Annotated in this window: 39 protein-coding genes, 2 tRNA genes and 3 pseudogenes (1 of these 44 running past the window's edge); 17 read left to right on the plus strand and 27 right to left on the minus strand. The window is 65.3% G+C overall.

Annotated features, from left to right (window positions below; all coding sequences use genetic code 11):
- Both CSC73_RS09930 and CSC73_RS09935 read right to left on the minus strand, forming a co-directional pair.
- A pseudogene (locus CSC73_RS09930) lies at positions 1–572 on the minus strand (hypothetical protein); the annotation flags it as partial.
- Positions 569–1,087, minus strand: coding sequence for an RNA polymerase sigma factor (locus tag CSC73_RS09935; protein ID WP_425502304.1), 519 nt, complete (start codon positions 1,085–1,087; stop codon positions 569–571). The pseudogene CSC73_RS09930 and the gene CSC73_RS09935, both read right to left, overlap by 4 nt.
- Positions 1,088–1,350: 263 nt before the next feature.
- Here CSC73_RS09935 and CSC73_RS09940 point away from each other — a divergent pair, with 263 nt between their 5' ends.
- Complete coding sequence (locus CSC73_RS09940) at positions 1,351–4,308, plus strand: EAL domain-containing protein (protein ID WP_246197484.1); 2,958 nt, start codon at positions 1,351–1,353, stop codon at positions 4,306–4,308.
- A gap of 106 nt (positions 4,309–4,414) precedes the next feature.
- Here the strand turns inward: CSC73_RS09940 and CSC73_RS09945 are convergent, their stop codons facing one another.
- From CSC73_RS09945 to xseA, 4 genes are all read right to left on the minus strand, one after another.
- Positions 4,415–4,654, minus strand: coding sequence for a hypothetical protein (locus CSC73_RS09945; protein ID WP_211840861.1), 240 nt, complete (start codon positions 4,652–4,654; stop codon positions 4,415–4,417).
- A gap of 140 nt (positions 4,655–4,794) precedes the next feature.
- Complete coding sequence (locus CSC73_RS09950; protein WP_163840285.1) at positions 4,795–6,624, minus strand: vWA domain-containing protein; 1,830 nt, start codon at positions 6,622–6,624, stop codon at positions 4,795–4,797.
- A gap of 410 nt (positions 6,625–7,034) precedes the next feature.
- Complete coding sequence (locus tag CSC73_RS09955) at positions 7,035–9,578, minus strand: TonB-dependent receptor plug domain-containing protein (RefSeq protein WP_163840286.1); 2,544 nt, start codon at positions 9,576–9,578, stop codon at positions 7,035–7,037.
- Between the two features lie 226 nt (positions 9,579–9,804).
- Entirely contained in the window at positions 9,805–11,145 is a 1,341-nt protein-coding gene (xseA, locus tag CSC73_RS09960) for an exodeoxyribonuclease VII large subunit (RefSeq protein WP_425502305.1), read from the minus strand.
- A gap of 85 nt (positions 11,146–11,230) precedes the next feature.
- Between xseA and ispG the strand changes: the two genes are divergently transcribed.
- Entirely contained in the window at positions 11,231–12,511 is a 1,281-nt protein-coding gene (gene ispG, locus CSC73_RS09965; RefSeq protein WP_163840288.1) for a flavodoxin-dependent (E)-4-hydroxy-3-methylbut-2-enyl-diphosphate synthase, read from the plus strand.
- Positions 12,504–13,202: a phosphatase PAP2 family protein gene (locus CSC73_RS09970; RefSeq protein ID WP_425502306.1), complete on the plus strand. Its 699-nt coding sequence runs from the start codon at positions 12,504–12,506 to the stop codon at positions 13,200–13,202. The genes ispG and CSC73_RS09970 overlap by 8 nt, the downstream gene beginning before the upstream one ends.
- 84 nt (positions 13,203–13,286) lie before the next feature.
- Here the strand turns inward: CSC73_RS09970 and CSC73_RS09975 are convergent, their stop codons facing one another.
- Positions 13,287–14,183, minus strand: coding sequence for a GGDEF domain-containing protein (locus tag CSC73_RS09975; protein WP_163840289.1), 897 nt, complete (start codon positions 14,181–14,183; stop codon positions 13,287–13,289).
- Between the two features lie 112 nt (positions 14,184–14,295).
- Here CSC73_RS09975 and CSC73_RS09980 point away from each other — a divergent pair, with 112 nt between their 5' ends.
- On the plus strand, positions 14,296–17,034 hold the full coding sequence (locus CSC73_RS09980; protein ID WP_163840290.1) for a serine/threonine-protein kinase: 2,739 nt from the start codon (positions 14,296–14,298) through the stop codon (positions 17,032–17,034).
- A 10-nt stretch (positions 17,035–17,044) separates the two neighbouring features.
- Here CSC73_RS09980 and CSC73_RS09985 read toward each other — a convergent pair whose 3' ends face one another.
- From CSC73_RS09985 to CSC73_RS10030, 10 genes and pseudogenes are all read right to left on the minus strand, one after another.
- Positions 17,045–17,308, minus strand: coding sequence for a hypothetical protein (locus tag CSC73_RS09985; protein WP_163840291.1), 264 nt, complete (start codon positions 17,306–17,308; stop codon positions 17,045–17,047).
- 76 nt (positions 17,309–17,384) lie between these two features.
- A complete protein-coding gene (locus tag CSC73_RS09990; protein WP_163840292.1) occupies positions 17,385–18,290 on the minus strand; it encodes a DMT family transporter in 906 nt (301 codons plus the stop codon).
- 233 nt (positions 18,291–18,523) lie between these two features.
- Positions 18,524–18,649, minus strand: a pseudogene (locus tag CSC73_RS18470) (UDP-N-acetylmuramate dehydrogenase); the annotation flags it as partial.
- 207 nt (positions 18,650–18,856) lie between these two features.
- Positions 18,857–19,897 (minus strand): UDP-N-acetylmuramate dehydrogenase, encoded by a 1,041-nt coding sequence (murB, locus tag CSC73_RS10000; protein WP_163840293.1) that lies wholly within the window; start codon positions 19,895–19,897, stop codon positions 18,857–18,859.
- Positions 19,894–20,949 carry a quinone-dependent dihydroorotate dehydrogenase gene (locus tag CSC73_RS10005; protein WP_163840294.1) on the minus strand — a complete coding sequence of 352 codons (1,056 nt, stop codon included), beginning with the start codon at positions 20,947–20,949 and terminating at the stop codon, positions 19,894–19,896. Before CSC73_RS10005 ends, murB begins: the two co-directional genes overlap by 4 nt.
- 3 nt (positions 20,950–20,952) lie before the next feature.
- The gene (locus CSC73_RS10010; RefSeq protein ID WP_163840295.1) at positions 20,953–21,228 is read right to left on the minus strand and encodes a DUF4190 domain-containing protein; all 276 of its coding nucleotides are present in this window, start codon (positions 21,226–21,228) and stop codon (positions 20,953–20,955) included.
- A 19-nt stretch (positions 21,229–21,247) separates the two neighbouring features.
- Complete coding sequence (gene amaB, locus CSC73_RS10015) at positions 21,248–22,780, minus strand: L-piperidine-6-carboxylate dehydrogenase (RefSeq protein ID WP_163840296.1); 1,533 nt, start codon at positions 22,778–22,780, stop codon at positions 21,248–21,250.
- A gap of 213 nt (positions 22,781–22,993) precedes the next feature.
- Positions 22,994–24,790: a Mur ligase family protein gene (locus CSC73_RS10020; RefSeq protein ID WP_163840297.1), complete on the minus strand. Its 1,797-nt coding sequence runs from the start codon at positions 24,788–24,790 to the stop codon at positions 22,994–22,996.
- Between the two features lie 7 nt (positions 24,791–24,797).
- On the minus strand, positions 24,798–27,587 hold the full coding sequence (cphA, locus tag CSC73_RS10025; RefSeq protein ID WP_163840298.1) for a cyanophycin synthetase: 2,790 nt from the start codon (positions 27,585–27,587) through the stop codon (positions 24,798–24,800).
- A 75-nt stretch (positions 27,588–27,662) separates the two neighbouring features.
- Positions 27,663–28,493 (minus strand): cyanophycinase, encoded by an 831-nt coding sequence (locus CSC73_RS10030; protein ID WP_163840299.1) that lies wholly within the window; start codon positions 28,491–28,493, stop codon positions 27,663–27,665.
- A gap of 357 nt (positions 28,494–28,850) precedes the next feature.
- Here CSC73_RS10030 and CSC73_RS10035 point away from each other — a divergent pair.
- The 5 genes from CSC73_RS10035 to CSC73_RS10055 all read left to right on the plus strand — a co-directional run bounded on the left by CSC73_RS10035 (position 28,851) and on the right by CSC73_RS10055 (position 35,245).
- Positions 28,851–28,927: transfer RNA gene (locus tag CSC73_RS10035), tRNA-Arg, on the plus strand.
- Positions 28,928–29,261: 334 nt separating this feature from the next.
- The gene (gene thrA / locus CSC73_RS10040) at positions 29,262–31,757 is read left to right on the plus strand and encodes a bifunctional aspartate kinase/homoserine dehydrogenase I (protein ID WP_163840300.1); all 2,496 of its coding nucleotides are present in this window, start codon (positions 29,262–29,264) and stop codon (positions 31,755–31,757) included.
- Complete coding sequence (locus tag CSC73_RS10045) at positions 31,754–32,677, plus strand: homoserine kinase (protein ID WP_163840301.1); 924 nt, start codon at positions 31,754–31,756, stop codon at positions 32,675–32,677. Before thrA ends, CSC73_RS10045 begins: the two co-directional genes overlap by 4 nt.
- A gap of 173 nt (positions 32,678–32,850) precedes the next feature.
- On the plus strand, positions 32,851–34,143 hold the full coding sequence (gene thrC, locus CSC73_RS10050; RefSeq protein ID WP_163840393.1) for a threonine synthase: 1,293 nt from the start codon (positions 32,851–32,853) through the stop codon (positions 34,141–34,143).
- Positions 34,144–34,213: 70 nt separating this feature from the next.
- Complete coding sequence (locus CSC73_RS10055) at positions 34,214–35,245, plus strand: LacI family DNA-binding transcriptional regulator (RefSeq protein WP_163840302.1); 1,032 nt, start codon at positions 34,214–34,216, stop codon at positions 35,243–35,245.
- 151 nt (positions 35,246–35,396) lie between these two features.
- Here CSC73_RS10055 and CSC73_RS10060 read toward each other — a convergent pair whose 3' ends face one another.
- Positions 35,397–37,061, minus strand: a complete 1,665-nt coding sequence (locus tag CSC73_RS10060) for an alpha-amylase family glycosyl hydrolase (protein ID WP_211840862.1) — start codon at positions 37,059–37,061, stop codon at positions 35,397–35,399.
- 26 nt (positions 37,062–37,087) lie between these two features.
- On the minus strand, positions 37,088–38,581 hold the full coding sequence (locus CSC73_RS10065; protein ID WP_163840303.1) for an MFS transporter: 1,494 nt from the start codon (positions 38,579–38,581) through the stop codon (positions 37,088–37,090).
- Positions 38,582–38,930: 349 nt separating this feature from the next.
- On the opposite strand from CSC73_RS10065, the gene CSC73_RS10070 reads away from it, so the two are divergent.
- Complete coding sequence (locus tag CSC73_RS10070) at positions 38,931–40,547, plus strand: alpha-glucosidase family protein (protein ID WP_163840304.1); 1,617 nt, start codon at positions 38,931–38,933, stop codon at positions 40,545–40,547.
- A 386-nt stretch (positions 40,548–40,933) separates the two neighbouring features.
- Positions 40,934–43,714, plus strand: a complete 2,781-nt coding sequence (locus tag CSC73_RS10075; RefSeq protein WP_163840305.1) for a TonB-dependent receptor — start codon at positions 40,934–40,936, stop codon at positions 43,712–43,714.
- 59 nt (positions 43,715–43,773) lie between these two features.
- Here the strand turns inward: CSC73_RS10075 and CSC73_RS10080 are convergent.
- Together CSC73_RS10080 and rnd are read right to left on the minus strand one after the other, a co-directional pair.
- Positions 43,774–43,849, minus strand: a tRNA-Ala gene (locus CSC73_RS10080).
- A gap of 39 nt (positions 43,850–43,888) precedes the next feature.
- On the minus strand, positions 43,889–44,983 hold the full coding sequence (gene rnd / locus CSC73_RS10085) for a ribonuclease D (RefSeq protein WP_163840306.1): 1,095 nt from the start codon (positions 44,981–44,983) through the stop codon (positions 43,889–43,891).
- A gap of 90 nt (positions 44,984–45,073) precedes the next feature.
- Between rnd and CSC73_RS10090 the strand changes: the two genes are divergently transcribed.
- Genes CSC73_RS10090 through CSC73_RS10100 form a run of 3 tightly spaced genes read left to right on the plus strand, consistent with a single transcriptional unit; the run spans position 45,074 to position 48,437 of the window.
- Complete coding sequence (locus CSC73_RS10090; protein ID WP_163840307.1) at positions 45,074–46,945, plus strand: formylglycine-generating enzyme family protein; 1,872 nt, start codon at positions 45,074–45,076, stop codon at positions 46,943–46,945.
- A gap of 14 nt (positions 46,946–46,959) precedes the next feature.
- Positions 46,960–47,898: a M48 family metallopeptidase gene (locus CSC73_RS10095; protein ID WP_163840308.1), complete on the plus strand. Its 939-nt coding sequence runs from the start codon at positions 46,960–46,962 to the stop codon at positions 47,896–47,898.
- A complete protein-coding gene (locus CSC73_RS10100; RefSeq protein WP_163840309.1) occupies positions 47,895–48,437 on the plus strand; it encodes an SRPBCC family protein in 543 nt (180 codons plus the stop codon). The genes CSC73_RS10095 and CSC73_RS10100 overlap by 4 nt, the downstream gene beginning before the upstream one ends.
- 70 nt (positions 48,438–48,507) lie before the next feature.
- Here CSC73_RS10100 and phbB (CSC73_RS10105) read toward each other — a convergent pair whose 3' ends face one another.
- From phbB (CSC73_RS10105) to gluQRS, 4 genes are all read right to left on the minus strand, one after another.
- Positions 48,508–49,248 (minus strand): acetoacetyl-CoA reductase, encoded by a 741-nt coding sequence (phbB, locus tag CSC73_RS10105; RefSeq protein ID WP_163840310.1) that lies wholly within the window; start codon positions 49,246–49,248, stop codon positions 48,508–48,510.
- 96 nt (positions 49,249–49,344) lie between these two features.
- Positions 49,345–49,845: a polyhydroxyalkanoate synthesis repressor PhaR gene (phaR, locus tag CSC73_RS10110; RefSeq protein WP_093279799.1), complete on the minus strand. Its 501-nt coding sequence runs from the start codon at positions 49,843–49,845 to the stop codon at positions 49,345–49,347.
- Positions 49,846–50,170: 325 nt separating this feature from the next.
- The gene (gene phbB / locus CSC73_RS10115; RefSeq protein ID WP_163840311.1) at positions 50,171–50,911 is read right to left on the minus strand and encodes a beta-ketoacyl-ACP reductase; all 741 of its coding nucleotides are present in this window, start codon (positions 50,909–50,911) and stop codon (positions 50,171–50,173) included.
- A gap of 45 nt (positions 50,912–50,956) precedes the next feature.
- Positions 50,957–51,868 (minus strand): tRNA glutamyl-Q(34) synthetase GluQRS, encoded by a 912-nt coding sequence (gluQRS, locus tag CSC73_RS10120; protein ID WP_163840312.1) that lies wholly within the window; start codon positions 51,866–51,868, stop codon positions 50,957–50,959.
- A 131-nt stretch (positions 51,869–51,999) separates the two neighbouring features.
- Between gluQRS and htpX the strand changes: the two genes are divergently transcribed.
- Positions 52,000–52,881: a protease HtpX gene (htpX, locus tag CSC73_RS10125; RefSeq protein ID WP_163840313.1), complete on the plus strand. Its 882-nt coding sequence runs from the start codon at positions 52,000–52,002 to the stop codon at positions 52,879–52,881.
- Between the two features lie 79 nt (positions 52,882–52,960).
- Here the strand turns inward: htpX and CSC73_RS10130 are convergent.
- Both CSC73_RS10130 and epmB read right to left on the minus strand, forming a co-directional pair.
- Positions 52,961–55,034 (minus strand): annotated as a pseudogene (locus tag CSC73_RS10130) (EAL domain-containing protein).
- Between the two features lie 108 nt (positions 55,035–55,142).
- Entirely contained in the window at positions 55,143–56,180 is a 1,038-nt protein-coding gene (gene epmB, locus CSC73_RS10135) for an EF-P beta-lysylation protein EpmB (RefSeq protein WP_163840314.1), read from the minus strand.
- A 102-nt stretch (positions 56,181–56,282) separates the two neighbouring features.
- On the opposite strand from epmB, the gene efp reads away from it, so the two are divergent.
- A complete protein-coding gene (efp, locus tag CSC73_RS10140; RefSeq protein WP_163840315.1) occupies positions 56,283–56,849 on the plus strand; it encodes an elongation factor P in 567 nt (188 codons plus the stop codon).
- A gap of 5 nt (positions 56,850–56,854) precedes the next feature.
- Positions 56,855–57,671, plus strand: the 5' portion of a protein-coding gene (locus CSC73_RS10145) for a TRZ/ATZ family hydrolase (protein WP_163840316.1). Its footprint extends 521 nt past the window's final position; the window shows 817 of its 1,338 coding nt (coding positions 1–817); it begins with the start codon at positions 56,855–56,857; its stop codon lies off the right edge, out of view.

Consider the following 57,671-nt stretch of genomic DNA (forward strand, 5'->3'; position numbering starts at 1 on the left):
GAGTTCGCGCTGACGCTACCGGCCAGCCGCGCCTGGCGCCTGGGTTCCGAGGTCTTGGCGGAGCGGGCCAACTGCCGCGGCTGTTGCTGCGCGCGTGATTCGGGCGGTGGGGGCGGGGCCATGATGGCCTTGGCCGGCGCGGGTGGCGCCTGCTCGATCTGCGCGGGTGCCACTGAAGCCGGCGCTTCCGGGCGTGTTTCCTCGGCCACCTCGGCCAGATCTGCCTGGGGTATCGAGGGGGCGCTGGCCGTGGCCGCGGCGCTGTCGGCCGCGGCCTCCTGCTCGGCTGCGGCCACAGGCGCTTCCGACGATGCAGCCATGGGCGTCTGTTGCAGCGGCCGCAATTGCCAGGCGATGCCCACGGCGAAGACCACCGAGGCGGCCAGGCCCATGGCCACCGGCCAGCGCGGCTTGCGGCGGGCGGGCTGTTTGCGCTCCAGCGCCGCATGCGCGGCGGCCAGGATCCGCGCATCCAGCGCCGTGGAAGGTTCGCCTTGCGGGCCCAGGTGCCTGGTCAGCCGCGCGAGCTCGCGTTCCTCGGAGGTCAACGGTTCGGGGGAATAGGATTTCATTCGCTCAATCTCGCGCGCAGCTTGTCCATCGCGTAGCGCAACCGCGATTTGACTGTTTCCCGGCCTACGCCGGTGATCTCGCCGATTTCCTCCAGGGTCAGTTCCTGCTCCAGGCGCAGTTGCAGCACTTCGCGCTGGTCGTCCGGAAGCTCGGCCAGGGCCAGCTGCAGGCGCCGGCGTTGCTCGAAGTCGGACAGGATGCGCTCGGGCGTTTCCGGATCGGGCACCCGCGCCGCGCGTTCATCTCCATCCACAGGCGCGGGCGGCCGATGCTTCAGCGCCCGCCAATGGTCGGTGAGGCGATTGTGCGCGATGCGGAACAGCCAGGTCGTGAAGGCCGCTTCGGGTTTCCAGCCCTCACGCGCGGTGATCACCCGCTGCCAGATGTCCTGGAAAAACTCGTCCGCCAGCGCCTGGTCCCGCAGCTGGCGCAGCAGGAACCGGTAAAGGCGGGTGCGGTGCCGCGCGTAAAGCTGCTCGAACGCAGCCATGTCGCCGCCCGCGTAGGCCAGCATCAGGGTTTCGTCTGCGGGTTCTGAGAAGTCGTTCACCCTGACAAGCGTAAAGCTTGGGCCACAATCCGCATAGCCACGCGCACGACCGCGGACTGGCCGCCGAAAGGCGGGCAATCCGTATAGGTAGGGAAGTGGCGCGGAAACCGCCGGAACCATGGCGCTGTTCATGGAACCTGATAACGTCCATCCGGCGGGGATGGGGTTTCTCCGCCGGAGACGCAAGGATCGCGTATCGCGTCCATACGTTCATTCCTGGGGAATCCGTGCAACTGCCTAACACCGATGCTGCGGAAGCTTCCCTCAGCGACCTGTCCGCGAGCGAGGTCGCTGGCCCGGTAATAGCGGTTTCGCCCACCGACCGCATCGTGGCGATCCTGCACGGCCTGCTGCCTGCGGACGCCTCGATCGCAGTGTGCTGGCGCGACTGGGCCCTGGGCAATGGAGGAGCGATCTCTCCCGGGGGAAGCATGGGTCTGCGGCGCAGCGCCGAACTGGCCCTGTCGGACCCGGATGCCGAAACCGACGGGCCTCAGGAGCTGATCCACGCCTGGGACAACGCCGATGGCAATGCGCGCATGGCCGTAGCGGCCGCGACGCCCTCGCCCATGGCAGGCAGCGAGCGGCAGGCATGGTTGACGCTGGCCAAGACCCTGGTGATGGCCACCCTGGATTCGTCGCGCGCGCAGGCGCGGATCGTGTCGCTGGAAAAATCCAAGCGCCTGCAGCAGGCCTTGTACGAAATCGCCGATCTGGCCAGCGCCGATCTGGAAATGCCGGAAATGCTCCGGCGCATCCATGTGGTGGTCGGCTCCCTGATGTCGGCCGACAACTGCTACATCGTGCTTTACGACGACCAGCGCCGCAGCGTTCGCTTCCTGCATTTCGTGGACCAGAAGGACACCTATGTCGCCGATCCCGAACGCGAATTCACCGAAGAGGAAATGCCCAACAGTTTGACCTTCGCGCTGTTGCGCCATGGCCAGCCCGTGCGCGGTCCCTCCACCGCGGTGCGGCAGAAAATGGGCGTGGTGCGCGACCCGTCGCACGGCCCCGACAGCCTGGACTGGCTGGGCGTGCCGATGCGCCGCGAAGACCGGGTATGCGGGGCCATCGTGGTGCAGAGCTACGACACGCCGGGCAGCTATGCCGACGAAGACCGCGCGCTGCTGGGTTACGTGGCCCAGCACATCCTCACCGCGCTGGACCGCAAGCACGCGCATGTCGATCTGGAGCGCCGCATCGAGGCGCGCACCCACGAGCTGCAGCGCGCCAACCGCGAGTTGCAGGCCGAGATCCTGGAACGCAAGCGCGCCGAGAAACTGCAGCGCGCGCTGTTCCGCATCGCCGAGCTGGCCATCACTTCCGAAAACCTGGAACGCTTCTACGCCGACGTGCATGCGGTAGTGGACGAACTGATCTACGCGCGCAATTTCTACATCGCCCTGTTGTCCGACGACGGCGAAACCCTGGATTTCCCGTATTCCATCGACGAGCGCGATCCGGTGAGGCTGTCCCGCAAACTGGCCAACGGCTTGACCGAGCACGTGATCGCCAGCCGCAGCCCGCTGCTGGCCGACCGCAGCAGGCTGGCCGAACTGAGCGCGCAGGGCAAAGTGCACGAATACGGCCCGCACGCCTACAGCTGGCTGGGCGTGCCGCTGTACCGCGACGAAGAGGTGGTGGGCGTCATTGCGGTGCAGAGTTACTCGCCTGACGTCAGCTTCAGCCCGCACGACCAGAACCTGCTCACTTTCGTCGCCCACAACATAGGCAATGGCCTGGCCAAACAGCGCGCGCAGCAGCATCTGCGCGCCGCCCATGCCGAACTGGAGCGGCGAGTCGACGACCGCACCCACGAGCTGGCCGAGGCCAACGCCAAATTGCTGGCGCAGATGGGCGAACGCCTGCGCGCCGAGCAGCGCTTGACCCATCAGGCCACCCATGACGGACTCACGGGCCTGCCCAACCGCCCGCATCTGCTGGAACGCCTGTCCGCGGCCATCAACCGCGCCCGGCACGGCGATGGGCAGGAATTCGCGGTTCTGTTCCTGGACCTGGACCGCTTCAAATTGGTCAACGACAGTATCGGCCACGCCGCCGGCGACGAATTGCTGGTGGAAGTGTCGCGGCGCATCACGTCCACGGTGCGCGGCAACGATGTCGTGTCGCGCCTGGGCGGCGACGAATTCGCCATCCTCATCGAATACGCCGACGGTCTGGAAAGCGCGCGCGAGTTGTCCCAGCGTATCCTGTCGGTGCTGGGCCGGCCCATGTGGGTCGCCGGGCGCGAACTGTTTCCCTCGGCCAGCCTGGGCATCGCCGCCTGGCATCCGCGCTACCGCAACGGCGAAGAGCTGCTGCGCGACGCGGATGCGGCGATGTACCGCGCCAAGGCGCAGGGCCGCGATCGTTATGCGGTATTCGACGAAGCGATGCGCGAAGAGGCGATGCAGAGCCTGGACCTGGAAGCCGATCTGCGCCGGGCCATCAACAATCGCGATTTCCTGCCTTTCTACCAGCCGATCAAGCGCCTCGAGGATGGCGTGGTCATCGGCCATGAAGCGCTGCTGCGTTGGCAGCACGAGCGTCGCGGCTTGTTGCTGCCGGCCGAATTCATCAGCCTGGGCGAGGACAGCGGCCTGATCGAACAGGTGGACTGGCTGCTGTACGAGCACGTGGTCGGACAACTGGCGCGCGGCGGCGAGGGTTACATCTCGGTCAACGTGTCGCCGCGGCATTTCCGTTCGCCGGATTTCGCCGACCGTCTGCTGGCCATGTTCTATGCGGTCGGCGCGGATCCGGCGCGCATGCGGGTGGAGATAACCGAAGTGGCGTTGCTCGACGACGCGCCCCGCACCCTGCGCACCCTGCGCATGTTGCGCCAGCACGGAATCCTGGCCCAGCTGGACGATTTCGGCACCGGCTTCTCCGCTCTTTCCTACCTGCATCGCTTTCCGATTTCGGTATTGAAGATAGACCGCAGCTTCATCGCCGGCATAGGCGGCGAAGGCAGGCCGGAAAGCCTGGCCCTGGTGCGCGCGATCCTCGCTTTGGCCAGCACCCTGAACATCGACACCATCGCCGAAGGCGTGGAAACCGAAGAGCAGCGCCAGGCGCTGATCGACCTGGGCTGCAGTTACGGGCAAGGCTATCTGCTGGGACGGCCCGCGGCGCAGATCGGCGGATTGCCGTCGGCGCCGCTGGAGCCCAATTGGGATTGATCGCGGTTTGCAGCTTGTAGGAGCGCCGTAGGAGCGACGTAAGTCGCGAATACCCGCGCGTAGAACTCGCGGCTTACGTCGCTCCTACCGAGATCGCGAACAGGATCTAAGAAACCGTGTACTCCTTCCACGGAATCCGGCAGGGGTCGGTCCTGGACAGGAATCTCACGATGTCCAGGCGCCCTTGATACTTGAAACGGCCGCTCGGGTTCCGCGAAGCGAGAATGATCGGCATGCCGGGGAAAAGATGCTGGAAGGAAACGCGCGCACGTTCCGCCGAGGCGCTGGTCTGCGTCGCGGATTCCTTCACGACAACGATGGAGAAAGTCACGCCCTGTTCGTTCACTACAGCGCCTTGAAGCCGCATCACCAATCCCTCTGATCGCGCCGGGTCGAACGCGAAGGTATTGAAGCACCCGTGCGTCGCACGGATTGAGACAGGATCGGCGGGTCCCGGCCGCACATCCTTGTGCGGCCCTGGCCATGTCACTCGCCTGCGATAGCCGGCGTGGCGCTGTCGTTGGACACGATCCGGCGCGCCTGGCCGACCATTTCCACGAACTCCCTGCGCAACCCGTAGGGGTCTTCGCCCTGCGCACCGCGTGCGGCTTCGGCGACGTCGTTCCAGGTCCACTTTTCGACGTGAGTGCCGCCCCGGAGCAGGTCGGCATAGGCCGACACGGCGCTGGCGAAGCGTAGCGACTGGCTGGGCTGCGTAGTCAGCGACGAACGCAGGATCGGGGTTTCGATCAGGCGGCTGCTATCGGCGCCGGGCAGCTTGTAGCGCAGACGCAGGTGCGCCAGTTCGTTCGCGTTGCCGGCGGCTTCCGGCTTGCCGCTGCCGTAACGCAGCACGGGCAGGCGTTCGGCTGCGGAGCCGACCGGGGTGATCTCGTACAACGCCGTGACCTCATGGCCGGCGCCTATATCGCCGGCATCGACTTTGTCGTTGGCGAAATCCTCACGGTTCAACAGGCGGTTTTCGTAGCCGATCAGACGGTATTCGGAGACCAGCGCCGGGTTGAATTCGATCTGGATCTTCACGTCGCGGGCGATGGTCAGCAGGGTCGCCTGCATTTCCTCCACCAGCACCTTGCGCGCTTCCTGCGGCGTGTCGATATAGGCATGGTTGCCGTCGCCCACGTCGGCCAGGCGTTCGGCCATGCTGTCGTTGTAGTTGCCCTGTCCGAAACCCAACGTGGTCAATGCGATGCCGAATTTGCGCTGGTCGCCTACCAGCGTCTCCAGCGCTTCCTGGCTGACGGTGCCCACGTTGAAATCGCCGTCGGTAGCCAGGATCACGCGATTGACGCCGTCCTTCAGGTAGGACTGCTTGGCCATGGCGTAAGCGAGCTGGATGCCGTCGCCGCCGTTGGTGCTTCCGCCTGCTTGCAGATTATCCAGCGCCGCCAGTATTTCCTGATGCCGGTCGCCGGGCGTGGGCGGCAACACCAGCCCCGCGGAACCGGCGTAGACCACGATGGAAACGCGATCCTGTTCGCGCAGCTGAGGCACCAGCATCGAGAAGGCCTGTTTCAGCAGCGGCAATTTGTCCGGCGAATCCATGGAGCCGGAAGTATCGATCAGGAACACGAGGTTGGAAGGTGGCAGCGTCGCCTTGGGGACGTCGTAACCCTTGATGCCGATCATCAGCAGCTGGCGTTGGTTGTTCCACGGCGCGGCCGCCAACTCGGTGGTGACGCGGAAGGGGACGTTGCGGTTGGCCGGGGCAGGATGCCGATAGCTGAAGTAGTTGATGAATTCCTCCGCCCGCACTGAATCTGCCGGTGGACGCACGCCCTGGGCCAGCATGCGGCGTACGTTGCTGTAGCTGCCGGTGTCGACATCGACGGAAAACGTGGAAACGGGCTGTTCGCTGGTGCGGTGCACGGGGTTGTCAGTCCGCTCGGCGTATTTTTCGGTATTGGCCGGTTCGGGCTGAATTTGTGCGGCGACGAAGCCCCTCGAATAGGCATCACTGGCGGGCGCGTAGGCCAGGGAAGGCGACGGTGGCGGAGGTGGCGCAAGCATCCTTAGCTGTGCAGGAGGAGAAGCGTTTCCATTGGATTTGGCAGCGCCGGCGAGCTCTTGGCGCTGCTTGAGGTCCGCGCGCTTGATGCGCGCGCCGCTGACTTCAACACGATCCAGCCTGGCCGACTCTTCCAGTGCCGCTTCGTCGGCGGGCGCCTCGGCGACATTTTCGGGGTTGGATTTGCAGCCGGCGAGGCTGGCGATGGCGATCAGACTGGCACAGAACAACAGGCTGTGCAGCCGCTTGGTTTGCGGCAGGTCGTTGCGGGGCAGGCGGCGTTGCATGGCGGATCTCCCGTGGTGGACAGGGAGTTCAACGCGGCAGGTCCGACAGTGGGGTTAAGTGCTGAAACGCGGCAAGAAAAACGCCTGACCTTGAGCAGAAAAAATAAATTGACCCCTCTCCCGCTAGCGGGAGAGGGTGCCGAAGGCGGGTGAGGGGAGAACCGGCGCCGGCCCACTTCGGTATCCAGATCGTGTCGAGTGAGGGACGCTAGGTCTGTCCGCACTCGATGCATCCACATAACCCGCTTCTGTGACTCCGTTTCCCCTCATACGGCCTGTCGGCCACCCCGTATCAAGTACGCGGCAGGCTCTTCTCCCGCGGGCGGGAGAAGGGTGCGATCTACACAGCGATTCGGGAGACTGGCTTTTCTTAGCTCTCTCGGACTGTGCGGGCTGCGCGGGGCCTCACCTCAGAACCTGAAATCAAGTCTGGCGTAGTAATAGCCACCGTTAATGCCGAACGGCAAGGTCTCCCAGCCGTAGACGAAACCCAGCGACGGGAACGGATTGACGTTGGGATCGTCGGCGCCGACTTTCCACTTGTCCGGATAAGTGTCGAGCAGATTGTTGGCGCCGACGGACAGGCGCAGCTTGTCGGTGATATCGACACCCACCGCCGCATCGAACAACGTTTGCCCGTCCCAGGTCTGCTTGGGCGCGAAGCCCGAGCCGGAGACCGAGCCGTAGTAGTTCGCCCGCAAAGTCCAGTCCCACTTCCCGATCGAGTAAACGCCTTGCAGCACATGGTGCGCGCCGGGCTGGCCTTCCTCGATCAGTGTCACCTGGCTGTCGTCGAACAGCATCGCCGGCGGCAGGATCGCCGACTGCGAGCGGCGATCGGTGACCTCGGTCTTGTTCCAGTGCAGCAGCGCGGTCAGGTCCAGCGTGCCGCCCGCCGCTTCGGTGGTGTACTCGCCAACGATGTCGATACCCGTGGTGCGGGTGTCGATGGCATTGGTGAAGAACTGCGCCTGGGCCACATCGAACGGCGCGAGAATAGCGCGAATCGGGCAGTTGCTGTTGGTGGCGTCGCAAGCCAGGCCGTCGCTGCCGACGGTCTCCGGGCGTATGTTGCTGGAGAAAATGATGCGGTCGTCGATGTCGATGCGGAATACGTCCACCGTCAGGCTGAAATTCTCGCTGGGGCGGAACACCAGGCCGAGCGTGGCGCTGGTCGATTCTTCTTCCTTCAACGCATCGATGCCGAATGCGCGGGTGACGTCGCTGTCCTGGCGTGCGGTCAACGTATCGGCCAGATTGCCGGTGGCCGGGTCGATGTTGGTCGAACGCTGGCTGTAGAACAGCTGCTGCACTCCGGGCGCACGGAAACCGGTGGAGACAGTGCCGCGCAAGGCGAACTTGTCGCTGAAGTCGAAGCGTGCGGACAGCTTGCCGGTGGTGGTGTTGCCGAAGTCCGAATAGTCTTCGAAACGTACCGCGGCGCCCAGCAGGAAGCGCTGGGTCAACCGCGACTCGGCGTCGAAGTACACGGCGTAGTTGTGGCGTCCCTCATCGACCGCTTCGTTAGGAGAAAAGCCGGGGAAGCCCTGGATGCCCGGTGCGGCGAAACCGCCGTTCTGGTCGAAGATGGCGATGGAGGGATCGTTGGTGCGCCCGTAGGTGTAGGACACCGGATCGCCGGCCTTGATCGCGTAATTGTCGCGGCGATATTCGAAGCCGGTAGCCAGGCTCAACGGTTCGTCGCCGATGCCCCAGTCGACCCGGCCGCGGAAATCCAGATTGAAGGTGGTCTGGTCGAATTCCAGCGTGCCGGTGTCGGCCGAGGTCGGCGACTCCCCATAGATGCACGGTTGGTTGGGGCAGGCGACATTCGGATTGGGCTCGTACCACCAGCTGACATTGACCGAATTGCGTTCGTGGAAACCGAACTTGCTGCGGCCGTGGTTCACCGACACATCCCAGTCCCAGTTATCGCCCAGCGGCGCGCGGTAACCGATCGCAAGCGAACCGTCCTCGACCGTGGTGATGATGTTGGGCAGGAAGCCATTGGGATACAGATCCGGTACGGTGCGGCCGTCGCCGGCGCTGCGGAAGAAGCCCGAGGAATCGCCTTCGCGCCGCGAAATGCCGCCGAACCAGTAAAGCTCGCCCGCGCCGATCGGCAGGCCGCCGTTGAGCCACAGATAGGCGTCCTTGGCGTCGGCATCGCCGATCTTCTGCGTCACCCGCGGCGGATCCACGCGCAGCAGGTCGGGACCGGCGCGGTTGGTCGCTTCGCGGTCGCGATACTCGGCGGTCAGATTGAGGAAGCCTTCGTCGCCGAGCTTGAAGCCGGTGTTGACGCCGCCGTGCAGCACGGTGCCATCGCCCTCGTAGGTCTGGCCCGCTTCGAACGACACCCGGGTTTCGTCGGTCTGGCGCCGAAGCACGATGTTGATCACGCCGGCGATCGCGTCCGAGCCGTATTGCGCCGCCGCGCCATCGCGCAGCACTTCGATACGTTCGATGGCGGAAACGGGAATCGCATTGATGTCGGTGCCGGCCGAGCCGCGGGCGATGGTCTGCTGCACGTTGACCAGCGCCTGCTGATGCCGGCGCTTGCCGTTGACCAGCACCAGCACCTGGTCGGGGCCGAGCGAGCGCAGCGTGGCGGGGCGCAGGATGTCGGTGCCGTCGCTGATGGTGGTGCGAGAGAAATTGAAGCTGGGTTCGAGCATCTGCAGGATCTGTCCGACCTCCTGCGCGCCCGTGCGTTCCAGCTGCTCGCGGCCTATCACGTCGACCGGCGCCGCGGTTTCGGCCGCAGTACGTCCTTTGGCGCGCGAGCCCAGCACTTGCACCGTATCCAGTTGCACGGCGTCCTGCTCGGGCGCGGCGGTTTCCTGTGCGACGGCCGGGAGGGCAAGCAGCAAGCTCAGCGCCAGGATAGTGAAGCGGGGTGTGGCGAGGACCGGCTTGAAAGTGCGGCTGCGCGCGTGCGGATGCAGGGACATGATTCCTCCATTGAATGATGCGGTCGATATCGAGGCGCGGGGTTTGCGCGCCGAGTTGCATGTCAGGCCATGGCAACCGGTATGACAAATAGCATTTGGCTATGGGAAAAGAATGAGAATTCGCGCTGAAAACAGCGATCCCATGGCGTATGCGCGATTACGTTCGAATTGAGAACGTTTCCATGGATGTGCGCAGAGACCTTGCGTCTCTGCGGTCTTCACGCTTTCATTCGTTGGAATCTTCGACGCGAACCTTCAATGCGCCATCGTGCAGACGGGCACTGAGCCGGTCTCCCGCTGCGGCGTCCCTCACGCTGCGCACGATGCGCCCGGCATCGTCCTGCAGAATCGAATAACCACGGGCGATGGTCGCCAGCGGGCTTACCGTTTCGAGCGAGCGCGCCAAACCCCGCAATTCAAGCGTCTTGCGCTGCAAGGTGCGGGCAGTGGCGGCTTGCGCGCGCAGATTCAGCGAGGCGGCCATCTCCTGCAGGCTCGACACGTGCCGTTGCGGCTGGTTGGAACGCAGCACCGCGGCGGCATGGCGCAACGCGGCGCGACGACGCTCCAGTTGCTCCCGCCACACCGATTCCAACCGTCGCTGCGCTTCGAGCCGACGCCGCTGCAGCAGCTGCAACCGCGCCTGCGGCCGCATCGCCTGCAGCCGCAGCACGGCGCGGTCGGCGCGCTGCATCGACTGCCGCAGCGCTTGCAGTTGCGATGCGGACATGCGGCGTTGCAGTCCCTGCAGGCGGGTGAGCAGATCGATGCGGTTGGGAACCAGCAGTTCGGCAGCGACCGACGGAGTGGGTGCGCGCAAGTCGGCGGCGAAATCGGCGAGGCTGAAGTCGGTCTCGTGGCCGACCGCCGACACCACCGGCACCGGCGAAGCAGCGATGGCGCGCGCCAGCTGTTCGTCGTTGAACGCCCACAGGTCTTCCAGCGAACCGCCGCCGCGGGTCAGCAGGATCACGTCGTAGCGCCCGGAGGCGGCCGCGCGCTTGAGCATCGCGGTGATCTGCGCCGCTGCCGTTTCGCCTTGCACCTGTACAGGCAGCACATCGACTTCCAGCAAGGGAAAGCGCCGTCCAAGCACGCTCAGCACATCGCGCACCGCCGCACCGCTGGGCGATGTGATGACGGCCAGGCGCCGCACATGGGCGGGCAGGGGGCGCTTGCGTTCCTCGTCGAACAGGCCTTCGGCGGCCAGTTTCGCTTTCAGTTCATCGAAGGCGCGGCGCAATGCACCTTCGCCGGCTTCCTCCAGATGGTCCATGACAAGCTGGTAGTCGCCGCGCGCCTCGTACAGGGTCAGGCGTCCGCGCCCCAGCACGCGCAGGCCCTCGCGCGGCACGAATTTCAGCCACTGGCTCTTGGGCTTGAACATCGCGCACTTCACCTGCGCGCGCGCGTCCTTGAGAGTGAAATAGAGATGTCCGGAGGCCGGCCGGGTGACATTGCCAAGCTCGGCCTCCACCCACACCAGCGGAAAGGCGCTTTCCAGCAGGTCGCGCGCCAGCGTATTGAGCTGGCTGGGGGTGAGAATGTCGCGGGCGGGGTCCTGGATCATCCCGTTACCCTAACCCAGCCGTTTCGCTGGCGGAAAGGCTTGACGGGATGAAGCGGCCCCGGAAGCGTCTAAAATAGCCGGCATGAACGACCTGTCGTCCCCCTGCCCATCGCCTGCAGAAGCCGGCCCCATCGACGCTGGCGCCGCGCCGCGCCGGATCAACCGCACCGTCAAGGTGGGCGCGGTCACCTTGGGCGGCGGCCACCCGGTGGTGGTGCAGTCCATGACCAATACCGACACCGCCGACATCGCTTCCACGGTGAAGCAGGTCGCCGAACTGTGGCGCGCCGGTTCGGAAATGGTGCGGGTCACGGTCAACAATCCGGAATCCGCCGCCGCCGTGCCGCACATCGTCGAAAAGCTGCGGATGATGGGCATCGAAGTGCCGGTGATCGGCGACTTCCATTACAACGGCCATACCCTGCTGGCCAACGAACCGGCCTGTGCCGAGGCGCTGGGCAAATACCGCATCAACCCGGGCAATGTCGGCTTCGGCCGCAAGAAGGACACCCAGTTCGCCCAGCTGATCGAATTCGCGCTGAAGTACGGCAAGCCGGTGCGCATCGGCGTGAACTGGGGCTCGCTGGACCAGTCGCTGGCCGCGCAGCTGATGGATGAGAACGCCCAGCGCGCTGAACCATGGGAAGCCAGCCTGGTGCTGCGCGAGGCGCTGATCCGCTCGGCGCTGGATTCGGCCGAACGCGCGGTCGAGATCGGCCTGCCGCGCGAACGTATCGTGCTGAGCTGCAAGGTCAGCGGCGTGCAGGAACTCATCGCGGTGTACCGCGATCTGGCCCAGCGTTCGGATTTCGCCCTGCACCTGGGCCTCACCGAGGCCGGCATAGGCAGCAAGGGCATCGTCGCCTCGGCGGCGGCTCTGGCGGTGCTGCTGCAGGAAGGCATCGGCGACACCATCCGCATTTCGCTGACGCCGGAGCCGGGCCAGTCGCGCACCCAGGAAGTCGTCGTCGCCCAGGAGCTGCTGCAGACCACCGGGCTGCGTGCGTTCACGCCCATGGTCACCGCATGCCCGGGTTGCGGACGCACGACTTCGGAATTCTTCCAGGAACTGGCCGGCGTGGTGCAGAACCACGTGCGCGCGAAGATGCCGGAATGGAAAATCAGCCATCCGGGCGCCGAAAACATGACCCTGGCGGTGATGGGTTGCGTGGTCAACGGCCCGGGCGAATCGCGCCACGCCAATATCGGCATCTCGTTGCCGGGCACGGGCGAGGCGCCCACCGCGCCGGTGTTCATCGACGGCGAGAAGGCGGTGACCTTGCGCGGCGAGAACATCGCCCAGGAATTCGTCGCCCTGATCGACGGATACGTCGAAAAGCGATATGCACGAAACCTTGCGTAATGCGGCCGCGCGCGGCGCGGAGGCCATGGCGGGGCTTTTGCGGCGCAACGGAAGACGCATCGTGCTGTTGTTCCTGGGCGTGCTGCTGCCGTTGTGGATCTTCGCCGAACTGGCCGACGAGGTGCACGAGCTGGAACGGTTCGTGTTCGACGATCCTTTGCTGCTGGGCGCGCATGCATGGGCGGGTCCGCGCATGGACCGGTTCTTCGCTGCGGTTTCCACGGCGGGCTATGAAGGCGTAGTCGCCATCGACTTGGCCGTGGTGCTGGCCATCATGCTGACCAAACGCTGGCGCGAAGCCACCTTCGCCGCGGTCGCGTTCGTGGGTTCGGCGCTGCTCAATCTGGGCAGCAAGCAGTTCTTCCAGCGCGACCGGCCGACCTTGTGGGAATCCATCCTGCCCGAGGACACTTTCAGTTTCCCCAGCGGGCACGCCATGGGCTCCATGACCTTGGCCATGACCGCGATCCTGCTGGCCTGGCACACGCGATGGCGCTGGCCGGTACTGGTGCCGATGGCGGCGTTCGTTCTGCTGGTCGGGTTTTCGCGGGTATATCTGGGCGTGCATTATCCGTCCGACATCCTGGGCGGATGGATGGCCGCTACGGTGTGGGTAGTGGGTACCTACCTCGCGCTGTTCCATCGGATTCTGCGCCCATGGCGGGCCGATGCGCTGGTGGTTCAGCGCTGACGATCTTGCGTGTCGCAGCCGTGAGGTCTGGCTTCTCCGTGGCTCAAGCCTTCAGGGTTCTCCAGCGATGCCAGCGACTGTCTCTCAATCCTGTATGCAGACCTGATTGCGGCCCTGGCTCTTGGCGCGATACAGCGCCGTGTCTGCCGCCGCCATCATGCGGCTGCAGGTATCGCGTTCGGGGGTCATCGCGGCGATGCCGATGCTCACGGTGATGCTCTGCGGCTCGTTGCCCGGCCTGAACTCCACCTCGGCTATCGCCAGACGCAGGCGTTCGGCGAAACCGTAAGCCGCCTCCATGCCGCATTCCGGCAGCAGCACCGCGAATTCTTCGCCGCCGATACGTGCCGCGAAATCGTCGCTGCGCACGTGTCGGCGCAGGATGCCGGCGATCTGGCGCAGCACGTTGTCGCCTGAGATGTGCCCGTAGCGGTCGTTGACCGGCTTGAACAGGTCCACGTCGATGATGCACATCGTCAGTTCGCGATGGTGGCGCATGGCGCGGGCGATTTCCTTGTCCACCATGTCGATGAAATGGCGCCGGTTGTGCAGATCGGTCAGCGCGTCCTGGGTGGCGAGCTGGTAGATCTCCTCGTGGTAGCGCGCCTCCACGCTGGAGTGGCTGATGAACTTGAGGATGCTTTCGCCCAGGGTGATGTGGTCGCCGTCGTTCAGTACGGCCTCGTCGACGACCTTGTCGTTGACGCGGGTGGGGTTGGTGGCCTGCAGGTCGCGGATGCGGTACTCGTCGCCGTCGCGCCAGATATGGCAATGCTGGCGCGAAACGCTCTTGTGCGGGATGTGCAGGTCCGCTTCCTGGGAACGCCCGACCACCACCGCCCGTTCGTCCACATCCACGCGCCTGCCCAGACCTTCGCCATGGATCACGACCACGCAGGCCGAACGCGGCGAGGCGCTGTGTGGGCCGGCGCTGAGGAGGGTGCGTTGGGTGGTGGCGGGATTGTCGTCTTTGGAAGCCATGCGCCGGTCGGTGGAATGGGCAGGCGGAGTGTAGCCGATGCCCGCCGCCAGCCCTCTGCCTGCTGGTAGCGCGAGGTATCCGCTACCATGGGGCCGCTATCGATTTGGGGAGATGGCATTGCATCCGCGCGACACGCCTGAAGACAAGCCTGAAGATCCGGATCCGACCGAAATCCTGCCCGCACGTTCGCCCATGGGGCTTGCCGGGGAGGAGGGAACGCTTGCGCCCGGCGTCCTGGTGGGCCGCTACCGCATAGACGCGCTGCTGGGCCGCGGCGGCATGGGCGAGGTCTATCGCGCCGAGCAGTTGGAGCCGATGCGCCGCACGGTGGCGTTGAAACTCCTGCGCCGGCAACGCCTGGACGCGCGCAATCTGGCCTACTTCGAAGTGGAGCGGCAGATGCTGGCGCAGATGCGCCATCCCGGCATCGCCCAGGTCTACGATGCCGGCGCCACGGCCGAAGGGTTTCCGTATTTCGCCATGGAATTTATCGATGGCACGCCGGTCACGCGCTACGCCGAAGAACACTCTGTACCTCTGCGCCAGCGCATCGAACTGTTCATCCGCATCTGCCAGGGCGTGCAGCACGCGCACCAGAAGGGCGTCATCCATCGCGACTTGAAGCCTGGCAATCTGCTGGTGGATGAAGTCGATGGAAAGCCGGTGCCGAAAATCATCGATTTCGGCATCGCCACGGCCGCATCGCGCGCGCTTGGCGGCGACATCGAGCGCGCGGGTACGCCCGACTACATGAGCCCGGAGCAGGCCGGCGCCGATCCCGCGTCCGTCGACACGCGCAGCGATGTGTATTCGCTGGGCGTGGTGCTGTACGAGCTGCTGGCCGGCGTACGTCCTTTCGCCAGGCACGAAACCCTGGCGGCGACCGCCGCCACCTTGCGCCGTCCCTCGGAACAGTTGATGACGCTGCCGCCGGGACAGGCCGAGCAGGTGGCGCGGGCCCAGGGGTTGAGCCTGCCCGGTATGCGCCGTGCGCTGCGCGGCGAGCTGGACTGGATCGTGCTGAAGGCCATGCGCCACGACCGCAGCGAGCGCTACGCATCGGCCGCGGAACTGGGCGAAGACTTGCAGCGCTTCCTCGACGGCCGCCTCGTGCAAGCGGTGCCCCTGAGCTGGCGTTACGTGTGGGGCAAGTTCGCGCGCCGCCACCGCGGCGTATTGGTGGCGGCCGGCTTGGTGGTGTGCGCGCTGCTGGGCGGTTTGGGTTTGTCGCTGTACGGTTTGATGCAGGCGCGCGAGCAGCGCGCGGTGGCAGAGCAGCGCAGTGTCGAGCTGGGCAAGGTCGCGGCTTTCCAGCAATCGATGCTGGAAGGCGTGGATATCGAAGCCATGGGCCTGGGCATGGCCGCGGGCCTGCGCGAGCAGGTCGCGCAGGCCGATCCGGCCGACACCGCCGCCCTGGAGCAGGCGCTTGGCCATGCCAGTACCGCCGATGTCGCGCGCGGCCTGATCGAAAACAACATCCTGGTCGGCGCAGAGCGGGCCATCGTCCGCGATTTTGCCGGTCAGCCCGCGCTGGCGGCCGATCTGCGCGAATCGGTCGCCAGGGTACGCAGTGCATTGGGCCTCTATCCGCAGGCCGCACTGGGTTTCGCACAGGTCGCGGATTACCACGCACGCGCCTCCGGCCCCGCCGCCGCGCCCGCACTGGAGGCCAGGCGCGAACAGGCCAGTGCTCTGCTCAATGCGGGCAAGCCCAAGGACGCCGTCGCCGTGGCCGACAAAGCGATGGTCGACATGTCCGCGCTTCCGCCCAACTACCGCCTGCGGCTGGCCACCGAATTGGTGCGGAGCGAGGCCATCGCCGCGCTGGGAGATCGCCCGGCGGCGCTGAAAATGCAACAGGACATCCGGGCGCGGGCCTTGTCGGCACTCAGCGAGCGCGACGAGTTCAGCATGAAGGCGACGGCGAGCCTGGCGATCACGCTGGCGCGCTCGGGCGAGATGAAGGGCGGGCGCGAGCTGATGGAAAAACTGGTGCCGCTGAGCACTTCGGTTCTGGGCGCGGACAACAAGGACACCCTGTTCTACATCGGCAGCCTGGCCAGCATGCGCGCCATGACCGGCGACATGGAAGGCGCGGTCGCCTTGCAGCGCTCTCTGGTGAAGGAGCAGATCCGCCGGCTGGGCAACGAGCATCCCGCTACGCTCAGCGCGCGCGGCAACCTGGTCAACATGCTGATGGATTCCGGGCATGCCGAAGAGGCGTTGCCGGAAGGGCTTGCGGTAGTGGAAGCGCGTAAGCGGCTGCTGGGCGCCGACAACCCGCTGACCTTGCGCTCCATGCTCAATCTGTCGTCGCTGTACGCGCGTCTGCACGACTTCAAAGCCGCGCTCGCGTTGCAGCAGAAGGTCATCGATGCGCGCGTCCGGGTGCTGGGTCCCCGGCATCCGGATACCGTCTCCATCATGGTCAACCATGCGGGCACGCTGGAGCAGACCGGGCAGTACGCCGCTTCGCTGAAGGAACTCCAGCATGTGCTGCCGCTGGCGCGCGAAGTGCTGGAGAAAGGCCACCCGCAATTGCAGATGGCGCTGATGGTGCTTGCCCAGGCATCGGAGGGCGCGGGCGATATTCAGGGCGAGGTCGGCGCCTATCGCGAGTTGCTCGGGATCAGGCGCGCGCAGCTGGGAGAGGGAGACGCCAAGACCATCGACGCGGCATGGCGCCTGAGCCAGGCCCTGGACGCCGCGGGGAAACGCGAAGAGGCCGCGAGCCTGCATTCCGAATACGTCGCGCCGCTGCTCGCCGCCGATGCCAAGACGCTCGCACCCGAGCTGGCCAAGCTGGCCGATGGCATCCGCAAAGCCGGGAAAGAAGAAGCTTCCTGAAAACCCCGCGTCAGCGCACCACCACCGTGGTCGCCTTGTTGGCGACCAGGTAGGGCTTCAGGTCTTCGATCTGGCCGACCTTGCCGATCGCGCGCTGCGCGAATTTCTGGCCGGTGATGCGCACATGGCAGTTCAGGAACGGGCGTTCCTTGTCCTTGCCCTTCGAGCAGTACACCACGCGCCCGTCGCGGTCCCAGCCCAGCACCAGGCGTTCCTGGTTGTGGCTGGTGCGGTAGATCCAGCCTTTCTGGATATCGGATTCGGACATCGCCATGCGGGTTCTTCTCGTTGATTCAAATCGTTGGGTCGAGGCCGCGACAGCGGCGATCGTTTGCAGTGGAAGATAAAGCTTACTCGCCCGGTTTGGCCGCCGAGGTCGGCGCTTCCGATTCGGCGCGCCGGGTCAGCACCGCTTCGCGGTGGGCAATGTAGGCGTTGGCGCCGAAGATGATGGCGGCGCCCAACAGGGTCCAATGATCCAGCGGCTCGTCGAACAGCCACCAGCCGAACAGCACCACCAATGGCAGCTGCATGAAGGTGATCGGGGTCAACGCCGAGACTTCGCCCAGCTTCAGCGCCCGCGTCCACAACATGTGTCCGCCGGTGCCCATCACGCCCGCCGCGACCACCCACAGCCAGGCGATGCCCTGCGGCCACTGCCACACTCCCAGCGCTGGCAGCAGCGACATCGGCACCCACAGCAGCGTGGTGTAGATGACGATGCGGTCGGCCGGTTCGGTCGCCGACAGTTGCTTGATCTGGATCGCCACGATGCTGCTGAGCACGGCCGCCAGCACCGCGATGATCGAATTGCTGCTGAAGCCGGTCATGCCCGGGCGCACGATGATCAGTACACCGATGAAGCCCAGGATCACCGCGGTCCAGCGCCGCGCGCGCACCTGCTCGCCGAGCATCGCGGCGGCGGCGATAGTCACGAACAACGGGGTGGAATAGGACAACGACACCGCCTGCGCCAATGGCAGGTGTCCGATGGCCCAGAACCCCGCCAGCATCGAACAGATGCCGATCAGGCAGCGGAACAGGTATTTGGGGAACTGCGTGGTGCGCAGAAAGCCCGGACCGTGCCTCAGCAGCAGGGGCAGGGCGACGATCAGGCCGAAGAAGTTGCGGAAAAACGCGATCTCGAAGGTATGCAGGCTGGCCGAGGCCAGCCGTATCGCCACCACCATCAGCCCGAAGAACAGCGTGCTGCCCAGCATGAGCAGGGCGGCACGGACGGGAATGGGGAGGGGCATAGAAATGAGTGGTTCGCGGTTCGTGACGCTAGTTTGCGGCTGCGGGTGCTGGTATGCAATTGCCGGATTCGCAACGCATCATCGACGCAAGGCGGCTTTGGCTTTGCCCCCTTTGAAAAAGGGGGCTACGGGGGATTTGCTTTTGCTTTTGCTTTTGCTCTTGATCTTGGACTGCGCCAAGAGCAAATCCCCCTCGATCCCCCTTTTTCAAAGGGGGAGGACAAGCGGTGCTGCCAGATAGCTCCGATGATCTTGGGCTCCGGTTCGATAGTGACGCCGAAACGCGCATGCACGGATTCGGCGATGCGCCGCGCCGGCGAAAGCAGCTGCTGCCCGCTTGCCGAACCATGATCCACCAGCGCCTCGGGACGCTAGTTTGCGGCCGCTGATATGCAATTGCTGATTCCGGCCACATCAACGACGCAAGGTGGCTTTGGCTTTGCCCCCTTTGGAAAAGGGGGCTACGGGGGATTTGCTTTTGGTTTTGCTTTTGCTCTTGATCTTGGGCTGCGCCAAGAGCAAATCCCCCTCGATCCCCTTTTTCCAAAGGGGGGGGACAAGCGGTGCTACCAGATAGCTCCGATGATCTTGGGCTCCGGTTCGATAGCGACGCCGAAGCGCGCATGCACCGATTCGGCGATGCGTCGCGCCAGCGAAAGCAGCTGCCGCCCGGTTGCCGAACCATGATTCACCAGCACCAGCGCATGCGAAGCGGCCACGCCGACATCGCCGTCGCGGTACCCCTTCCAACCGCAATTTTCGATCATCCATGCGGCGGAAATCTTGCGGTTGTCGGCCGCATCGCCACGGAATACGGGTAGCCCGGCGTGTTGCCGTTGCAGCTCTTCGGCCAACGCGACCGGAACGATGGGATTCTTGAAGAAGCTGCCGGCGTTGCCGATGACGGCCGGGTCGGGCAGCTTGCGGCTGCGGATGCGGATCACCGCCTCGGCCACGTCGCGGAAAGTGGGCGAGTCCACTTCCATCGCCTGCAATTCCTCCGGAATGCCGGCGTAGTCCAGTTTCAATGCGCGCTGGCGCGGCAATGCGAACTCCACGGCGGTGACGATATAGCGATCGGGCACGCGCTTGAACAGGCTGTCGCGATAGGCGAACGCGCAGCTGGCGCGGTCCAGGCGCGTCACTGCGCCCGCGCTGCGGTCCCAGGTTTCCACGGCATGCACGAACTCGCCGACTTCCGTGCCGTAAGCGCCGATGTTCTGGATGGGCGCAGCGCCTGTCGTACCTGGGATCAGGGCCAGGTTCTCCAGGCCCATCAAGCCCTGCTGCAGCGTCCACAGCACCAGCGCATGCCACTGCACGCCGGCGTCGACGCGGACGATGGCTATCGAGCCGTCGTCTTCGAGTATTTCGATGCGATGGGTGTCCAGCGCGAGCACTGCGACTTCCGGATCGCCGGCGAACAGCAGATTGCTGCCACCGCCCAGCACCAGCGGCGCGGTTCCCCGAAACTCGGGCAGCGCCAGCACTTCGCCCAGCGCGCTGCTGTCGCCTACTTCCACCAGCCAGGGCGCATGGGCCGCGACGCCGAAGGTATTGCGCGAGCGCAGGTCCGCATCGGCGGTCAACCGCCACCGTGGGTTCATGCCGGAGCGACCGGACCGCCGCTGCGGTGTTCGCGGCGGCGGCGGATGGCTTCCACGCATTCGTGCACCAGCTCAGGCCCGCGGTAGACCAGGCCGGTGTAGCACTGGACCAGGGTCGCGCCGGCCGACATCTTGGCCACCGCATCGGCGCCCGACAGAATGCCACCCACGCCGATCACCGGAATGCTGTCGGGCAGGCGGGTGCGCAGTTTACGCAGCACCATGGTGGACTGGTTCATCAGCGGTGCGCCGGAAAGCCCGCCGGTTTCGTGGGCCAGTGGATGGTCCTGCACGCTGATGCGCGAGACGGTGGTGTTGGTGGCGATGACGCCATCGACGGAAAGATCGCGCAGCACGCGCGCCACCGCGTCGATGTCTTCATCCGACAGGTCGGGCGCGATCTTCACCAGCATCGGCACGCGCTTGCCGTGCTGCGCCCCCAGTTCCTCCTGCGATTCGCGCAGGGCGCCGATCAGCTGGCGCAGGGCCTGTTCTTCCTGCAGTTCGCGCAGGCCGGCGGTGTTGGGCGAGGAGATATTGACGGTGATGTAATCGGCCAGCGGATACACGCGTTCCAGGCAGTACAGGTAGTCGGAAGCGGCGCGGTCGTTGGAGGTGTCCTTGTTCCTGCCGATGTTGATGCCCAGCAGTCCGGTCTTGCGGCGCGCGCGCTCCACGTTGGCCACCAGCGCGTCCACGCCTTCGTTGTTGAAGCCCAGGCGGTTGATCACCGCCTTGTGCTGCGGCAGGCGGAACATGCGTGGCTTGGGATTGCCCGGTTGCGCGCGCGGAGTGATCGTGCCGATCTCGATGAAACCGAAACCCAGCGCCAGCAGCGCGTCGATGTGCGCACCGTTCTTGTCCAGTCCCGCCGCCAGTCCGACCGGGTTGGGGAAGGTCAAGCCGAAGGCCTTGGTGGGTAGCGGCTCGACCTTTCTGGCCAGCAACGGACTGGTGCCCGTGCGGTAGGCCAGTTCCATTGCCTTGAGTCCCAACCCATGGGCGTGCTCGGCATCAAGACCGAATAGGAAGGGACGGGCGAAGTTGTACATCCGTCAGCGCGTGCTCAGCCAGGCCAGACCGCCGAAAAACAGCACGAAAGCGAGGATGGCCAGGACCGTGCCGATCACGACTACCCAGCCCAGCACCAGCCCGATGATGGCCATGGAGTCGCCGTCCAGCGCCGGGTCCTGGCGGATTTCCTTGCGCGCCATATGTCCGGTGACGATGGCCACCAGGCTTCCGAGAAACGGCAGCAGGGTCCAGCCCAGAATGCCGGACACCAGGCTGACGACGGCCAGCGTGCTGGTCTGTCGAACGGGAACGTTCATCGGTCGGCTCCTGTAGTGGTCAAAGGTCGAACTTGATGCCCTGCGCCAGCGGCAGCGAATCGGAGTAGTTGATGGTGTTGGTCTGGCGGCGCATATACACCTTCCACGCGTCGGAGCCCGATTCGCGGCCACCGCCGGTTTCCTTTTCGCCGCCGAACGCGCCGCCGATCTCGGCGCCGCTGGTGCCGATGTTGACGTTGGCGATGCCGCAATCCGAACCGGCCGCCGACAGGAACTGCTCGGCCGCCTTCAGGTTCTGGGTGAAGATCGAAGACGACAGGCCTTGCGGCACCGCGTTCTGCATGTCGATGGCTTCGTCCAGCGTTTCGTACTTCATCACGTACAGGATCGGGGCGAAGGTTTCGTGCTGCACCACTTCGTCGGTGTTCTTCAGGCCGGTGACGATCGCCGGCAGCACGAAGTTGCCCGGACGGTCGATGGCGGTGCCGCCGGTTTCCACGGTGCCGCCGCTGGCCTTGGCCTTCTCGATCGAAGCCAGGAACTGCTGCACGGCGTGCGGGCTGTTGAGCGGGCCCATCAGGTTGGCGGGGTCCAGCGGATCGCCGATCTTGCCTTCGACCTGCTTGTAGGCCTTGATCAGCGTGGCCAGCACGTTGTCGTAGATGGACGAATGCACGATCAGCCGGCGGGTAGTGGTGCAGCGCTGGCCGGCGGTGCCGACCGCGCCGAACACGATGCCGGGGATGGCCAGCTTCAGCTCGGCCGTTTCGTCCAGGATGATGGCGTTGTTGCCGCCCAGTTCCAGCAGGCTGCGGCCCATGCGGTGGGCGACGCGCTCGCCGACGCGGCGGCCGACGGCGGTGGAACCGGTGAAGCTGATCAGCGGAATGCGCTTGTCGTCGACTAACTTCTCGGCGAGCTCGATACCGGCGTCGTTGATCAGGAAGAAGATGTCGGGGAAGCCACCGGCCTTAAGCGCCTCGTTGCAGATCTTCATGCTGGCGATGGCGGTGAGCGGGGTCTTGTTGGACGGCTTCCAGATGCAGACATCGCCGCAGATCGCGGCCAGGAACGAGTTCCATGCCCATACCGCGACCGGGAAATTGAATGCGCTGATGATGCCCACCAGGCCCAGCGGCTGGTATTGCTCGTACATGCGGTGGCCGGGGCGCTCGGAATGCATGGTGTAGCCGTACAGCATGCGCGACTGGCCGACCGCGAAATCGGCGATGTCGATCATTTCCTGCACCTCGCCGTCGCCTTCGGGCTTGCTCTTGCCCATTTCCAGCGCGACCAGCGAACCCAGCGCGTCCTTGTGCTTGCGCAGCGCGTCGCCGCACAGGCGCACGGCTTCGCCGCGTCGCGGGGCCGGGGTGGTGCGCCACACCTTGAAGGCGGCCTGGGCGCGCGCCACGATCCGCTCGTAGTCCGCATCGCCGGTGGCTTCCACTTCCGCGATCACTTCGCCCGTGGTCGGATTGATCGATTGCAGCACCCCGGCGCCGGTGGCGGTGGACCACTCGTCGCGGCCAAGGTAGGTGCCGGAATTGGTCGGGCCAAGGCCAAGCGCCTTGAGCAGGTCAGCGGACATGTGTTGCTCCTGGGTTCGGGTTTGGCCGCAGGCGGGGGAGCGCGGCCGAGAGTCCGGAATTTTAGCAGACGGGCGCCGTCGTCCGGGTGCTTCGATGCAACGGCGAGGCCGCCACAGAAGCGTGTAGGAGCGACGCGAGTCGCGAAGCCCGTATCGCGTCCAGGTCCAGAGCTTCGCGACTTGCGTCGCTCCTACACCGTTCCCACAACGCTCCTACGCAGACGCTGCAGGCAGCGGCTGGCCTGGTCGCCAGCCGGTGGCGGCCAGATGGTCGAGCAGGGCGGTGATCTGTTCGCGTGCGTCCATTTCGTGGATGGGTAGCACCAGCAGGTCTCCGTCGCGGGCCCAGGCCAGCGGGATACGCGCAGCCTCGACTTCGTCTAGGCAGGTCGTCAGGGCGCTCGGCGGCACGCCGTCCTGCAGCAGTTGTGCGCGCATGATGTCCGCGATCTCGCCGGAAGCGCGGCCGCGTTCGTAGCCGGCGATGTCCTTCAGCACCACCAGTTCCGGCCGCGCGCGCGCAGCGGTGGCGGCGACGGCGCGCAGGTCGGCGTCCTCGCGATTGCCGGCATGGCCCAGGATCATGGCCAGGCGGCCCGTGCGCCCCTGCGCATCCACTGCATCGAGCAGGCCCTGCAGGCCGTCGGGGTTGTGCGCGTAATCGACGAATACCTCCAGCGCGCCCAGGCGCCAGTGCTGCAGGCGTCCGGGATTGTCGCCACGGGCACGTCCGAACTCGGCGGCCACCAAGGCCAGCGTAGCGGGTTCGATGCCCAAGGCCGCACCCGTCAGTACCGCACCGGCAAGATTGGCAGTGTTGTAGCCGGCGCGTCCACCCAGCGTCAGTGGCATCGAAGCCACTTCACCCAGATCGTGGGTGGTGCCGTCGAAATGCAGCAGCAGCCGGCCCTCCCGCACGCCGCTGGTGCTGCCGCCGCGTTCGCGATGCGCCGCCAGCCAGGGCAGGTCGAAATCGAGCGCGAACCAGCCCAGCGGGCAGTCCAGCGTTGCGGATTGGCGTCGCAGCACGGGATCGTCGGCATTGAGCGTCAGCAGTCCTTGCTCATCGACCGCGCGGGCCACGACCAGTTTGACCAGGGCCAGATCGTCCAGGTCGTGGATGCCGTATTCGCCGAAGTGGTCGGCGGCGATGTTGGTGACGATGGCGGCGTTGGCATGGGCGATCGCCAGTCCCCGCCGCAGCATGCCGCCGCGTGCGGTTTCCAGGATCGCAGCCTGCGCGCCACTTTGGCGCAACGCGGTGCGCGCGCCGGTCGGACCGGAGAAATCGCCGGCTTCCAGCGCCGTGCCTTCGAAGTAGACGCCATCGGTGCAACTGTGCGCGGTGCGCCAGCCGTGCGCGCGTGCCATCGCGGCCAGTAGGCGCACGGTGGTGGTCTTGCCGTTGGAGCCGGTGACCAGAGCGGTGGGAATGGCGTGCAGTTGGGACCAGGGAACAGCATCGGGATCCGGCAGTTCGTCGACGAACCAGGTGCGGCTGCCTTCGCCTTCGCCGATGGTGGCTTCGTCGTCGTCGGCGAGGAAGGGCAGGTGGTGGGCTTCGGTGGCGCGCATCAGTGCGATCAGCGCGGGACTTGATTCCGCTTTGGCGAATGCGCGCAGGGTGTGTAGCGCCGAGTCCCCATCCCAGATTGCTGCGTGGCCCGGAGAGTGGAAGGGGGCAGGCTCTTCGGCCACCTTCTCCCGGTGGGAGAAGGAAAGAGCCAAAGCTGCCCACCACGCCCACTCGTTGACTTCGGTCGCGGTGTAGAGCTGGTCGGCTGGTGCGGTGAAGGCGAGTGAAACGCCAGTGCGGTGGCGACGCAGCACGATTTCCGTTTCCAGCCAGCCCAGTGCAGCGCGCGCTGTTTCGACATTAAGCTTCCACGCCTCCAGCACCGAATCGTCGAACACCAGCCCACGCAGCGTCTCCAGCGCCGCACCGGTGCCGGGAAAATACAGATTGCTGCCGGTCAACCGGCGAGAGTCCTCGAACGGTTCGGGAAGCACGGAGATCTCAGTCGCTGTCTTCGCGTTCGAACACCAGTCCGCGTTCCTCGCGGATCACGCCTTCCATGCTGGCGAACGGCGCCTCTTCCGGCGAGGTCTCCAGCGAAGGCAGTTCCACCCGCGGCGAGGCCTTGGCCACTTCGCCCTGCGGCTGGAACTTGATGATCTGCTTCCACGAACGCGTCAGCGCATCGGCGAAGATCAGAATCAGGTCGCCCGGCTGGCCCATGCGCAACGCGGCGTCGATGGCTTCCTGCTCGTCGGGGATGATCGACATCGCGTTTTCCGCGATGCCCGCCGATAGCAATGCCTTGGCGATGATGCGCGGCACTTCGTCGCCGTCGCGACCACGCAGAGCATCGTCGCGGCGCACCACGTAATGGTCGAACTTGCCGGCCACCACCTCCGCAATCGCGCGCAGATCCTCATCGCGGCGATCGCCCGGCCCGGTCAGCACCACGATGCGGCGTCCGGTCACGTCCAGGCGCTGGGCCAGGTCGGCCATCATGCCCACCGCATGCGCGTTGTGGCCGTAATCCATCAGCACCTTGAACGGATGCTCGCTGTAGACGTTCATGCGGCCCGGAGCCTGGAAGAACGTGGTGTCGAAGGTACGCAGACCCTGGCGGATCGCATCAAGCTTGATGCCCAGCGAGAACGCCATCGCCGCGGCCACCATCGCGTTCTGCACGTTGTGCAGGGCGCGGCCTTCCAATGTCGCGGGAATAAGATGCGTCCACATCAGCGGGATGTGGCTGCCCTTGTCGTACAGCGTGATCATGTGGCCGTTGACGCCGGCCTCCAGCGCGCAGGCGCGGCCACCGGCGCGGATGTGTTCGCGCACCAGCGTGTGCGAAGGGTTCAGGGTGACGTAGCAGATCACCTTGGCGTCGGTGTAGGCCGACATCTTCAACACGTTGGGATCGTCGGCGTTGAGCACCGCGCAATCGCGCGCGACTTCGACCACGATGCGCTTGATCTCGGCCAGCTGCTCCAGCGTGTCGATGCCCTTCAGGCCCAGATGGTCGGAAGCCACGTTCAATACCGCGCCCACGTCCACTTCCGGCACGCCCATGCCGCTGCGCAGCAGTCCGCCGCGCGCGGTTTCCAGAATCGCCATGTCGATCTGTGGGTCCGACAGCACCATGCGCGCCGATACCGGCCCGGTCATGTCGCCTTCCACCGTGCGCTGACCGTCGATGTAGACGCCGTCGGTGGTGGTCAGGCCCGGCGTGTAGCCGGCCATCTTGGTGATGTGGGCCAGCATGCGCGCGGTGGTGGTCTTGCCGTTGGTGCCGGTGATGGCGGCGATCGGCACGCGGGTCGGCGTGCCGGGTGGAAACAGCATGTCGATCACCGGACCGGCGGCGTCGCGCGGAGTGCCTTCGCTGGGCGCCACATGCATGCGGAAGCCGGGTGCGGCGTTGATCTCGCAGATGCCGCCGCCGATGGACTTGTAGCTCTCGGCGATGTTGGGCGAGATGAAATCCACGCCGCCCACGTCCAGGCCGATGGCGCGTACCGCGCGCACCGCCATGTCGCGGTTGTCGGGGTGGATGATGTCGGTGACGTCGGTGGCGGTGCCGCCGGTAGAGAGGTTGGCAGTGGAACGCAGGTAAACGACTTCTCCTTCCTTGGGCACGGAGAAGTGGTTGTAGCCCACGCGCTCCAGCATCAGGTCGGCTTGCGCGTCCAGTTCCAGCCGGGTCAGTACTTTCTCATGACCGACGCCGCGGCGCGGGTCCGAATTCACCTGGTCCACCAGCTCGGCGATGTCGCTCTTGCCGTCGCCGATCACATGGCCGGGGGTGCGCTTGGTCGCGGCGATCAGTTCGCCGTTGACCACCAGCAGACGGTGGTCGTCGCCGCCGATGTAGGTTTCCACGATGACCGAGCGCGAATGCTCGCGCGCGGCGGCGAAGCCTTCGCGGATTTCGTCCTCGCCGGAAATATTGATGGTGATGCCGCGGCCATGGTTGCCGTTGTAGGGTTTGGTGACCACGGTCCCGCCCAACTTGCGCGCTGCGCGCAGGGCGCCGCTGGCGTCGTTGACCAGTTCCTGGCGCGGCACCGGCAGGCCCAGCGAGCCGAGGATCTTGTTGGTCTCTTCCTTGTCGCTGGCCAGTTCCACCGAGATATGCGGGGTCTTGCCGGTGACCGTGGCCTGGATGCGCTGCTGGTATTTGCCGTGGCCGAACTGGATCAGCGATTGCTGGTTCAGGCGCAACCACGGGATGCCGCGTTCTTCGGCCGCACGCACCAGCGAAGCGGTGGAAGGGCCCAGCGCGCGGCGTTGCGCGTAGCGGATGAAATCGTCGCGGGCGGTGTCCCAATCCCAATCCGCGGGCACGCTGTCCTTGGGCCTCAACTCGGCCGGCAGCAGCGAGGACAGCAGTTTCAGCGCCAGTTCGCCGGCGGCGATGCCTTCTTCTTTCTGCGCGTATTCGTAGATCACGGTGTAGACACCGGGACGGTCGTCGCCGACGCTGCGGGTCTTGCCGAAGGTGACGTTCTCGCCGGCCACGTTCTGCAGTTCGATCGCCACGTGCTCCAGCACATGCCCCAGCCAGGTGCCTTCGCCCTCGCGCATGCGGCGGATGAAGCCGCCGGGTTCGCGATAGGAACAGCCGTGTTCGGCCAGGCCGGGCAGGGCGGCGACCAGCCCATCGACGAACGCCGCGCCCAGTTTGCCGGTGGGCCATGCCTCCAGCGCCTGCAAGTCCAGCTCCAGGCGGATGACCGGGAAATGGGCGTATTGCGAGGGACCGACGTAGACGGAGCGTTCGAGGATGCGCATGCCTTACCTCTGGATCGTTGGGTTTCGAATATCGCGGAGTTTTAAATCATGGGATCTGAAACGTGAGGATTCCGGCTAGGCCAGCGAACCGGCCGACGCCTTGCGGGTGTGCAGGTTGAAGGTAGCGCCGGCCACAAGGATATGCACGGTCAGGCCGAGCAGGCAGACCGGCTTGTTTTCGCTGACCTGGGCCATCGAAGAGAAAGTAAGCCCATCGGCATCGACCACGGTGACCGCGCCGCTGCCTTCGACTTCCAAAGTATTGTCCGGGCCGATGAAGGCGGCGGTGTCTTCGTCCAGGCCTATGCCGATGGCGAACGGGTTGTAGGCCAGCGCCGCGACCAGGCGGCCCAGGCGGTCGCGCTGGCGGAAATGCTGGTCGATGATGAAACGGTTGGTCAGGCCCAGTCCCGGGGCCAGGCGAACGCTGTCGGCCTGGGGCGAAGCGCCTTCCTTGCCGAAGCCGATCATGTGCTCGCTGAGGATGCTGGCGCCGGCGCTGGTGCCGCCGACGGTGATGCCGGCGGCATTGCGTTCGCGGATGAGCTTGGCCGCCGGGGTGCCGCCCAGGATGGTGGACAGGCGCAGCTGGTTGCCGCCGGTGAAGAAGATGCCGCTGGCGCTTTCGATGCGGTCCAGGCGGTTCTGTTCATGGCAATCGCGGCGGGTGTCGAAATCCAGCACGTCGACCCGGCCGGCGCCCAGGTCGCCGAAAATGCCTTCGTAGCGGCTGCCGGTATCGGCCAGCTGGCTGGCGGTGGGGATCACCACTATCTCGGCATCGCGACCGCCGCAGAGATCGAGGAATCGCTTGAGGATACGGGGATTGTCTTCCTTGTTCTCGGCGCCGCCGATGGGAACGATCCAACCTCTTTCGCCACCATCGGCGACCTTACTGGGACACATGCAACACGACTCCTGAAGCTGAAGGGTTCCGCGCAACGCCGCCGCGACGGGAGCCGGCAGCGCCGCGCGCCGCCTGGTTTTCCCGATTTCCCCCGATGAAGCCGCCCCCGATGCCGGCAGCAAGTATCGCGGACCGGCTTGGGGAAGGTAGCACGGGCGGCGACCGCCCGATTGGACCCAGCCACACGTTCGACCTCCCCCTTTGAAAAAGGGGGACCGAGGGGGATTTGCTCTTGCCCTTGGCTCAAGATCAAAAGCAAATCCCCCGTAGCCCCCTTTTCCAAAGGGGGCAAAGCGCAAGCGCCCGTTCACTACCAGCCCCAACTGCCAATCACCAACCGTTACAATTTCCTCCAAGGCCCCGTAGCTCAGCTGGATAGAGCGGTCCCCTCCTAAGGGACAGGTCGTGCGTTCGAATCGCGCCGGGGTCACCATACTTTTCGGTTGCAAGTGCAACTTTCGGCTGCAAATGCAGCTTGTCGCACTGCAACACTTGACAGCCCCCCGGGTCATCCTGTCCCCTAGGGCCATGCTTCCCGTCGCCACCCACGCAAACGTCCACCCGATGCCGGCCTCCGTGCTGCTGCACGGGCAGGGCGTGGCTGGCCTTGGTCGCAGCATTATTACTACCGCCACTACCGCGATTAGCGGGGTGCGGTGGATCGTGTTCGCGTAGTCTCGCAAACCACGTCCCCGCACCCGGATCAGGATGCGGGGGAACCCGGAACCTGAGCCGCGCGGGGACCTCACCCAGAGGTTCGTCGCTTTATGTCGTCCGCAGCACAGCCACAGCCAGATAGTTCTTCCCCTCGCACCATCGTGCACAAGTTCGGCGGTACTTCGGTCGCCGACGCCGAACGCTTCCGCCATGTCGCCGGCCTGTTGCTGGCGCGCGAGGAGCACGAGCAGATCACCGTGGTGTCGGCGATGAAAGGAGTGACCGACGCGCTGATCGAATTGTGCGAACTGGCCGCGCGCAGCCGCAGCGACTGGCGCGATCCCTGGCACGAATTGCGCGCACGCCATCGCGGAGCGGTGGTGGCGTTGCTGGGCGAAGATTCCGGCCCGACCCTGGAATGGCTGGACGAACGCTTCGACAAACTGGCCGAAATCCTGGCTGCGCTGTCGGTGATCGGCGAGTTGCCGCGCGAAGTGCTGGACCGTGTGCAGGGCCTGGGCGAAGTCTGTTCGGCACGGTTGCTCGGCGACTATCTGAAATCGAAAGGCGAAGACTGCGCCGTACTGGACGCGCGCGATGTGCTGGTGGTGGACCGCAGCGACCTGGGCGTGGAGGTCGATTGGGACGTCAGCGGCCAGCGCCTGGCCGAGTGGCGTGCGAAGAATCCGCAACGCCGCGTGGTGGTCACCGGTTTCGTCGCGCGCGACCGCCAGAATCGCCTCACCACGCTGGGCCGCAACGGCAGCGACTACAGCGGCGCCATCTTCGCCGCGCTGTTCAACGCCGCCGAACTGCATATCTGGACCGACGTGGACGGCGTGCTGTCCGCCGATCCGCGGGTGGTGCCCGAAGCGGTGCAACTGAGCGCGTTGAGCTACGACGAAGCCTGCGAGCTGGCTTATTTCGGCGCCAAGGTCGTGCACCCGCAGACCATGTCGCCGGCGATAGAGCGCGGCCTGCCCATCATCATCCGCAATACCTTCCATCCCGAGCATCCCGGCACGCGCATCACCGCCGAGCGCGATGTCACCGGTCCGGTGAAAGGCCTGACCCTCAGCCCGGACCTGGCGGTGTTGAATCTGGAAGGCACCGGCCTGATCGGCGTGCCCGGCACGGCCGAGCGCGTGTTCGCGGCGCTTCGCGATGCGCGCGTGTCGGTGGTGATGATTTCCCAGGGTTCTTCCGAGCACTCCATCTGCTGCGTGGTGCGCAGCGCCGAGTCGCTGCGAGCGCAGGCCGCGTTGCTCAACGCGTTCGCCCACGAGCTCAACATCGGCCAGATCCAGCGCGTGCAGCTGACCGAAGGCGTCAGCGTGCTGGCGGCCGTCGGCGACGGCATGGCCGGGCAGCCGGGCGTGGCGGCGCGGCTGTTCGAGTCGCTGGGCCGGGCGCGGGTCAACATCCTGGCCATCGCGCAGGGCTCTTCGGAACGCAACATCTCGGTCGCCATCGACAGTGCCGACGCCACCAAGGCCTTGCGCGCGGCGCACGCCGGTTTCTGGCTGTCGCCGCAGACCTTCGCCATCGGGGTGATCGGGCCGGGCAACGTCGGCGCCGCGCTGCTCGACCAGCTGCGCGCCGCACAGCCGCAATTGCTGGGCAAGGCCAATCTGGATCTGCGGCTGCGGGCGATCGCCTCCAGCACCAAGATGCTGCTGGACGGGCGCGGTATCGGCGGCGACTGGCGCGCGAGCTTCGCTGCCGATAGCGAAGCGCTGGATCTGGATCGTTTCACCGCGCATCTGACAGGCTCGCATCTGCCGCACCTGGTGATCGTCGATTGCAGCGCCAGCCCGCTGGTGGCCGACCGTTACGCCGACTGGCTGGCGGCGGGCATCCATGTGGTCACCCCCAACAAGCAGGCCGGTGCGGGGCCGAGTGCGCGCTACGACGCGATCCGCGAGGCCGCTGCCGCCAGCGGCGCGCGTTTCCGCTACGAAGCGACGGTAGGCGCGGGTCTGCCGGTGATTTCCACTTTGCGCGACCTGATCGATACCGGCGACGCGGTGCTGTCGGTGGAAGGCATCTTCTCCGGCACGCTGGCGTGGCTGTTCAACAAGTTCGACGGCAGCGTGCCGTTCTCGCAACTGGTGACCGAGGCGCGCGGCCTGGGTTACACCGAACCGGATCCCCGCGACGATCTTTCCGGCACCGATGTCGCCCGCAAACTGGTGATCCTGGCGCGCGAGGCGGGGCGTTCGCTGAGCCTGGACGATGTCGACGTCGAGAGCCTGGTGCCGGCGGCGCTGCGCCAGGCCAGCGTGGAGGATTTCATGGCGCGCCTGGGCGAAGTGGATGCGCTGTTCGCCGACAAGCTGGCAAAAGCCGAGGCAGCGGGTCAGGTGCTGCGCTACGTCGCCAAGCTGGATGCGGAAGGCAAGGCCACGGTAGGTTTGGTAGCGCTGCCGAAAGAACACGCTTTCGCCAACCTGCGCCTGACCGACAACATCGTGCAGTTCACCACGCGCCGCTACTGCGACAATCCGTTGATCGTGCAGGGACCCGGCGCGGGTCCCGAAGTCACCGCCGCGGGCGTGTTCGCCGATGTGCTGCGCGTGGCGGCGGGGCAGGGGGCGAAGCTGTGAAGCAAGCGGCAACTGCATTTTCGCCAGCCTCGGTGGGCAACGTCGGAGTCGGCTTCGACATTCTTGGCCATGTGATCGAAGGACCGGGCGACACGGTCACTGCGCGCCGCATCGACTCGCCCGAAGTACGCATCGCCGCGATCCGCGGAGCGACGGTGGATCTGCCGCTGGATGCGCCCGGCAATACCGCCGGCGCATCGCTGATCGCATTACGGGAGGCGTTGGGGTTGCCGTTCGGTTTCGAAATCGAGATCGACAAGGGCATCCCGCTGGGTTCGGGAATGGGCGGCTCGGCGGCTTCCTGCGTGGCCGCGCTGGTGGCGGCCAATGAACTCTTGGATGCGCCTTTGTCGCGGGAAGCGCTGTATCCGTTCGCATTGACCGGCGAAGCGGTGGCCAGCGGCGGGCGCCATGGCGACAACCTGGGGCCGATGCTGCTCGGCGGCCTGGTGCTTTCCACCGCCGATCGTTTGGTGAAAATACCGGTGCCCAGCGCCTGGCACAGCGTGCTGGTGCATCCGGACGCGATTCTGGAAACGCGCCGCGCGCGCGAGGCGTTGAAGGGTGGTTATGCGCTCGGCGAATTCGTATCGCAGTCGGCCAATCTCGCGCTGGTGCTTGCCGGTTGTTACGCGGGCGATGCCGGACTGGTGCGCGCCGGCCTGCAGGACGGGCTGGTGGAACCGAGGCGCGCGCCGTTGATCGTCGGCTTCGATGCGGCCAAGCGGGCCGCGCTGGAAGCCGGGGCGATGGGCGCGAGCATTTCCGGTGCGGGGCCCAGCGTGTTCGGATGGTTCGAGACACGGGCGCAGGCCGAGACGGCAGTGCCGGCGATCCAGGCGGCTTTCATGGCGGCCGGATTCGACAGCCAGGCCTGGGTGTCTCCGATCAACAGTCCGGCGGCGAAGGTTGTCCGCTGAGTCGAGGCCGGAATAGCACGAGAATAATCAAACAGCCGCGACGTCATCCCAGCGAAAGCTGGGATCCATTTTGATCTTGCTTCTGAGGCCTTGGCGCGAAAATCACAATGGATTCCAGCTGTCGCTGGAATGACGACTTCATTTTTATCGGCATCCACTTCTCCTGGACCGCAATGAACTTCATCTCGACCCGCAATGCATCTCCCGCAGCCACCTTGAGCCAGGCCATCGCAGCCGGCCTTGCGCCGGACGGAGGTCTCTACGTTCCGGAAACCCTTCCTCCGATCCATTCCCTGGAAGTCGGCGCCGACCTGGCCGAAACCGCCACCCAGCTCATCGCACCGTTCTTCGAAGGCGACGCGCTTGCCGCCGAGCTGCCGGCGATCTGCCGCGAAGCGTTCGACTTCCCTGCGCCCCTGTTGCCGCTGGCGACCACCGACGACCATGTGCTGGAGTTGTTCCATGGCCCCACCGCCGCCTTCAAGGACTTCGGCGCGCGCTTCCTGGCCGCTTGCCTGACGCGCCTGCGCAAGCAGGAGGACCGTCCGCTCACCATCCTGGTCGCCACCTCCGGCGATACCGGCGCAGCGGTCGCCGCCGCTTTCCACAAGCAGCCCGGATTGCGCGTGATCGTGCTGTATCCCGATGGCCGCGTGTCGCCGCGCCAGGCGCACCAGCTGGGCTGCTTCGGCGACAACATCGCCGCATTGCGCGTGGCCGGTTCGTTCGACGATTGCCAGGCGCTGGTCAAGCGCGCATTGAACGATGGCGACCTGCAGGCGCAAGCGCCCATGAGTTCGGCCAACAGCATCAGCCTGGGCCGGCTGCTGCCGCAGATGAGCTACTACGCGCATGCCGCGCTCGGCCACAAGCGCGCGACCGGCGAAACGCTCAATGCCGTCATTCCCACCGGAAACCTGGGCAACGCCATGGCCGCGATCATCGCGCGCAAGCTGGGCGTGCCGCTGGGCCGCATCGTGTTGGCGACCAACGCCAACGAGGTGTTGCCGAAATTCTTCTCCGGCGCCGAATACGCGCCCGCGGCCAGCGTCGCCACCCTGGCCAACGCGATGGATGTGGGTGCGCCCAGCAATTTCGAACGCCTGCGCTGGCTGTACGGCGGAGACGATGCCGCGCTGCGCGCGGACTTCACCGCCGAAAGCGTCAACGACTACCGGATCCGCAATACCATCCAGAGCCGCTATGCGAAGCATGGAGAGGTCTTCTGCCCGCACACCGCCACCGCCGTGCGGGTGCTCGAGGATCTGCGCTCGCAAGGCGCGGCCGGCGATTGGATGGTGGCAGCGACCGCGCACCCCGCCAAATTCGAGAGCGTGGTGGAGCCTTTGATCGGCCGGCCGCTGGAAGTGCCGCCGGCGCTGGCGGACCTGCTGGCGCGGCCGGCCCATGCCGATCCGATTGCCGCGGAATATGAAAGCTTCCGGGCCAGAATCCTCGAAAAATAGCCTTGTCCCGCGCCTGGTCCGCTGTGCGGTGCGCCATGCCTGGCCCCCGCATTTCTGCCAACATGTCGCCATGAATATCAAAGGCAAGGCTACTTCGCTCGATATCGCGCACCTGGCGGGGGTCTCCCAGCCCACGGTTTCGCGCGCCCTGCGCGGCAGCCCCATGGTCAACGAGGAGACGCGCAAGCGCATCCAGGCCATCGCCGAACAACTCAACTACAAAGTCGACAAGAACGCGTCCAACCTGCGCACCCAGCATTCGGGAACCATCGCGCTGCTGTTCTTCGAGGATCCCACCCCCGACGACTCGCAGATCAATCCGTTCTTCCTGTCCATGCTGGGTTCCATCACCCGCGCTTGCGCCCTGCGCGGCTACGACCTGCTCATCTCCTTCCAGCAGCTGTCGACCGACTGGCAGGCCGATTACGAAGACAGCAACAAGGCCGACGGCCTGATCCTGCTGGGCTACGGCGATTATCTGGAATCGCAGTCGCGGCTGGAGCGCCTGGTGGAGCAGGGCACGCATTTCGTCCGCTGGGGCGCGGTGCTGCCGGGGCAGCCGGGCATCTCGATCGGCTGCGACAACTTCCAGGGCGGGCACGACATCACCCAGCATCTGCTGCGCCAGGGACGGCGCGATATCGCTTTCCTGGGCCATGCCTCCAATCACTACCCCGAGTTCTTCGAGCGCTACCGCGGCTACGCGCATGCGCTGCTGACCAGCGGGCAGAAGGTGCAGCCGGGCTTGCAGTTCGACGCCATCACCACCGAGCAGTCCGGTTATGAAGCGGCGTGCGAATTGCTGGAGAGGGGAACGCCTTTCGATGCGATCTTCGCCGCCAGCGACCTGATCGCCATCGGCGCGATGAAAGCCCTGCACGAGCGCGGCATGCGCGTGCCTGAGGATGTGGCGGTAGCCGGTTTCGACGACATCCCGATGGCGGGATTCGTCAACCCCAGCCTGTCCACCGTGCAGCAGGACACCAAATTGGCCGGCACGATACTGGTGGAGACCTTGTTGGCCCTGATCAACAACGAACCGGCGGAAAGCCGGACCATCCCGGTGACTTTGGCCTTGAGGCGTTCTTCCGGCGCCATCTGAAGCAACGTTGCGCGCCGCATCGAGGCGTGCTCGCCCGGGCGAATCCAACAGCGTCTGGTCGGCGGCGTAGACGCAGGTTGTAGGAGCGACGCAAGTCGCGAAGCCGTGAATCTGCGGGCTTCGCGACTTGCGTCGCTCCTACAAGAGCGCGCTATCGCTCTTTGCGGGTCATCGAATCCGCCAGGCGCGCGCGCAGGTCCTTGCGCGTCAACGGCCGGTCGAAAAACAGCACGCGCACGCCATGTGCCGGCACTTCGAGCCGTAATTGTTTTCCCGCTTTGATTGTCTTGCCTGTGAAAGCATCGCGCCAGGCGCCTGGCTGCAGGTAGTCGCCTACCGGAATCGTGCTGGCCGCCTCGCCCTTGTTCAGCAGCACCAGTGCGGTCTGGGCCGTGCCCTCATGCTGGTACACGCGGTAGAAAACGGCTTCGTCGCCTTTCATGCGCAGGTTGAACTGCAACCCTCGTTGCAACGCAGGCGACTCACGGCGCAGGTTGGCGATGCGCTTGAGCGCAGGATGGATGGGACTCTTGCCCGCCGCATCCACGCGCTCCTGCCCGTAGTAGTTGCGGTTGCCCATGTGCTCGGCGCGGCCGCGCATGAAGCCGGTTTCCGAGCCGTAGTAGACCGCGGGAATGCCGCGTGCGGTGAACAGCCAGTTGTTGGCGTCTATGAAACCTTCGTCGCTGGCGTTCATACGTGCCATGTCGTGGTTGTCGTAGAAGGTCACCAGGTCGTAGGGGTTGGCGTAAGGCCCGTCTTCCAGATAGAGCGCGGTGGCCAGCTCGGCGAAGTCCGTGCCTTTCTTCTCGAAGGTCGCCGCCATTTTTCCGCGCATCGGGAAATCCAGCACGCTGTAGTGCCCGTTGCGGTCCAGCGTGTGTCCAGCGATGGTCGCCGCGTCGTAGTTGAAGGCTTCGCCGAACATGAAAAATCCCGGGCGCTTGGCGCGGATGCGGTCGGCGAATTTCTTCCAGAACGAATGCGGCATCCAGGCGATGGTGTCCACCCGGAACGCGGCCGCGCCCTGGTCTATCCATTGCTCGTAGGCGCCCGCCAGGTATTCGAGCACGGCCGGATTGTCCTGGTTGAAATCGGACAATTGAGCCAGGCCGCCGCTGGTGTTGTAGAAGGCGTGCATGCGCTTGTGCGCCGGGTCCAGCTTGTCCGGGGCCAGGTTCTGGTGATCGGCGACCAGTTTGCCGTCGCGGCCGTAGACCTTGCCGTACTGCGGCTGCATCTTCGGCATGCTGTAGGCCGGCGAGCCGTGGTTGCCGACGATGTCCAGCACCACGTCCAGCTTCTGTTGCTTCATCGCTTTGGTGAAACCGGCGAAGTCCAGGCCCTCGCTGGGCAGGTGCTCGTCGAGCTTGTAGAAATCGACGCCCCAATAGCCGTGGAAACCGGTCTTGCCGCGGTCGGTGAACATGCCGCCCCACTTGGCGGCGTCGCCGCCGGTGAAGGCTTCGTCGGGATTGTCGACGATGGGCGTCACCCATACCGAGGTGAAGCCCATGTCGCGGATGTATCCCGCGTTGTCCAAGATGCCTTTGAAGTCTCCCCCCAGGTAGCCGATGTTGTCGGTTTCGCCCGGCGGCGCACCAGGGGTGGGCACGTCGAAGGTGCGGTGCTTGCCGCCCTGGTCGCGGTGGTCGTTGGAGGGATCGCCGTTGACGAAGCGGTCGGTCAGGACGAAGTAGATGGATTCGCTGGCGAAGGGTTCGGTAGTGCCATAGAACTCATCGGCGTCGCCGGCCAGCGCGCCGGTTGCGGCCGTCGATCCAGCGCACAGAACCGCAAGGACGAGCGTCTTCATGCGGGGCCAGCTCATACAAGGCAAGCTCATGCGACGGTCTCCTTGCGCACCATCAGCACGCATAGTCCTGCCACGATCAGACTGACGCCGCCGATCATCAGCGCATTGATCGGCTGGTTGCCGAAGAAGGTCTTCAGCAGGAAACCCAGCAGACTGGCGGCGGCCAGTTGGGGTATGACGATGAAGAAGTTGAAGATGCCCATGTACACGCCCATCTTCTTCGCCGGCACCGCGCCGCTGAGCAGCGAATAGGGGATGGCGAGGATCGCGGCCCAGGCGATGCCGATGCCGGCCATGGGAAGCAGCAGCCAATCCGGATCGCGGATGAAGTTGAAGGCGATGAACGACAGGCCTCCGATAACCAGGCAGACCAGATGGGTGGCGCGCAGGCCGATGCGACGCGACAGAGGCGCCAGGCCGAAGGCCGCTACCGCCGAGAATCCGCTGTAGGCGGCGAACAGCACGCCCACCCAGTCCGCACCGTCGTTGTAGGCCGCGGAGGTGGTGTCCGAGCTGTGGAAGTGCAGGGAAGTCACCGCGGGGGTGGTGTATATCCACATCGCGAACAGGGCGAACCAAGAGAAGAACTGCACCACCGCCAACCTCTGCATGGTGGCCGGCATGTTGCGTACGTCGTGGATGATCTCGCCAAGACCGCCCCCGTGCCTTCCTCCGGAGGTGACCAGCAGCAACAGCGCATAGACCGCCAGCCCGGCCGCCAGCAGATAGAGCGACTTGTCCAAGGCGTAGTGGCGGATGCAGAAGGCCAGGATCGCCGCGGGGATGGCGAACAACGCTACTTCCGCCGCCAAGCGCGTATTGGAAACGGGCGCGGGCGCGTCGACGGCCTCAGGCTCCGCGTCGTCGAAGCTTTGCAATTGCTCGGGCGGATATTCGCGCGTGCGGAGGATGGTCCAGCCCATGGCGCAGATCAGTACGGCGCCGCCGATGTAGAACGACAGGCGCACGCTGGGCGGAATCTCGCCCGCCGCCGCGGTGTTGGCTACGCCCAGCCGGCTGAGCATTTCCGGCAACAGGTAAGCCACGACCGCGCCGGCGCCGATGAAGAAGCTCTGCATCGCGTAACCGCGCGTGCGCTGTTCGGGCGGCAGCTGGTCGCCGACGAACGCGCGGAAGGGTTCCATCGAGACGTTGATCGACGCATCCAGCAGCCACAGCATGATCGCGGCGAACCACAGCACCGACGAGTTCGGCATCACGAACAGCGCAAGCGTGGCGAGGATGGCGCCGACCAGGAAATAGGGGCGGCGACGGCCCAGCCGGGTCCAGGTGCGGTCGGAGTAGTAACCGATGATCGGCTGCACCAGCAGGCCTGTCATGGGCGCAGCGATCCACAGGACGGCCAGATCGTCCATCTTCGCGCCCAGCGTCTGGAAGATGCGGCTCATGCTGCCGTTCTGCAAAGCGAAGGCGAACTGGATGCCGAAGAAACCGAAGCACATGTTCCATATCTGCCAGAACGAAAGCTGCGGTTTGCCGTTCGTGCCCGATCTGTTCATTCTGCGGTTTCCCCATGGCATCGCGCCTCGACCTTGGACATGTTGCAGGCAACGCGGCCGGAAACCATGCTGCACTGCAAACATTCGAAGGCTTCCGCATTGTCGCTTGCGCAGCGCCGCCGACCCTTCGCGATCGAATGAAAAGCGCTGTATTTTCCCTGCGCCGTCGGATTCCGGTGAGATTTCCGAGGTAGAGCCGCGAGCCATGGCCTCATGCGCATGCGCTTGTCTGCATACGTATTCATGGCGGACGCGCCGATAGGGCCGATGCCTGCGGGTGCGCGGCATGGAATAGTGGCGCCCGTTGTGCGGACAAGGCAGGATCGCAATTCCAATGCTGGGGATACGGATGGCGAACGATCGTTGGTGGCGCGGTGCGGTGATCTACCAGATCTACCCGCGCAGCTTCATGGATAGCGACGGCAATGGCGTGGGCGACCTGCCGGGCATCGTGGACAAGCTGGACTACATCGCCAGCCTGGGCGTGGACGCCATCTGGATCTCGCCGTTCTTCAAATCGCCGATGGCCGACTTCGGCTACGACATCGCCGACTACCGCGATGTGGATCCGCTGTTCGGAAACCTGGACGACTTCGACCGTCTGCTGGCCAAGGCGCACGGGCTGGGCATCAAAGTGATGATCGACCAGGTGCTGAGCCACTGTTCGGTCGAGCACGAGTGGTTCAAGGAAAGCCGCGAGAATCGCGACAATCCCAAGGCCGACTGGTACGTGTGGGCCGACGCAAAACCCGATGGCAGTCCCCCCAACAACTGGATGTCGCTGTTCGGTGGCGTGGCCTGGCGTTGGGAACCGCGGCGCGGACAGTACTACCTGCACAATTTCCTTTCCTCGCAACCGGACCTCAATTTCCACAACCCCGCCGTGCAGCAGGCCACGTTGGACAACGTGGAGTACTGGCTGAAGAAGGGCGTGGACGGTCTGCGGCTGGATGCGATCAATTTCTGTTTCCACGACCGGCAATTGCGCGACAACCCGCCCAAGCCGGTGGACAAGCGCGTAGGCCGCGGCTTCAGTCCCGACAATCCGTACGCTTTCCAGTACCACTACTACAACAACACGCAGCCCGAGAACCTGGTGTTCCTGGAGAAGCTGCGCGCTTTGCTGGACCGTTATCCGCAAGCGGCGAGCCTGGGCGAGATCTCGTCCGAGGACTCGCTGGCCACCATGGGCGAATACGTCAACGACAAGCGCCTGCACATGGGCTACAGCTTCGAACTGCTGACCGACGACTTCACGGCCGCCTACATACGCACCACCGCACAGGCACTGGAAGCGAAGATGGCCGATGGCTGGCCGTGCTGGGCCATTTCAAACCACGATGTGCAGCGCGCGGTCACCCGCTGGGGCGGCGCGGAAGCGACCGATGCGCTGGCCAAGCAATTGATCGCTTTGGTGTGTTCGCTGCGCGGATCGGTATGCCTGTACCAGGGCGAAGAACTGGGCCTGGGCGAGGCGGACGTGCCTTACGAAGCGTTGCAGGATCCGTACGGAAAAACGTTCTGGCCGAACTTCAAGGGCCGCGACGGATGCCGCACGCCGATGCCGTGGACCAGCGGCGCGAATGCGGGTTTCACTTCCGGGCAACCGTGGTTGCCGGTCGCCGATACGCATCGCGCCTTGGCGGTCGAAGTGCAGGAACGCGATCCCGCATCCACGCTCAATTCCGCACGCGCTTTCCTGCGCTGGCGAAAGACCATGCCGGCGCTGCAATGGGGCGACATCCGCTTCCTCGATACGCCCGAGCCGATACTCGCGTTCGTCCGCAGTTTCGATGGTCGGCGCCTGCTGGCGGTCTTCAACCTCTCCGCGGAAGCGGTGGAATGGCCTGTTCCTGCCGATATGCGTGCGCGGTCCATCGGCGGACACGGGCTGGTCGAAGGAAGTCTTGACGGAGATCTTCTGCGGCTTCCCGCCCGTGGCGTGTTCTACGCCGAAATCCAGTGACTCCCGAATTGCGATGACCGGCCATCGGAGATCGTCGCGATAGAGGGACTTTGGTCCTGGCCACTGATCCAACGTAGGCGCGAGGCTCCGTGAAGCCGTATGGGACCAGCCGATCGATGTTGCATTGCAGCGTGATCGATGCGACCCCCGCATGGCGATGAAACCGGTTTCCTGAAGCGGCGATCGATGACGTTTTCCGTGTCCGACTCCGCTCAAACGCCATGAATACGTATGCAACATAAGTTGTGCGGGGAACGCCACGACTACCATTGCCGCACGTATCGGGAGCGGTCTGCGTAACCGGACGCACTGGTTCGGGCGATTGCCGAAATGGCGGATCGCCGGCCTTTCAAAACTAGAAAACCAACCATGGGAGTGGAGGGGAGATGGTGAAGCTCAAGCGCAATCTGCTGAGCGTGTCCTTGGTGTCCGCGATGACACTGAGCGCCACGGGTGCTTATGCACAATCGACTGAAGAGACCGCGGAACAAACTCCGCAACCGGCCAGCACCGAAGCGACAGAGCTGGACCGGGTCACGGTGACGGGCATCCGTGCCGGCATCGAGGGCGCCATCTCGGTCAAGCGCGATTCCACTTCCATCGTCGAGGCGATCACGGCCGAAGACATCGGCAAGCTGCCGGACGTCAGCATCGCCGAATCCATCGGTCGCTTGCCTGGCCTGGCCGCGCAACGCGTCGCCGGCCGCGCGCAGGTGATCAGCGTGCGCGGTTTGTCGCCAGACTTCTCGACCACCACGCTCAACGGTCGCGAGATGGTCAGCACCGGCGACAACCGCAGCGTGGAATTCGACCAGTACCCGTCGGAACTGGTCAGCGGCGTGACCGTGTACAAGACTCCTGACGCCGGCCTCATCGGCCAGGGCCTGTCGGGCACCATCGACATGCAAACGGTGCGTCCGTTGAGCTACGACGGCTCGGCGGCCATCGTCGGCATTCGCGGCCAGCGCAACTCGCTGGGTTCGGCGGCGAACCAGGATGCCACCGGCTCCCGCTACAACCTCAGCTACATCGATCAGTTCGCCGACAACACCTTCGGCATTGCGCTGGGCTTCTCCTATTCCGACACGCCCATCCAGGAAAACCAGGTCGGCCTGTACGAGCCTTGGCAGGCCATTGGCGACAACTGGCGTCCAGGCGTGCCCGCCGGAACCTTCTATTCCGACGGCATCAAGGCGCTGCGCCGCACCGGCAACCAGACCCGCACCGGCATGATGGCCACGCTGCAGTACCGTCCTTCCAATGCCTGGACCAGCACGCTGGACATGTTCCACTCTTCGGCCGAGCAGGTGGATACCGCCAACCAGTTCGAAGTGCATATCGGCGACTACAACGGCGGCTTTGGCCGGTTGGACGTCACCAATCCGGCCATCAACGGCAACAACACCTTTACCGGCGGCACCATGGGTAATGTCTATCCGCTGGTGCGCGGCATGTACAACCGTCGCGAAGACGAGATCAACGCTTTCGGCTGGAACAACGACTTCACCGTCGGTCAGGCCCGCATCGTCGCCGACATCGGCTGGTCGCGCGCCAAGCGCGACGAACTCAACCTGGAGAACAACACCCAGATGCTGCCGGCGCCGCAGCTGGACACGTTGCAACTGCAGATCAGGAACAATGGCTTCTCGCAGATCAATCCGGGCCGGGACTACTCAAACCCGGACTCGCTGTTCCTGACCGGCACGATCTATGGTTCGGGTTACGGCAAGGTGCCGAAGGTGGTCGATGAACTGAAGACCGCCAAGCTGGCCGTTTCGCTGCCTGCACCGGGCTGGACCAAGTTCTTTTCGGATATCGATTTCGGGCTTAATTATGCCGAACGCGAGAAGAACAAGCGTCAGCCCGAAGGCAACATCAATCTCGGCGCGCAAGGCGACACGACCATCGCGTCGGACTTGCAATTCGATCCAGTCGATCTCGGTTTCGCCGGCGTTGGCTACATTCCCGCTTGGAACGTCCCGGGCGCGGTCGCGCGCTACATGACCTTCGAGCCCAGCGCCACGGCGTTCCCGTATCTGGTCGCCAAAGCCTGGGACGTGAACGAGGAGACCACCACCGCCTACCTGCGCGGCAACATCGACACCGAATGGGGCGATGTCAACGTGCGCGGCAACGTCGGCGTGCAGATCCAGCGTGTCGATCAATCCTCAGATGCAATCCGGCTCTCGAACGGAAGCGATCCCCAGCCGATCCATCTGGGCAAGACCATCACCGACGTTCTTCCGAGCATGAACCTGGTTTTCGGTTTCGCCAACGATCAGACCTTGCGCGTAGCGCTCGCCAAGCAGGTGGCGCGTCCACGCGTGGATCAGTTGCGTGCCTCGCTAGAAGTGAGCGCTTCCGATGGCCCCGACCAGAATAACGGCACCGGCCTGCGCAACAGCTTCGCCAGCGGCGGCAACCCGGAGCTGGATCCCTGGCGAGCCTACGCATTCGATATTTCGTACGAAAAGTACTTCGGCACCAGGGCTTATGTCGCGGCCGCCTACTTCTACAAGGATCTGCAGTCGTACATCTACACGCAAACCGATCCGTTCTACGACTTGTCCGCTTACACGGGCGACATTCCCCCGCACCCGAACTTTCCGGGCGTAGGTGTCAACCCGATCGGCAGCTATTCCAGACCGGTAAACGGAGAGGGCGGCACCCTGCAGGGTCTGGAGCTCACCGGCTCCTTGCCGTTCGATATGTTCAGCGAGGCCTTGAGCGGTTTCGGCGTGGTCGCCAGCGCGACGTTCAACGACAGCGACATCAAGATCCGCGACCCGGAAAGCGCCTCCAGCGTGGGCAGCGGCGACATCGACCTGCCGGGCCTGTCCAAGCGCATCTACAACCTGACGGTGTACTACGAAAAGAACGGTTTCGAAGCGCGCGTCAACCAGCGCCGTCGTTCGGACTTCATCGGCGAGATCGGCAACTTCAACGGAAACCGCACCTTGCGCTACGTCGTCGGCGAAAACATCACCGATGCGCAGATCAGCTATACCTTCAGCGACGAAAGCGCCTTCAGCGGATTGTCTCTGCTGCTCCAGGCCAGCAACCTGACCAACGAGGCCTACAGGACTTACGCCGGCAGCAAAGACCGTCCCCTGGAATACGTCGAATGGGGCCGGAGCTTCCTGTTGGGCCTGACCTACAAGTTCTGATCCGGAACTGATGGCAAAGAAAAAGGGCTGCGGAAAACCGCAGCCCTTTTTTGTTGTCCTGGTGGAGCGGAGGGGGATCGAACCCCTGACCTCCACGATGCGAACGTGGCGCTCTCCCAGCTGAGCTACCGCCCCAGGTACTGCGGAAGTTTAACGCCCCATCGGCGGTTCAGGCTAGCCCGCGGCTTCACGCGGCGGACCGAGCAGGGGCGAAAGCAGTGGTTCCAGCTCCGCACGGCGCCAGCCGGAAAGCGCCGTGGGCCAGTTTCCGGTTTCCTGCAATGCTTCCAGATAGCGACGCGACGCCAGGATGCCGTCGGGAAGGCCGAGCTCCGCGCTGCGTGCCGAGACCGCGTCCTGCAAGCGTTTCAGGGCGTTCTTGTCGTCGCTGCTGGCATTGCGCGCCCGCGGGGCCTGCAGCTCATCGGCAAGCGGAGTGCTGAGCGCCTGCCAGAGCGCATCGCCCAGTTTGCGCGGAGCCTTGGGGTGGGATTCGAGTTGCGCCTGCAGTTGGGCGCGATCGGCCGGGGGCGTGCGCGCAAGGTGGGTGGCCAGTTCGTTGTCCAGGATCCAGCTGCGCGGCTTGTCGCTGGTCCTTGCCTGCGCATCGCGCCAGCGCAGCAGGCGCAGCAGGCGTAGCTGGGCGTCCGCTTCCAGGAATTGCGCGCTGCGCATGGACAGATGCGGCCAGCGTTCGCCTTCCTCGGTGGCGTTGGTCAGCATGCGGGAGCTGTCCTGGTCCAGCCATTCGCGCCGGCCCAGCGCACGCAGGCGCGAATCCAGTTCGCGGTAGATCGCTCCCAGGTGCACCACGTCGTCGGCCGCGTATTCCAGCTGCGACTCGCTGAGCGGGCGGCGTAGCCAGTCGGACCGGGTTTCGCCCTTGGCCAAGGTCACGCCGGTGATTTCCTGCACCAGTTTCTGGTAGCCCATGCCGCCGCCCAGGCCGCATAGCGCGGCGGCGATCTGGGTATCGAACAACGGCGTCGGCAGCACGCCGCAATCGTGCGATAGCGCCACCAGGTCTTCGCTGGCGCTGTGCATCACTTTCAGCACGCCCGGGTCGGCCAGCAGCGGGCGCAATGCTTCGGCGATGCCGGGCGCCAACGGGTCGATCAGTAGTATTTGATCACCGATGGCCATCTGCACCAGGGCCAGCTGCGGCCAATAAGTGCGTTCGCGGACGAATTCGGTGTCCAGCCCCACCCACTCGGGCGGGGATTGCAGCTGTGCGCGCAAGGCGGCGGGTTCATCTATCCAAAGGGGCACGAAATCTCCACGTGAATGCATCGGTTGCCGGCTCGGGCGACAATAGCCTAACGTCCGGCGTACCGTTCGGGGCCGACATTGTGGAGGAAGATGCACGCAACCCGGTATCCGATGCGGTTGGCGAGGGCGGCTTTGGCGGCGTGCCTGGCTGCGTGTCTGGCCACCTGCACGCGCGCGCCCGACGCCGTGCCGCCGCCGGCTCCCGCCGCCGAGGCCGTCGATCCGCGCCTGCCCAGCATCACCGTGAGCGGCGATGAGACGGGTGCAGCAGCGTGGAACTGGCAGCCGCCGCGACGCGAATTGACCGCACAGGATATCCCGGCGGCCAAGCGCGATGCGGCCAGGGCGTTGGCGCAAAACAAACTGTACGCCGATGCCGGCGATGCGATTCCGTTGTACCTGGCGTTGAGAGCGCTGGCCCCGGAAGATCGTCAGATCGCCGACGGGCTGAAAAAATCGCAGCGGGCCCTGTTGAAGCAGGGCACGGCCGCTCTGCGCGATGCCGGCGACGATGCCGATGCCCTGAGCCTGGCGGGCGAAATAGGGGCGGTGGCGCGGACCCTGGCTCCGGACGACCCTGCGGTCGCCGCTTACCTGGCGCAAGTGGACAAGGCCGACCAGCTTTGGCGGTTGAATGCCGAAGGAGAGCGTCTGCTGCGCACCGGCCAGATCGGCAGGGCGGGCGAGGCGGCGCTGGCGCCTTTCCGTGAAGTGCTGATGTTGCAACCCGGGCAGGCACGCGCGTTGCAAGGCCTTGCGGCGAGCGAAAGCGCGATGATCCGGCAGGCCGAGGAAGCGGCCGCGGGCAGCGATTTCGAAGCGGCTTCGCGCTGGTTGGCGCGGGCGGCGCAGGTGCGCGATTCGGCTTCCACCGTGGAGGATGCGCGGCGGCGTGTCGGCGCAATCCGCAATGCGCGCATCGCCGGCTTGCGCGAACGCGGTATCGGCGACCTGACCACGCTTCGCGGCCAGCGCACCGCGCGGGTATTGCTGGCCGAGGTGCTGCGCATCGCCGAGCCGGGCGATCCAGTGGCCGCCGATTTCCGCACGCGTATCGATCTGGCCACGCACTACGGTTTGTTCAAGCCCGGACAGGCGTTCACCGACGCCATGGCCGCGGGCGGACGCGCGCCGGAAATGATGGTGGTACCGCATGGCGGGTTCCGCATGGGCGCGACGGAGTCGGAACTGGGTTCGGTGGAATCGGAGAAGCCCGCGCATTACGTGCGCTTCGATCGCGGTTTCGCCATGTCGCGCCAGGCCATTACCGTGGGCGAGTTCCGGCGTTTCGTGCAGGCCACGCGCTACCGGCCGCGCGCCACGCGGCGGGGGCATTCGGTCGTGTACGACGAGCGCAGCGGCAATTTCGCCCGCCGCAGCGGCGTGGACTGGCAGTCGGACTACGCCGGCGCAAGGGCCGCCGACAGCCTTCCGGTCCTCCATGTCAGCGTGCGCGATGCCGAGGCTTATGCGCAATGGCTGTCCGCGCAGACGGGCAAGAGCTATCGCCTGCCCAGCGAGGCGGAGTTCGAATACGCCCTGCGCGCAGGTACCCAGGGGCGCTATCCCTGGGGCAGCAGCGGCGTGCCTACTGCACGCTTCGGCAACCTGACCGGCGGCAACGACGTTTCGCCCAGCGGACGGCGCTGGAACAACGCCTTCGTGTCCTACGGCGACGGTTACTGGGGGCCGGCGCCGGGAGGCAGCTATCTTCCGAATGCTTTCGGGTTGTACGACCTGGGCAGCAATGTCAGCGAATGGGTCAGCGACTGCTGGCACGCCAGTTACCGCCGCGCTCCGGCGGACGGCGCATCGTGGTTCAATCCCGGTTGCCGCTCGCGCGTGGTGCGCGGCGGCTCCTGGGCCAGCTCGCCGACCCAGGCGCGTGCGGCATGGCGTTCGGCGTCGGATTCGGATATGACTAATGCGCGGGTGGGTTTCCGCGTGGTGCGTGGCATCTGAACAGGAGAGGGGAAATGAGGAACGACCCATTCGGCCAAGGCCGCTACGAACAGCAGCAGGGCGCGCCCCGGCGACGCGGGCTGTTCGGCAACGTGCGCTGGTGGATCCTGATCGCGTTCGCGGGCTATGCGGCCTTCAGCTGGTTCAGCAGCAAGGAGATCGATCCCTACACCGGCGAGGATGCGCACTACGGGGCCACGCCGCAGGAAGAATCCCAGCTTGGCGCCCAGGCCTATCAGCAGGTGCTCGGAGAGGCGCAAGCGCAGCGGGCGTTGTTGCCGGCCGACAACCAGACCAGCCAGCGGATCCGCCAGATCGCGCAGCGTCTGGTGGCGCGCGTGCCGCAGGTGGCGGCAGACCTGGCCGCCCTGCATCAGCAGCCGACGCCCGACCTGAGCAGCTACCAGTGGGACGTCAACGTCATCCAGTCCGACGAAGCCAATGCGTTCTGCCTGCCGGGCGGAAAGATCGCCGTCTACACCGGGCTGATACCCGTTGCCAAGAACGCCGACGCCATGGCGGTGGTGATGGGGCACGAAATCGCGCATGCGCTGCAACGCCATGGCGCCCAGCGCATGGCGCAGCAGAAGCTGGTGCAGATGGGGCAGGTGGCGGCGGGCGTGTCCGGCATGGACCAGTCCATGATGTCGGCCATCGGCGCCGCTACCCAGTACGGCGTAGTGCTGCCCTACGGCCGCAGGCATGAGAGCCAGGCCGATGAAGTAGGTCTGATGCTGGCCGCAGCGGCCTGCTTCAATCCGGAAGAAGCGGTTCCGCTGTGGGAGCGCATGTCCGAACTCGGCGGCGGCCAGCGTCCGCCCGAATTCGCTTCCACCCATCCCGATCCGGCCAACCGCATCCAGCATCTGCAATCGCTGATGCCGCAGGCCAAGCAGTTCTACCAGAAGTATTGCTCGCAGGGCGGCGCTTCCGGAACGACGGGCGCGCCATGATCAGGCCATCGTGTTTGCTGCTCGCCATGCTGCTTTTCGGCGGCCTGCATGCGCCTGTGCATGCGGAAGTGAAGGACCAGGCGCCGAATGGGTTCACCCTGGAGAACTCGCAGTGGGTGCCTGTCGATTCCGCCACGGCCTGGAAAGCCTTCGTCCACGATGTGGGCAAATGGTGGCCAGCAGACCATAGCTGGTGGGGCGATGCCTCGAAGCTTTCCATTTCCGAAAAAGCCGGCGGCTGCTTTTGCGAAATCAACGGCGCGCAGCAGGCCTGGCACATGACGGTGACCTTCGTCGATCCCGGCAAGCTGATGCGCATGACCGGCGGTCTGGGCCCCTTGCAGGGCATGGGTCTCAGCGGTGCGCTCGAGTGGCGCTTCGTGGAAGAGAAGGACGGCACCCGCATCACTCTGTGGTATCGCGCCGGCGGTTACACGCCCGACGATCTGGGCAAGTTCGTGCCGGTGATCGACAAGGTGCAGGGATTGCAGCTGGGCGGCTTGGCCGATTACTTGCGCAAGCGGAAGCCAACTCCGTAGGTCGGCCCCACGTGGCCGACGCACCGTAAACCGTGATTGCGCGTGCAGTCGGGGACGTAGCCCCGACCTACTAGAAGCTCATGAACAAGCCGCCATTCACCGGCACGTTGGCGCCGGTGATGTAGCCGGCCGCATCGTCGGTCAGGAAAGCGACGGTGCGGGCGATATCGCCCGGTTTGCCCATGCGTCCGGCGGGAATGGCGGCGGTGATCTTCGTCAGCACTTCGGTGGGCATAGCGCCGGTCATCGCGGTTTCTATATAGCCCGGCGAAATGCTATTGACGGTGATGCCCTTGGTGGCGACTTCGCGCGCCAGCGACATGGTGAAACCGTGCAGGCCGGCTTTGGCGGCCGCATAGTTGGTCTGGCCGAAATTGCCGGTCTGGCCGCTGACCGAACTGATATTGACCACGCGCCCGAAGCCGCGCGCCTGCATGCCGTCCACCGCATGCCCGCACAGGTTGAAGGCGCTGCCCAGGTTCACGTCCAGCACCGCATCCCATTGCGCTCGGTCCATCTTGCGCAGGGTCGAGTCGCGGGTGATGCCTGCGTTGTTGACCAGGATATCCAGTGAACCGTGCCGGTTTTCGATGTCGCGCACCAGCAGGCCGCAGCTTTGGTGATCGGCGACATCGGCCGCGGCGAAGTGGATGTCGTGGCCTTCCACTTCCTGCCTGAAAGAGGCGACGCGCTCTTCGCGGGAATCCAGGTCCACTGCGATCACCGTGCGCCCGGCCTGCGCCAGGGCCTTGCAGATTTCGGTTCCCAACCCGCCGATACCGCCGGTGACTACCGCTACGCGCTTGCTCATGCTTTTCGTTTCCGGTTTCATTTCGTCGACATTAAAAAAGCCCGCACAGCGATGTGCGGGCCCGGTATTGCGGTACGGGGCTTGGATTCGGAACTTTCAGCGCGTGCGCGATTTCGGCGCTTCGCGCTGCTGGGTTTCCGGCTTGACCGTCGGCCGGCCCAGGCCGCCGCTGAGGTTGCGCTGGAATTCCTGCCACAGCTCCATGTTGCGTTCGGTCAGCTGGTTCATCATGGTCCAGGGCGTCTGCCCCAGCATGCCGCCCATCTGCTGGCGGAATTGCTGCTGCTGCTCCATGAACAAGGTCATGCTGCGCTCCAGGTAGTTGCCCATGAAGCCCTGCATGGAATCGCCGTAGAAACGGATGATGTGGCTGAGCAGCTGCGTGGACAGGATCGGTTCGCCGTCCTGCTCCTGCTCGGTGATGATCTGCAGCAGCACGGTGCGGGTCAGGTCGTCGCCGGTCTTGGCGTCGCGGACTTCGAAGTCCTCGCCGTCGACGATCAGCTGGCGCACGTCCTCGATGGTGATGTAACTGGAAATTTCGGTGTCGTAGAGACGGCGGTTCGGATACTTCTTGATGATGCGGATCGCAGCCATGGAGCAATCACTCTAAACCAACTGACGTGCAGCATGACGCAGCGCAGCACCGCTTGCAACTGCCGGAGGGTGGGTTTGGCCTGTTCAGGAAGGGTGAAAATGCTGCGCAGCATTTTTGTCGCTCCCGTCCTTGCCAAGGAGGCTCGGAAAGCCCCAGAGCCCTAGGTCATCATCCCAGCGAAAGCTGGGATCCATCTTGATTTTCAAGACCGTCCAGACGAGAGCAAGAGCAAAATGGATCCCAGCTTTCGCTGGGATGACGACGTTAAAGACCGCATGCGGGCACGCCGTGGCGGTTCAGCAAGGGTCCTGGGAGGTCAGCAGGCTACCAACCCATGTACTGCCCACCATTGGCCGACAGGTTGGCGCCGGTGATCCAGCTGGCTTCGTCGGGAATGAAGAAGGACACCGCGTAGGCGATCTCCTCCGGGCTGCCCAGACGGCCGGTGGGGATCTGCGCGACGATCTTGTTGCGCACTTCCTCCGGTACCGCCATCACCATGTCGGTGCCGATGTAGCCGGGCGATACGGTGTTGACGGTGATGCCGAACTTGGCGTTTTCCTGCGCCAGCGAAATGGTGAAGCCGTGCATGCCGGCCTTGGCGGCGGCGTAGTTGGCCTGGCCGTACTGGCCTTTCTGGCCGTTGATGGAGCTGATCTGGATAACCCGGCCCCACTTGCGTTCGCGCATGCCCTCGATCACCGGACGGGTCATGTTGAATACAGAGTTGAGGTTGGTGTTGATGACCTCGTTCCAGTGCTGCGCGGTCATGCGGTGGAAGGTGGTATCGCGGGTGATGCCGGCGTTGTTGACCAGGATATCGACCGGGCCGAGTTTGGCCTCGACCTCGCGCACCAGCGCCTCGGCCTCCTCAGGAGAAGATACGTCGCCCTTGATCGCAGCGATGTCGTAGCCCTGGTCGCGCATCTGTTGCAGCCAGGCCTGGGTTTTTTCCTCGTTGCGGTAGTTGGTGGCTACCTTGTGGCCCATGTCGGCCAATTTCTTGCAGATGGCGGTACCGATGCCGCCGGTGCCGCCGGTTACCAATGCGACGCGTGCTGTCATGTGGGGGTTTCCTTTTCCGCCGGAAAGCGACGGTCTGCAAGGATTCTAGACAGCGTTGGCGTCAGCCGCGTTGTGCAGTGCAGCGAGTGATAAAGATGTCACGCGAGGCAATCGATCGGGGAGAAAAGCCCGCTTCGCCGACGCCAGGAAGGAAGCCGCATCGAAGCTCGCCGCGACCGCGGGGAAAGCCTGTCCCAGTACGAGCCAGGCCGCATGAAGCGCCGGCAGCGGATCGTTCGCGTCGATCGCAGGAGCCTCGGACGATTTGGACAATTTCTGGCCATGGGCATCGACGATGAGCGGCAGGTGCAGGTAGCGCGGCGTCGGCAGCCCCAATGCCTGCTGCAGCAGGATCTGGCGCGGCGTGGAATCGAGCAGGTCGGCCCCGCGCACGATATCGGTCATGCCTTGCGCCGCGTCGTCCACCACCACCGCCAGCTGGTAAGCCCATAAACCGTCGGCGCGCTTGAGAACGAAATCGCCGACCTCGCGCCAGACGTCCTGGGCGATGCCGCCTTGCAGGCCGTCTTCGAAAGAGATCGTGGCGCCTGGGGGCACGCGCAAACGGATGGCCGGATTGGGGCGCTGCGTCTTGCCCGTACAGTGGTGGTGGACGCCATCGCCGGCGGCCAGATCGCTGCGGCTGCAATGGCAGGCGAAGGCTTTGCCTTCGGCGAGCAACCGGTCCAGCGCGTTCTGATAAAGGGCCGAGCGCCGGCTTTGCCATTCCACCGCGCCGTCCGGGTGCAGGCCGAAGGCATCGAGAGTGGCGAGTTGCTGCACGGCAGCGCCAGCGACCTCGCGCGGCGGGTCCAGGTCTTCCATCCGCACCCGCCATTCTCCATGGGCATGGCGGGCCAGCAACCAGCTGCCCAGCGCGGCCACCAGCGATCCCAGATGCAGGGGACCGGTCGGCGAGGGCGCGAAGCGTCCACGGTAGCAAGGGAAGTCGGACATGGGGAAGTGGTTTCGGAAAGCTGAATCGTCGGTCACTTGCGCGCTTGAATTCAACTGCCGCCAACCGCAGATCGGTGTTCGTGGGCCGTTGCGGTCCGCATGCCTACCATCGAAATCCGCCGGAGTCCGTCGTGTTCAACCGCATTGCGTTGTTCCTTGCCACCAACCTGGCAGTCATGCTGCTGGCGGGTGTGGTCATGTCCCTGCTGGGAGTCAACCCCAACCAGATGAGCGGATTGCTGGTGATGGCGGCGATCTTCGGTTTCGGCGGCTCCCTCATCTCGCTGTTGCTGTCCAAGACCATGGCCAAACGCGCCACCGGCGCGCAGGTCATCGTGCAGCCGCGCAACGAGAGCGAACAGTGGCTGCTGGCCACGGTGCAGCGCCAGGCGCAGGCCGCCGGCATCGGCATGCCGGAGGTGGCGGTGTACGACGCGCCGGAAATCAACGCCTTCGCCACCGGCGCCAACCGCAACAATGCGCTGGTGGCGGTGTCGACGGGATTGCTCCGCAGCATGAGCCGCGACGAGGCCGAAGCCGTGCTGGGCCACGAAGTCAGCCATGTGGCCAACGGAGACATGGTCACCATGGCCTTGCTGCAGGGCGTGCTGAACACCTTCGTGATCGTGCTGGCGCGCGTGGTCGGCGGCATCATCGACAGTTATATTTCCGGCAACCGCGAGAGCCGCGGTCCGGGTTTGGCCTACTACTTGATCGTCATGGCGCTGGAGCTGGTGCTGGGCCTGTTCGCCACCATGATCGCGATGTGGTTCTCGCGCCGTCGCGAATTCCGCGCCGATGCCGGCGGCGCTTCGCTGGCCGGCCGCCAGAAGATGATCGCCGCCCTGGAGCGCCTGGACGCCAGCCACCGGCCGAGCACGTTGCCGGCGCAGGTGGAGGCCTTCGGCATCGCCGGCGGCATCGGCCAGGGCCTGAAGAAGCTTTTCCTGAGCCACCCGCCGATGCAGGAGCGAATCGCCGCTCTGCGCAACCAGGCCAGCGTCGTCAACTGATACAGGCGGCCGCTTCGGCAAGGAAAAGAAAAAGCCCGCTGCAAAGCGGGCTTTATTCTTTGGGGCCATGGCGCGGGAATCAGGAGAAGTCGTAGTTCATCAAGCCCGAAGGCGCAGCCAGGAAGAACCCTTCCACGTAGTCCACGCCCGCGCCGAACAGGAAGCTCATGGTGGCCGCGTCCTGCACGTATTCGGCGATGGTGGCCATGCCTTCGGCGCGCGCGCTCGGCGATCTCGCGGATCTTCGGCTGGTGTTCGGTCATTTTGGCCTGGTCTTCGGTGAAGCCGCGGTCGACCTTGAGGAACGCCGGTTTGAAGTGGGCGAGCAATTGGAACGAGTCCAGACCGGAACCGAATTTCTCCAGGCCCACCTTGCAGCCCAGGCGCGAAGCGCCGGCCAGGAACTCCTGCGCCTGCCGCAGGTGGGTGAACACCTTGGCCTCCTGCACCTGCAACCACAGCCGTTCGCCGGGCACGCCGTGTTCGGCGAGTTGCTGCCCGATCAGCGACAACAGGCGATCGTCGGCGAAAGAGAACGGGCTGATCTTGACCAGCATCCGCGTCTCGTGTCCGGCGCGCATGCGTTCGCCCAGGATCTGGATGGAGCGCTTCACCACCCAGCGGTCCAGCGCATCCAGCATGCCTTCGTCCTCGGCGATGCCAAGGAAGGCGTGCGGTTGCACCAGTTCGCCTTCGTTTTCCAGGCGCAGGAAAGCTTCGTAGAACTCGCCCGGCTCGCCTTGCAGGCTGACGACCGGCTGGTAGTGCAGGGCGAAGCCGTCGTGTTCCAGGGCTTCGCGCATCAGCCTGACCCAGCTCTGCACGCGTTCTTCCTCGGCGCGATCGACCGCGCCGGGGTCGAAGATTTCGCTGCGGTTGCCGCCCAGCGCGCTGGCGTTCTGCAGGCTTTCGCTGGCGCGGTTGAGCACCTGGCCGACGGTGGCGATTTTCTCGCCGATCTGCACGCCGCCGATACTGGCGGTGATGACGGCCGAACGACCGCCGACGTTGATCACGTGCGAAGCGAAAGCGGCGCGCACGCGCTCGCTGAGATCGGCGGTCTGCGCGTGGTCGCCCTTGAGCAGCAGGGCGAAACTGCGCTCGCCGAAGCGGGCGGCGGCGACGTCGTCGCTCAGCGTATCGCTGAGGCGCGCGGCCAGCGCTGCGATCAGCGCGTCGGCCGAATCCAGGCCGAAATCCTGCAGCAGGCGCTGATAGTGGTCCGGTTCGATCAGCAGCAGGGCGTGCTGGCCCTCGCCGCGCGCGGCTTCGCCGACCGCGTTTTCCAGGGCGTGCAGGAAGGTCGGACGGTTCAACAGGCCGGTGACCATGTCGCGCTGGCGCAGGCCTTCGACTTCGCGCGCCAGTTCCGGGTCCTGCTCGAATTCGCGGCGGCGGAACACCACCTGCACGCACGACTCGCCTTCGTAGCTGGCGGTGGCGAATTCCAGCGAGGCCGGGAAGCTTTGCCCCTCCAGCGTGCGGGCTTCCAGTTCGAAGCGCGCCGGCGCCTCGCCCTTGCTCAGCTTCTTCAGCAGCAGTTTGAACTCGGCCACGTACTGAGGCGCGACCAGGTCCAGCAGCGACAGGCCTTCCACGTCCTCGAACGACTCGAAGCCGAACATCTCCAGATAGGCCTCGTTGGCCCGGATATGCATGCCTTCGTGGATGTAGGCGATAGGGTCGCGCGAAGAGGCGATCAGGGCGTCGCAGCGGCGTTCGGTCTCGCGCAGCTGGGCTTCCAGCAGGCGCAGGGCGCGACGCGCTTCCAGATCCGCCCATTCCGATTGCAGCACCTTGAGCAGGTGCTCGTTGCGGCCGCGTATGGCCACGGCGCGCGCGCCCAGGGCCAGGTCGCCGATGAATCCGGTTTCGTCGATGGAATCGGCCAGCGCGATCACCGGGATGTCCTTGCCGCTGGCGGCCGCCTGCGCCAGCACGGCCTCGAGCGAAATCGTCCGCGAGGACTTGGCGGCCAGCACCAGGTCGATGGGCTGGGAAGCCAGCGTGGCGGCCAGTTCGGCTATATCGAGCGGGCGGTGGGGACGGATGGCGATGCCGCCGTTGCGGAATGCGCTGACGACCGCTTCGGCGTCTTCGCCGCTGTCGTCGACGATCATCAATCGAATCGTGGTGTCTTTGCCGATCTGCATGCAGCGTATCCGCCGGGGGAGCGGGTTTAATACACGATGAGTGCAAAGGCGTCCATCTTGGAGTTCGCCGAAGTGGGCGCTCAGTCCCGCCTTCGGCGTCGGCCGGGGTCAGAGCGGACGCTTTCCGGTGTCGCCGGCCACCTCGCGCACCAATCTGGGCACCAGATAGCCGGACACGCGGGCGGCGAGGGCGGCATGCAGCTTCTTGGCTTCATGGTCGGGAACCTCGAAATGGGCCACGCCCGCCACCCGGTCCAGCTGATGCAGATAGTAGGGCAGCACGCCGGCGGCGAAGCTGCGCTCGCCCAGTTCGGCCAGGGCCTGGACGCTGTCGTTGACTCCGCGCAGCAGTACCGCCTGGTTGAGGAGCTGCGCGCCGGTACCGCGCAGGTCGGCCATCGCGGCATCCACCCGGGCGTCGAACTCGTTGGCGTGGTTGGCGTGCAGCACCACCGCCACCGGCCAGGGCAGGCGGGCCAGCCACTGGAGCAGACCGGCGTCCACGCGCTCGGGCAGGACTACCGGCAGGCGGGTATGGATGCGCAGCCGCTTGAGGTGCGGGATGCCTTTCAGCGCTTCGGTGAGCTCGGCCAGCTTGGAAGTGGCCAGGGACAAAGGATCGCCGCCGGACAGGATCACTTCCTCGATGCTGGCGTCGGCGCCGATCGATTCCACGGCTTCGCGCCAGCCCGCACGCGCCGCGGTTTCCTCCGCATATGGGAAGTGGCGGCGGAAACAGTAGCGGCAGTTGACCGCGCAGCTGCCGGTGGCCACCAGCAGGGCGCGGCCCCGGTACTTCCGCAGCAGTCCGATGCCGGCGCGCGCGCCGGCATCGCCCACCGCATCGAGCGAGTCGAAGCCCGCCACCGTCCGCATTTCATCGTCCAGCGGCAGCACCTGGCGCAACAGCGGGTCGTGGGCGTCGCCTTTGCGCATGCGGGCCACGAATCCGCGCGGCACCCGCAGCGGGAACTGCGCCGCGGCGGCCTCGGAAATCCGGCCGGAGAGCGCTTCCAGTCCCAGCATCGACAGCAATTCCCGCGGGTCGCGCACCGCTTCGCGCCACAGCTGTTGCCAGCGGGCGGGCTGCGAAGAAGGTGGGGACAGGGGACTGGCGTGTAAGGAAACGGTGGCTGCGGGTATCATTGGCGGTCTGAAAACAAGCGCCTGCCGGTCCCGGCGGGCTTCCCATTCTATCCGGCCGGCCGCGACCTGCGGCGGGCTTGCCTTACCTTCAGGAGTTTCCCCATGGCCAGCTATGGCATGAACGACGTCAAGACCGGACAGAAGATCCTGGTCAACAACGAGCCCTGCGTCATCACCGAGACCGAATACGTCAAGCCCGGCAAGGGCCAGGCCTTCACCCGCATCAAGTACCGCTTCATCAAGTCGGGCCGCGTGGTGGAAATGACCATGAAGGCGACCGACGACGTGGAAGCGGCCGACGTGGTCGACACCGACATGCAGTTCCTCTATGCCGATGGCGAGTACTGGCATTTCATGCAGCCGGAGACTTTCGAACAGGTCCAGGCCGACAAGACCGGCGTGGGCGATGCGGCCAAGTATCTGAAGGGCGAAGAGCAGTGCGTGGTGACCTTGTGGAACGGCGTGCCGATCCAGGTGACCCCGCCCAACTTCGTCGAATTGAAGATCGTGGAGACCGATCCGGGCGTCCGCGGCGACACCTCCGGCGGCGGCGGCAAGCCGGCCACCCTGGAAACCGGCGCGGTCGTGCGCGTGCCGCTGTTCGTCAACCAGGACGAAATCATCAAGGTCAACACGCGCACTGGCGAATACGAGTCGCGGGTTAAGTAAGCCATATGACAGAGGCCGCCCGCGAAGCCTGCGACCTTCTCATAGAAGCCGGCCATGTCGTGCCGGTCGAACCACATGGCGTGGTGCTGGAAAACCACGCCGTGGCGGTTTCGCAAGGCAGGATCGTGGCGGTACTGCCGGCCGCCGAAGCGCACGCGCGCTTCGACGCGGCGGAAATCGTGTCGCGGCCGGAAGCGGCCCTGATCCCCGGCTTGATCAACTCCCACGCCCACAACCCGATGACCCTGCTGCGCGGCGTCGCCGACGACCTGCCGCTGAAAGTCTGGTTGCAGGAGCATATCTGGCCGATCGAGGGTGCGGTGATCGGCCCGGAATTCGTTGCCGACGGCGTGGCCCTGGCCATCGCCGAGATGCTGCGCGGCGGCACTACCTGCTGCAACGAGAACTATTTTTTCCCGGATGTGCAGGCCGCGACCTACAAGCGCTACGGATTCCGCGCGCGCGTGGGTCTGCCGGTGATCGATTTCCCCACCGCCTGGGCCAAATCGGACGACGAATACTTCGCCCGCGCCGGCGAAGTGCACGACCAGTGGCGCGACGACTCGCTGATCGCCACTGCCTTCGCTCCGCATGCGCCCTATACCGTGTCCGACGCCAATTTCGAGCACATCCGCATGCTGGCCGACCAGCTGGATCTGCCCGTGCATCTGCACCTGCACGAGACCGCGCAGGAAGTCGCGCAATCGCAGCAGAAGCACGGCCAGCGTCCCATTGGCCGCCTGGACCGGCTGGGACTGATCAACGACCGCCTGATCGCGGTGCACATGACCCAGTTGACGGAAGCGGAGATCCATCTGTGCG

Source organism: Pseudoxanthomonas sacheonensis (assembly GCF_010093305.1).
Taxonomy (GTDB): Bacteria; Pseudomonadota; Gammaproteobacteria; order Xanthomonadales; family Xanthomonadaceae; genus Pseudoxanthomonas_A; species Pseudoxanthomonas_A sacheonensis.

What these genes read in the sequence shown, in the direction of transcription:
- CSC73_RS09935 (WP_425502304.1), bottom strand. Translation starts at nt 1,087, where the DNA reads ATGCTGGCCTACGCGGGCGGCGACATGGCTGCGTTCGAGCAGCTTTAC.
- CSC73_RS09950 (WP_163840285.1), bottom strand. Translation starts at nt 6,624, where the DNA reads ATGCAACGCCGCCTGCCCCGCAACGACCTGCCGCAAACCAAGCGGCTG.
- CSC73_RS09955 (WP_163840286.1), bottom strand. Translation starts at nt 9,578, where the DNA reads ATGTCCCTGCATCCGCACGCGCGCAGCCGCACTTTCAAGCCGGTCCTC.
- ispG (WP_163840288.1), top strand. Translation starts at nt 11,231, where the DNA reads ATGAACGACCTGTCGTCCCCCTGCCCATCGCCTGCAGAAGCCGGCCCC.
- CSC73_RS09975 (WP_163840289.1), bottom strand. Translation starts at nt 14,183, where the DNA reads ATGGCTTCCAAAGACGACAATCCCGCCACCACCCAACGCACCCTCCTC.
- CSC73_RS09980 (WP_163840290.1), top strand. Translation starts at nt 14,296, where the DNA reads ATGGCATTGCATCCGCGCGACACGCCTGAAGACAAGCCTGAAGATCCG.
- CSC73_RS09985 (WP_163840291.1), bottom strand. Translation starts at nt 17,308, where the DNA reads ATGGCGATGTCCGAATCCGATATCCAGAAAGGCTGGATCTACCGCACC.
- CSC73_RS09990 (WP_163840292.1), bottom strand. Translation starts at nt 18,290, where the DNA reads ATGCCCCTCCCCATTCCCGTCCGTGCCGCCCTGCTCATGCTGGGCAGC.
- murB (WP_163840293.1), bottom strand. Translation starts at nt 19,897, where the DNA reads ATGAACCCACGGTGGCGGTTGACCGCCGATGCGGACCTGCGCTCGCGC.
- CSC73_RS10005 (WP_163840294.1), bottom strand. Translation starts at nt 20,949, where the DNA reads ATGTACAACTTCGCCCGTCCCTTCCTATTCGGTCTTGATGCCGAGCAC.
- CSC73_RS10010 (WP_163840295.1), bottom strand. Translation starts at nt 21,228, where the DNA reads ATGAACGTTCCCGTTCGACAGACCAGCACGCTGGCCGTCGTCAGCCTG.
- amaB (WP_163840296.1), bottom strand. Translation starts at nt 22,780, where the DNA reads ATGTCCGCTGACCTGCTCAAGGCGCTTGGCCTTGGCCCGACCAATTCC.
- cphA (WP_163840298.1), bottom strand. Translation starts at nt 27,587, where the DNA reads ATGCGCATCCTCGAACGCTCCGTCTACGTCGGTCCCTCGCAATACGCC.
- CSC73_RS10030 (WP_163840299.1), bottom strand. Translation starts at nt 28,493, where the DNA reads ATGTGTCCCAGTAAGGTCGCCGATGGTGGCGAAAGAGGTTGGATCGTT.
- thrA (WP_163840300.1), top strand. Translation starts at nt 29,262, where the DNA reads ATGTCGTCCGCAGCACAGCCACAGCCAGATAGTTCTTCCCCTCGCACC.
- thrC (WP_163840393.1), top strand. Translation starts at nt 32,851, where the DNA reads ATGAACTTCATCTCGACCCGCAATGCATCTCCCGCAGCCACCTTGAGC.
- CSC73_RS10055 (WP_163840302.1), top strand. Translation starts at nt 34,214, where the DNA reads ATGAATATCAAAGGCAAGGCTACTTCGCTCGATATCGCGCACCTGGCG.
- CSC73_RS10060 (WP_211840862.1), bottom strand. Translation starts at nt 37,061, where the DNA reads ATGAAGACGCTCGTCCTTGCGGTTCTGTGCGCTGGATCGACGGCCGCA.
- CSC73_RS10065 (WP_163840303.1), bottom strand. Translation starts at nt 38,581, where the DNA reads ATGAACAGATCGGGCACGAACGGCAAACCGCAGCTTTCGTTCTGGCAG.
- CSC73_RS10070 (WP_163840304.1), top strand. Translation starts at nt 38,931, where the DNA reads ATGGCGAACGATCGTTGGTGGCGCGGTGCGGTGATCTACCAGATCTAC.
- CSC73_RS10075 (WP_163840305.1), top strand. Translation starts at nt 40,934, where the DNA reads ATGGTGAAGCTCAAGCGCAATCTGCTGAGCGTGTCCTTGGTGTCCGCG.
- CSC73_RS10090 (WP_163840307.1), top strand. Translation starts at nt 45,074, where the DNA reads ATGCACGCAACCCGGTATCCGATGCGGTTGGCGAGGGCGGCTTTGGCG.
- CSC73_RS10095 (WP_163840308.1), top strand. Translation starts at nt 46,960, where the DNA reads ATGAGGAACGACCCATTCGGCCAAGGCCGCTACGAACAGCAGCAGGGC.
- CSC73_RS10100 (WP_163840309.1), top strand. Translation starts at nt 47,895, where the DNA reads ATGATCAGGCCATCGTGTTTGCTGCTCGCCATGCTGCTTTTCGGCGGC.
- phbB (WP_163840310.1), bottom strand. Translation starts at nt 49,248, where the DNA reads ATGAGCAAGCGCGTAGCGGTAGTCACCGGCGGTATCGGCGGGTTGGGA.
- phaR (WP_093279799.1), bottom strand. Translation starts at nt 49,845, where the DNA reads ATGGCTGCGATCCGCATCATCAAGAAGTATCCGAACCGCCGTCTCTAC.
- phbB (WP_163840311.1), bottom strand. Translation starts at nt 50,911, where the DNA reads ATGACAGCACGCGTCGCATTGGTAACCGGCGGCACCGGCGGCATCGGT.
- gluQRS (WP_163840312.1), bottom strand. Translation starts at nt 51,868, where the DNA reads ATGTCCGACTTCCCTTGCTACCGTGGACGCTTCGCGCCCTCGCCGACC.
- epmB (WP_163840314.1), bottom strand. Translation starts at nt 56,180, where the DNA reads ATGATACCCGCAGCCACCGTTTCCTTACACGCCAGTCCCCTGTCCCCA.
- efp (WP_163840315.1), top strand. Translation starts at nt 56,283, where the DNA reads ATGGCCAGCTATGGCATGAACGACGTCAAGACCGGACAGAAGATCCTG.